The sequence below is a fragment of the Rhodococcus sp. MT28 genome (assembly GCF_058792695.1).
Genome location: NZ_JBXAFD010000005.1, coordinates 167,814 through 223,738 on the forward strand (window position 1 = coordinate 167,814; position 55,925 = coordinate 223,738).

58 protein-coding genes (2 of these 58 cut by a window edge) are annotated in these 55,925 nt (G+C 62.9%); 25 read left to right on the forward strand and 33 right to left on the reverse strand.

The features are described from left to right. Both trpS and yhjD read left to right on the forward strand, forming a co-directional pair. Positions 1–37: the 3' end of a tryptophan--tRNA ligase gene (gene trpS / locus AC1Q6C_RS20555; protein WP_003941025.1), read on the forward strand. The gene continues 998 nt to the left of window position 1, outside the view; 37 of the gene's 1,035 nt are visible here — the last part of the coding sequence; its start codon lies off the left edge, out of view; its stop codon occupies positions 35–37. Positions 38–88: 51 nt separating this feature from the next. Beyond that, positions 89–1,123, forward strand: coding sequence for an inner membrane protein YhjD (gene yhjD, locus AC1Q6C_RS20560; protein ID WP_230359691.1), 1,035 nt, complete (start codon positions 89–91; stop codon positions 1,121–1,123). Here the strand turns inward: yhjD and AC1Q6C_RS20565 are convergent. Then, positions 1,120–2,433 (reverse strand): D-alanyl-D-alanine carboxypeptidase family protein, encoded by a 1,314-nt coding sequence (locus AC1Q6C_RS20565; RefSeq protein ID WP_230359692.1) that lies wholly within the window; start codon positions 2,431–2,433, stop codon positions 1,120–1,122. The genes yhjD and AC1Q6C_RS20565 overlap by 4 nt on opposite strands. A gap of 103 nt (positions 2,434–2,536) precedes the next feature. Here AC1Q6C_RS20565 and AC1Q6C_RS20570 point away from each other — a divergent pair, with 103 nt between their 5' ends. Together AC1Q6C_RS20570 and AC1Q6C_RS20575 are read left to right on the forward strand one after the other, a co-directional pair. Further along, entirely contained in the window at positions 2,537–2,935 is a 399-nt protein-coding gene (locus AC1Q6C_RS20570; RefSeq protein ID WP_021343646.1) for an Rv0361 family membrane protein, read from the forward strand. Between the two features lie 121 nt (positions 2,936–3,056). Next, complete coding sequence (locus tag AC1Q6C_RS20575; RefSeq protein ID WP_230359693.1) at positions 3,057–3,629, forward strand: dihydrofolate reductase family protein; 573 nt, start codon at positions 3,057–3,059, stop codon at positions 3,627–3,629. A 62-nt stretch (positions 3,630–3,691) separates the two neighbouring features. Here AC1Q6C_RS20575 and AC1Q6C_RS20580 read toward each other — a convergent pair whose 3' ends face one another. From AC1Q6C_RS20580 to iolC, 8 genes are read right to left on the reverse strand one after another with little or no spacing between them, the layout of a single operon-like run. Continuing rightward, positions 3,692–5,197, reverse strand: a complete 1,506-nt coding sequence (locus AC1Q6C_RS20580; protein ID WP_003941032.1) for a CoA-acylating methylmalonate-semialdehyde dehydrogenase — start codon at positions 5,195–5,197, stop codon at positions 3,692–3,694. A 24-nt stretch (positions 5,198–5,221) separates the two neighbouring features. Beyond that, positions 5,222–6,106: a sugar phosphate isomerase/epimerase family protein gene (locus tag AC1Q6C_RS20585; protein ID WP_230359695.1), complete on the reverse strand. Its 885-nt coding sequence runs from the start codon at positions 6,104–6,106 to the stop codon at positions 5,222–5,224. A 2-nt stretch (positions 6,107–6,108) separates the two neighbouring features. Then, positions 6,109–7,149 carry a Gfo/Idh/MocA family protein gene (locus AC1Q6C_RS20590; protein ID WP_230359696.1) on the reverse strand — a complete coding sequence of 347 codons (1,041 nt, stop codon included), beginning with the start codon at positions 7,147–7,149 and terminating at the stop codon, positions 6,109–6,111. A gap of 26 nt (positions 7,150–7,175) precedes the next feature. Next, positions 7,176–8,081, reverse strand: a complete 906-nt coding sequence (locus AC1Q6C_RS20595; protein WP_007727370.1) for a sugar phosphate isomerase/epimerase family protein — start codon at positions 8,079–8,081, stop codon at positions 7,176–7,178. Between the two features lie 52 nt (positions 8,082–8,133). Beyond that, positions 8,134–10,089, reverse strand: coding sequence for a 3D-(3,5/4)-trihydroxycyclohexane-1,2-dione acylhydrolase (decyclizing) (gene iolD / locus AC1Q6C_RS20600; RefSeq protein WP_230359697.1), 1,956 nt, complete (start codon positions 10,087–10,089; stop codon positions 8,134–8,136). Between the two features lie 14 nt (positions 10,090–10,103). Beyond that, positions 10,104–10,976, reverse strand: a complete 873-nt coding sequence (gene iolB / locus AC1Q6C_RS20605) for a 5-deoxy-glucuronate isomerase (protein ID WP_030535075.1) — start codon at positions 10,974–10,976, stop codon at positions 10,104–10,106. Between the two features lie 21 nt (positions 10,977–10,997). Next, entirely contained in the window at positions 10,998–11,897 is a 900-nt protein-coding gene (locus AC1Q6C_RS20610; RefSeq protein ID WP_021332504.1) for a Cgl0159 family (beta/alpha)8-fold protein, read from the reverse strand. After that, positions 11,890–12,894: a 5-dehydro-2-deoxygluconokinase gene (iolC, locus tag AC1Q6C_RS20615; RefSeq protein ID WP_230359698.1), complete on the reverse strand. Its 1,005-nt coding sequence runs from the start codon at positions 12,892–12,894 to the stop codon at positions 11,890–11,892. The genes AC1Q6C_RS20610 and iolC overlap by 8 nt, the downstream gene beginning before the upstream one ends. 199 nt (positions 12,895–13,093) lie before the next feature. Between iolC and AC1Q6C_RS20620 the strand changes: the two genes are divergently transcribed. From AC1Q6C_RS20620 to AC1Q6C_RS20640, 5 genes are all read left to right on the forward strand, one after another. Continuing rightward, the gene (locus tag AC1Q6C_RS20620; protein ID WP_003941006.1) at positions 13,094–13,831 is read left to right on the forward strand and encodes a GntR family transcriptional regulator; all 738 of its coding nucleotides are present in this window, start codon (positions 13,094–13,096) and stop codon (positions 13,829–13,831) included. Between the two features lie 106 nt (positions 13,832–13,937). Beyond that, entirely contained in the window at positions 13,938–15,086 is a 1,149-nt protein-coding gene (locus tag AC1Q6C_RS20625) for a Gfo/Idh/MocA family protein (RefSeq protein ID WP_021332507.1), read from the forward strand. Between the two features lie 30 nt (positions 15,087–15,116). Continuing rightward, a complete protein-coding gene (locus AC1Q6C_RS20630) occupies positions 15,117–16,499 on the forward strand; it encodes an MFS transporter (protein WP_081305327.1) in 1,383 nt (460 codons plus the stop codon). Between the two features lie 121 nt (positions 16,500–16,620). Then, on the forward strand, positions 16,621–18,057 hold the full coding sequence (gene iri, locus AC1Q6C_RS20635) for a rifampin monooxygenase Iri (RefSeq protein ID WP_230359699.1): 1,437 nt from the start codon (positions 16,621–16,623) through the stop codon (positions 18,055–18,057). A 58-nt stretch (positions 18,058–18,115) separates the two neighbouring features. Beyond that, positions 18,116–18,541 (forward strand): hypothetical protein, encoded by a 426-nt coding sequence (locus AC1Q6C_RS20640; RefSeq protein ID WP_100245418.1) that lies wholly within the window; start codon positions 18,116–18,118, stop codon positions 18,539–18,541. 39 nt (positions 18,542–18,580) lie between these two features. On the opposite strand, the gene AC1Q6C_RS20645 is transcribed toward AC1Q6C_RS20640, so the two are convergent. The 4 genes from AC1Q6C_RS20645 to AC1Q6C_RS20660 form a co-directional block, all read right to left on the reverse strand. Then, positions 18,581–18,898: a hypothetical protein gene (locus AC1Q6C_RS20645; protein ID WP_037125592.1), complete on the reverse strand. Its 318-nt coding sequence runs from the start codon at positions 18,896–18,898 to the stop codon at positions 18,581–18,583. Between the two features lie 61 nt (positions 18,899–18,959). Then, on the reverse strand, positions 18,960–20,144 hold the full coding sequence (locus AC1Q6C_RS20650; RefSeq protein ID WP_230359701.1) for a phytanoyl-CoA dioxygenase family protein: 1,185 nt from the start codon (positions 20,142–20,144) through the stop codon (positions 18,960–18,962). A gap of 173 nt (positions 20,145–20,317) precedes the next feature. Then, positions 20,318–21,094 (reverse strand): TIM barrel protein, encoded by a 777-nt coding sequence (locus AC1Q6C_RS20655; protein WP_080726629.1) that lies wholly within the window; start codon positions 21,092–21,094, stop codon positions 20,318–20,320. Next, positions 21,091–22,116 (reverse strand): Gfo/Idh/MocA family oxidoreductase, encoded by a 1,026-nt coding sequence (locus AC1Q6C_RS20660; protein WP_042923507.1) that lies wholly within the window; start codon positions 22,114–22,116, stop codon positions 21,091–21,093. Before AC1Q6C_RS20660 ends, AC1Q6C_RS20655 begins: the two co-directional genes overlap by 4 nt. Before the next feature lie 115 nt (positions 22,117–22,231). Here AC1Q6C_RS20660 and AC1Q6C_RS20665 point away from each other — a divergent pair, with 115 nt between their 5' ends. The 4 genes from AC1Q6C_RS20665 to AC1Q6C_RS20680 all read left to right on the forward strand — a co-directional run bounded on the left by AC1Q6C_RS20665 (position 22,232) and on the right by AC1Q6C_RS20680 (position 26,333). Further along, the gene (locus AC1Q6C_RS20665; RefSeq protein WP_054827635.1) at positions 22,232–23,233 is read left to right on the forward strand and encodes a LacI family DNA-binding transcriptional regulator; all 1,002 of its coding nucleotides are present in this window, start codon (positions 22,232–22,234) and stop codon (positions 23,231–23,233) included. Positions 23,234–23,393: 160 nt separating this feature from the next. Continuing rightward, positions 23,394–24,395 carry a substrate-binding domain-containing protein gene (locus AC1Q6C_RS20670; RefSeq protein WP_007727338.1) on the forward strand — a complete coding sequence of 334 codons (1,002 nt, stop codon included), beginning with the start codon at positions 23,394–23,396 and terminating at the stop codon, positions 24,393–24,395. Between the two features lie 63 nt (positions 24,396–24,458). After that, positions 24,459–25,517 carry an ABC transporter permease gene (locus AC1Q6C_RS20675; RefSeq protein ID WP_003940759.1) on the forward strand — a complete coding sequence of 353 codons (1,059 nt, stop codon included), beginning with the start codon at positions 24,459–24,461 and terminating at the stop codon, positions 25,515–25,517. A 3-nt stretch (positions 25,518–25,520) separates the two neighbouring features. Then, positions 25,521–26,333: an ATP-binding cassette domain-containing protein gene (locus AC1Q6C_RS20680; protein WP_007727336.1), complete on the forward strand. Its 813-nt coding sequence runs from the start codon at positions 25,521–25,523 to the stop codon at positions 26,331–26,333. Between the two features lie 58 nt (positions 26,334–26,391). Here AC1Q6C_RS20680 and AC1Q6C_RS20685 read toward each other — a convergent pair whose 3' ends face one another. Genes AC1Q6C_RS20685 through AC1Q6C_RS20700 form a run of 4 tightly spaced genes read right to left on the reverse strand, consistent with a single transcriptional unit; the run spans position 26,392 to position 30,087 of the window. Continuing rightward, on the reverse strand, positions 26,392–27,396 hold the full coding sequence (locus AC1Q6C_RS20685) for a Gfo/Idh/MocA family protein (protein WP_214514468.1): 1,005 nt from the start codon (positions 27,394–27,396) through the stop codon (positions 26,392–26,394). After that, entirely contained in the window at positions 27,393–28,259 is an 867-nt protein-coding gene (locus tag AC1Q6C_RS20690; protein WP_007727332.1) for a TIM barrel protein, read from the reverse strand. The genes AC1Q6C_RS20685 and AC1Q6C_RS20690 overlap by 4 nt, the downstream gene beginning before the upstream one ends. Further along, on the reverse strand, positions 28,256–29,296 hold the full coding sequence (locus AC1Q6C_RS20695) for a Gfo/Idh/MocA family protein (protein WP_492666756.1): 1,041 nt from the start codon (positions 29,294–29,296) through the stop codon (positions 28,256–28,258). The genes AC1Q6C_RS20690 and AC1Q6C_RS20695 overlap by 4 nt, the downstream gene beginning before the upstream one ends. Beyond that, complete coding sequence (locus AC1Q6C_RS20700; protein WP_492666757.1) at positions 29,296–30,087, reverse strand: SDR family oxidoreductase; 792 nt, start codon at positions 30,085–30,087, stop codon at positions 29,296–29,298. Before AC1Q6C_RS20700 ends, AC1Q6C_RS20695 begins: the two co-directional genes overlap by 1 nt. A gap of 75 nt (positions 30,088–30,162) precedes the next feature. Between AC1Q6C_RS20700 and AC1Q6C_RS20705 the strand changes: the two genes are divergently transcribed. Next, positions 30,163–31,185, forward strand: a complete 1,023-nt coding sequence (locus AC1Q6C_RS20705) for a LacI family DNA-binding transcriptional regulator (RefSeq protein ID WP_064688920.1) — start codon at positions 30,163–30,165, stop codon at positions 31,183–31,185. A 58-nt stretch (positions 31,186–31,243) separates the two neighbouring features. Here AC1Q6C_RS20705 and AC1Q6C_RS20710 read toward each other — a convergent pair whose 3' ends face one another. Genes AC1Q6C_RS20710 through sdhC form a run of 4 tightly spaced genes read right to left on the reverse strand, consistent with a single transcriptional unit; the run spans position 31,244 to position 34,639 of the window. Further along, positions 31,244–32,011 (reverse strand): succinate dehydrogenase iron-sulfur subunit, encoded by a 768-nt coding sequence (locus AC1Q6C_RS20710; RefSeq protein ID WP_003940925.1) that lies wholly within the window; start codon positions 32,009–32,011, stop codon positions 31,244–31,246. Further along, positions 32,011–33,762 (reverse strand): succinate dehydrogenase flavoprotein subunit, encoded by a 1,752-nt coding sequence (gene sdhA, locus AC1Q6C_RS20715; protein WP_003941011.1) that lies wholly within the window; start codon positions 33,760–33,762, stop codon positions 32,011–32,013. The genes AC1Q6C_RS20710 and sdhA overlap by 1 nt, the downstream gene beginning before the upstream one ends. 15 nt (positions 33,763–33,777) lie before the next feature. Beyond that, complete coding sequence (locus tag AC1Q6C_RS20720) at positions 33,778–34,233, reverse strand: succinate dehydrogenase hydrophobic membrane anchor subunit (RefSeq protein WP_003940699.1); 456 nt, start codon at positions 34,231–34,233, stop codon at positions 33,778–33,780. A 1-nt stretch (position 34,234) separates the two neighbouring features. Beyond that, entirely contained in the window at positions 34,235–34,639 is a 405-nt protein-coding gene (gene sdhC, locus AC1Q6C_RS20725) for a succinate dehydrogenase, cytochrome b556 subunit (protein ID WP_020969155.1), read from the reverse strand. A gap of 253 nt (positions 34,640–34,892) precedes the next feature. Here sdhC and AC1Q6C_RS20730 point away from each other — a divergent pair, with 253 nt between their 5' ends. The 3 genes from AC1Q6C_RS20730 to AC1Q6C_RS20740 are packed head-to-tail and all read left to right on the forward strand — an operon-like array spanning position 34,893 to position 37,680. Continuing rightward, positions 34,893–35,297 (forward strand): cytidine deaminase, encoded by a 405-nt coding sequence (locus AC1Q6C_RS20730; RefSeq protein WP_007727326.1) that lies wholly within the window; start codon positions 34,893–34,895, stop codon positions 35,295–35,297. Further along, positions 35,290–36,585, forward strand: a complete 1,296-nt coding sequence (locus AC1Q6C_RS20735; protein ID WP_003940738.1) for a thymidine phosphorylase — start codon at positions 35,290–35,292, stop codon at positions 36,583–36,585. The genes AC1Q6C_RS20730 and AC1Q6C_RS20735 overlap by 8 nt, the downstream gene beginning before the upstream one ends. Positions 36,586–36,594: 9 nt before the next feature. Next, a complete protein-coding gene (locus tag AC1Q6C_RS20740) occupies positions 36,595–37,680 on the forward strand; it encodes an adenosine deaminase (RefSeq protein ID WP_007727325.1) in 1,086 nt (361 codons plus the stop codon). Positions 37,681–37,695: 15 nt separating this feature from the next. Here the strand turns inward: AC1Q6C_RS20740 and AC1Q6C_RS20745 are convergent, their stop codons facing one another. Genes AC1Q6C_RS20745 through AC1Q6C_RS20765 form a run of 5 tightly spaced genes read right to left on the reverse strand, consistent with a single transcriptional unit; the run spans position 37,696 to position 40,950 of the window. After that, positions 37,696–38,934, reverse strand: a complete 1,239-nt coding sequence (locus AC1Q6C_RS20745) for a SatS C-terminal domain-containing protein (RefSeq protein WP_003940713.1) — start codon at positions 38,932–38,934, stop codon at positions 37,696–37,698. A 47-nt stretch (positions 38,935–38,981) separates the two neighbouring features. Then, a complete protein-coding gene (locus AC1Q6C_RS20750; RefSeq protein ID WP_447001313.1) occupies positions 38,982–39,281 on the reverse strand; it encodes a YbaB/EbfC family nucleoid-associated protein in 300 nt (99 codons plus the stop codon). Next, complete coding sequence (locus tag AC1Q6C_RS20755) at positions 39,278–39,619, reverse strand: hypothetical protein (RefSeq protein WP_492666758.1); 342 nt, start codon at positions 39,617–39,619, stop codon at positions 39,278–39,280. The genes AC1Q6C_RS20750 and AC1Q6C_RS20755 overlap by 4 nt, the downstream gene beginning before the upstream one ends. 9 nt (positions 39,620–39,628) lie before the next feature. Continuing rightward, entirely contained in the window at positions 39,629–40,639 is a 1,011-nt protein-coding gene (locus tag AC1Q6C_RS20760; protein WP_050654875.1) for a C40 family peptidase, read from the reverse strand. Further along, a complete protein-coding gene (locus tag AC1Q6C_RS20765; protein WP_192712556.1) occupies positions 40,636–40,950 on the reverse strand; it encodes a type VII secretion target in 315 nt (104 codons plus the stop codon). The genes AC1Q6C_RS20760 and AC1Q6C_RS20765 overlap by 4 nt, the downstream gene beginning before the upstream one ends. Positions 40,951–41,032: 82 nt before the next feature. On the opposite strand from AC1Q6C_RS20765, the gene upp reads away from it, so the two are divergent. Beyond that, positions 41,033–41,656 carry a uracil phosphoribosyltransferase gene (upp, locus tag AC1Q6C_RS20770; protein WP_007727319.1) on the forward strand — a complete coding sequence of 208 codons (624 nt, stop codon included), beginning with the start codon at positions 41,033–41,035 and terminating at the stop codon, positions 41,654–41,656. Here upp and AC1Q6C_RS20775 read toward each other — a convergent pair. Continuing rightward, positions 41,653–43,245: a phospho-sugar mutase gene (locus AC1Q6C_RS20775; protein WP_063316658.1), complete on the reverse strand. Its 1,593-nt coding sequence runs from the start codon at positions 43,243–43,245 to the stop codon at positions 41,653–41,655. The two genes, upp and AC1Q6C_RS20775, sit on opposite strands and share 4 nt — an antisense overlap. Beyond that, positions 43,242–44,039, reverse strand: coding sequence for a purine-nucleoside phosphorylase (locus AC1Q6C_RS20780; RefSeq protein WP_007727315.1), 798 nt, complete (start codon positions 44,037–44,039; stop codon positions 43,242–43,244). The genes AC1Q6C_RS20775 and AC1Q6C_RS20780 overlap by 4 nt, the downstream gene beginning before the upstream one ends. Positions 44,040–44,106: 67 nt before the next feature. On the opposite strand from AC1Q6C_RS20780, the gene AC1Q6C_RS20785 reads away from it, so the two are divergent. From AC1Q6C_RS20785 to AC1Q6C_RS20800, 4 genes are read left to right on the forward strand one after another with little or no spacing between them, the layout of a single operon-like run. Then, positions 44,107–44,805: an enoyl-CoA hydratase-related protein gene (locus tag AC1Q6C_RS20785; RefSeq protein WP_003940710.1), complete on the forward strand. Its 699-nt coding sequence runs from the start codon at positions 44,107–44,109 to the stop codon at positions 44,803–44,805. 12 nt (positions 44,806–44,817) lie between these two features. Continuing rightward, positions 44,818–45,978: a M20 family metallopeptidase gene (locus AC1Q6C_RS20790; RefSeq protein WP_003940688.1), complete on the forward strand. Its 1,161-nt coding sequence runs from the start codon at positions 44,818–44,820 to the stop codon at positions 45,976–45,978. Continuing rightward, the gene (locus AC1Q6C_RS20795) at positions 45,975–47,123 is read left to right on the forward strand and encodes a M20 family metallopeptidase (protein ID WP_003940741.1); all 1,149 of its coding nucleotides are present in this window, start codon (positions 45,975–45,977) and stop codon (positions 47,121–47,123) included. Before AC1Q6C_RS20790 ends, AC1Q6C_RS20795 begins: the two co-directional genes overlap by 4 nt. 55 nt (positions 47,124–47,178) lie before the next feature. Next, positions 47,179–48,255, forward strand: a complete 1,077-nt coding sequence (locus AC1Q6C_RS20800; protein WP_030535059.1) for a hypothetical protein — start codon at positions 47,179–47,181, stop codon at positions 48,253–48,255. Between the two features lie 13 nt (positions 48,256–48,268). On the opposite strand, the gene AC1Q6C_RS20805 is transcribed toward AC1Q6C_RS20800, so the two are convergent. Continuing rightward, positions 48,269–48,739, reverse strand: coding sequence for a gamma-glutamylcyclotransferase family protein (locus AC1Q6C_RS20805; RefSeq protein ID WP_003940753.1), 471 nt, complete (start codon positions 48,737–48,739; stop codon positions 48,269–48,271). 154 nt (positions 48,740–48,893) lie between these two features. Here AC1Q6C_RS20805 and AC1Q6C_RS20810 point away from each other — a divergent pair, with 154 nt between their 5' ends. Then, positions 48,894–50,297, forward strand: coding sequence for an NAD(P)H-quinone dehydrogenase (locus tag AC1Q6C_RS20810; RefSeq protein WP_003940987.1), 1,404 nt, complete (start codon positions 48,894–48,896; stop codon positions 50,295–50,297). Positions 50,298–50,478: 181 nt separating this feature from the next. Next, positions 50,479–51,660, forward strand: a complete 1,182-nt coding sequence (locus AC1Q6C_RS20815; protein WP_492666759.1) for an aminotransferase-like domain-containing protein — start codon at positions 50,479–50,481, stop codon at positions 51,658–51,660. On the opposite strand, the gene AC1Q6C_RS20820 is transcribed toward AC1Q6C_RS20815, so the two are convergent. Then, entirely contained in the window at positions 51,641–52,426 is a 786-nt protein-coding gene (locus AC1Q6C_RS20820; protein WP_003940707.1) for a CoA-transferase subunit beta, read from the reverse strand. The two genes, AC1Q6C_RS20815 and AC1Q6C_RS20820, sit on opposite strands and share 20 nt — an antisense overlap. After that, a complete protein-coding gene (locus tag AC1Q6C_RS20825; RefSeq protein ID WP_003940930.1) occupies positions 52,423–53,337 on the reverse strand; it encodes a CoA transferase subunit A in 915 nt (304 codons plus the stop codon). Before AC1Q6C_RS20825 ends, AC1Q6C_RS20820 begins: the two co-directional genes overlap by 4 nt. A gap of 83 nt (positions 53,338–53,420) precedes the next feature. Between AC1Q6C_RS20825 and AC1Q6C_RS20830 the strand changes: the two genes are divergently transcribed. After that, a complete protein-coding gene (locus AC1Q6C_RS20830; protein ID WP_030535055.1) occupies positions 53,421–54,317 on the forward strand; it encodes a LysR substrate-binding domain-containing protein in 897 nt (298 codons plus the stop codon). On the opposite strand, the gene AC1Q6C_RS20835 is transcribed toward AC1Q6C_RS20830, so the two are convergent. Both AC1Q6C_RS20835 and glpK read right to left on the reverse strand, forming a co-directional pair. Beyond that, on the reverse strand, positions 54,314–55,729 hold the full coding sequence (locus AC1Q6C_RS20835; protein ID WP_007727299.1) for an MFS transporter: 1,416 nt from the start codon (positions 55,727–55,729) through the stop codon (positions 54,314–54,316). The two genes, AC1Q6C_RS20830 and AC1Q6C_RS20835, sit on opposite strands and share 4 nt — an antisense overlap. A gap of 171 nt (positions 55,730–55,900) precedes the next feature. Further along, positions 55,901–55,925 carry the 3' portion of a glycerol kinase GlpK gene (gene glpK, locus AC1Q6C_RS20840; protein WP_007727296.1) on the reverse strand. It continues 1,466 nt past the right edge of the window, so only the last 25 of its 1,491 coding nucleotides appear in the window; its start codon lies off the right edge, out of view; it ends in the stop codon at positions 55,901–55,903.

Sequence of the window (55,925 nt, forward strand, 5' to 3'; positions counted from 1 at the left end):
CTATGACAAGGTCGGATTCCTGGCACCGAAGGGCTGACTTACGCGAATTCGGACTCACGACGCCTGACCGAACATGAGGGGGACGGCAATGGCTGACACGGACGACGACGCACCGAGCTTTCTCGAGAAGCAACGGGCAGCGCGACCCTGGCTCGATCATCTGGTTCGCGCGGCCGGACGGTTTCAAGAGCAAAAAGGCGACTATTACGCTGCTGGTATCACGTACTTCAGCGTTCTCGCGTTGATTCCGATCATGATGGTCGCGTTTGCAGTGGCCGGTTTCGTATTGGCCGGGCATCCCGAGTACCTGGAGTCGATTCAGGAGCAGATCACCAAGAGCATTCCGGGCAGCTTGGGTGACACCATCAACACGCTGATCGATTCGGCCATCGACTCGCGCGCGAGCGTCGGAATCTTCGGCCTCCTGGGTGCTGCGTACGCGGGTCTCGGTTGGATGGCAAATGTTCGCGACGCGCTGACGGCGATGTGGGAGAGCAAGCGCGAGCCCAAGGGGTTCGTACGTACCAAACTTGGTGACGCAGGGGCCCTCGTCGGTCTGGCTCTCGCCATGGTCGTCTCACTGGGAATGTCGGCGCTGAGCAGTGGGCCGGTTGCGACTCAGATCGTGAAATGGCTCAACCTCGAGAACATCACCGGTGTCGGCGTGGGGCTCAGAGTTGTTTCACTGTTGCTCTCAGTCCTGGCGACGTGGGCGGTGTTCCTGTGGGTGATCGCCCGGCTGCCGCGCGAGCCTGTCACGCTGCGTAGCGCTGCGCAGGCAGCGGTTATCGCCGCGATTGTGTTCGAGATCTTCAAGCAGGTGGGTGCGATCTACCTCGCTGCCGTCACCAACGGACCAGCGGGCGTGGCATTCGGTCCGATCATCGGTTTGCTCGTGTTCGTGTTCACGGCGTCACGGATGCTGCTGTTCTGCACGGCGTGGGCGGCGACGACCAAGGAAAGTATGGCCCTGGCGTTCGTTCCGCCGCCGGATCCCGCAGTGATCTCGCCGCGAATCGTTGTCAGTGACGGTGCTTCACCGTCTCGCGTGGCTGCGCTGATCGCCACGGGTGCGGTTGCCGGCCTGGGTCTTTCGGGCTTCATGCGTCGTCGGCCGCGCTAGCGCTTCCGACGGTTGAGGGCAACGGCTCCCGCCACCAGCGCGATCACCACTACTCCGCCGACCGCACCGATGAGTATGCGGTCAGTGGTGTCGGATTCGGCGTCGGTAGCGGTGGGTGCAGCCGAGATCGAGCCTGGTGCAGCGGCAGACGGTGTGCGAGTGACCTCGGGCGAGGCATCGTCGGTGGATCGGTCCGTCAACGAGCCGACGGTTGTGCTCGCGGGGAGTGCATATCCGTAGTCGAGTAGACGGGCAGCTTGTTCCCACGGACGGATCGGCTTGGCTTCGCCGCCCATCAATGTCACCAGTAGTTTCCGGCCGTTACGCTCCGCGCCACCCACATACGTGTGGCGGGCGTCGTCGGTGAAGCCGGTCTTGCCGCCCAATGCGCCGTCGTAGTTGTAGAGCAGCTGATTGTCGTTGGCGAGAGTGAATCCGGGGCGGTCCTGATCGTCGGGAATCGTCGGATCCTTGGGGAAGCCGGGAAATTCGACGGTCTCGGTATGGATCAGACCGGCAAACGTCGGATTCTGCAGGGCGGTATGGAAAATCACGGCCAGGTCGTACGGCGAGCTGCTCATCCCCGGGCCGTCGAGTCCGGATGGAGTTGCCGTGCGAGTGTCGAGGGCGCCGAGTTCGGCCGCGAGCGCGTTCATTTTCGACACGGCTGCAGCGTCACCGCCGAGTTGGCGGGCAAGAGCATGCGCGGCATCGTTTCCCGACGCCATGACCAGACCCTGCATCAGTTGCCGGTTGGTGTACTTGCCGCCCTTGCCGATGCCGACAGCGCTACCTTCAGCGTCCGCGTCTTCGGCCGTTGCGGTGATTTCGGTGTCGAGATCGAGTTCGTCGAGCGCGACAAGAGCCAAGAGCATCTTGATGGTGCTGGCCGGGCGGTAGCGACCGTGCGGATCTTTGGCGGCGAGGACCTCGCCGGTTTCGGCGTCCGCGAGTACCCATCCTGATGCCGCGATGTCGGCCGGGAGCGGGGGAGCGCCGTCAGGGAGCACAACACCGCACTCGCCGAGCTTGTCTCCACCGACGGGGCTTTCCGGAATCGGGACAGCAGTCGGGGCCGTGGATCCGGGCGCGGGTGCTTCGGAGAGATCGATCGCCGGTGCCGGGCTACTCGTGAACGGGCAGCTGTCGGTGTTGGGTGTTGTGAACGGCGCTTCGGTGGTGGTGGTGGGCGGCGGCGGGGCCGGTTGGGCGCCGGCCACTCCCGAGGTCCCTACGACACCGGTAAACGCAATGCTCCCTGAGAGCACTGTTCCGGCTACTGCCACTGCACACTTTCGACGCCACATCATCGATATACGAGGGTATGCGAACCTGAGGGAACGTCCGAATCGCCACGCAAGCAGAGGGATCGAAAACAGGCGATTCGGTTTGTACATCGGTCATAGTGGACGGATGAACTTCGCAGGCACGCGTGGACGCCAGACGCTCGCGGCAATGACGCTCGTTGGAGCATTGACCGCTGTCGTCGGATGTTCCGGCGATTCGGAACCGTCGGCCGAGAGCCAAATCTCTGCGGTCGTCGGTCAGAGTTTCGAATTCATGGCCGAAAGGGACTGGGAGGCAGTGGACAGCACTCAATGCAGTTCGATGCGCAGCGAGAGTCCGCGAGTCGAAGAGTCGCCGTTCGACGACGCACTTGCCAGTCTGAGGCTGGACGGAGTGGAGAACATCGTCGTGAACGGGGATTCGGCGACAGCCAACACTCGCCATTACAGCACCGAGGATCCGTCCGAGATGATGCGCGAAGACATCACGTTGATCAAGGAGAACGGTGCCTGGGTTGTGTGCTGACGTCTTTATGTGGTGACAATCGGAGATCGCCGCCGATGAGTTCCACCACCACGCAGAGTCTGTAACAGTGGGGTAGTCGGCTACTCGAATGGCGCACACGCACTGACGACAGGGGATCGGTATGGGCAAGATCGTGGTGACAGAATTCGTGTCTTTGGACATGGTGATGGAAGCGCCCGGTGGCGAACCGGGTTATGCGCACACTGGATGGGTCTTTCCGTACCAGGAGGGCGATCAGATGAAGTTCAAACTCGACGAAACCCTCGCCGCGGACGTCCTTCTGCTCGGGCGGCGGACCTACGAGAGCTTCGCCGGTGCCTGGCCTGAGCGCGAGGACGACCAAGGCTTTGCGGACAAGATGAACGCGATGCCCAAGTACGTCGTCACGAGTTCGACCGAACCGCTCGAATGGAACAACTCGACGGCGCTCGACGGTCCCATCGAGGAAGCCGTTCCGAAGCTGAAGGAGCAGATCGACGGCGAAATCCTGGTCGCGGGAAGTCGGACGCTCGTCCACGCGTTGTTGCTGGCCGGTCTGGTCGACGAGCTTCGTCTGATGGTCTTCCCGGTCATTCTCGGGTCCGGCGGGAGAGTGTTCCCCGAATCGGCCGACAAGATCGTCCTCGAGTTGAAGGACGATCGTCGGTACGAATCCGGAGTTCAAGTACTGACGTACCACCCAACGGTCACGTAGACCTCTCGAAAACATCTGTGGCCGAGACTCTTCGAGAGCCTCGGCCACAGATGTCTTGCCGGCTAACTGTTCTCGGGGAATCCGAGGTTGATTCCGCCGTGGCTGGGGTCGAGCCAGCGACTGGTGACGGCTTTACCTCGCGTGAAGAAATGAACACCTTCTGTCCCGTGAGCGTGGGTGTCACCGAAGAGGCTGTTCTTCCAGCCGCCGAAGCTGTAGTAGGCCATGGGAACCGGGATGGGGACGTTGATGCCGATCATTCCGACCTCCACCTCGTTCTGGAAGCGTCGGGCAGCGCCGCCGTCGTTGGTGAAGATGGCGGTGCCGTTTCCGTACGGGTTGTTGTTGATCAGTTCGAGGGCTTGGTCGTAGGTATCGACACGCACGACGGAGAGAACAGGTCCGAAGATTTCGTCGGTGTAGATCGACATGTCGGTGGTGACGTGGTCGATGAGGGTGGGCCCGAGCCAGAAGCCGTCCGGTCCACCATCGGCCTGAACTGTGCGTCCGTCGACCACGATCGTGGCACCGTCCTTCTCGCCGGCATCGACATAGGACGCGACTTTGTCGCGATGGGCCTTGGTGACGAGCGGACCCATGTCGGAGTTCTTGGTGCCGTCACCGGTGACGAGGGGAGTGGTGCGTTCGACGATCTTGGCAACCAGTTCGTCGGCGATGTCGCCGACTGCGACCAGGGCGGAGATCGCCATGCATCGTTCGCCCGCGGAGCCGAATCCCGCGTTGACCATTGCGTCGGCGGCGAGGTCGAGGTCGGCGTCCGGCAGAACGATGGCGTGGTTCTTGGCGCCGCCGAGTGCTTGCACGCGTTTGCCGTTGGCGGTGCCGGTGGCATAGACGTACTGGGCGATGGGGGTGGATCCGACAAACGAAATCGCTTTGACTGCTTTGTTTTCCAGAAGTTCGTCGACGGCGAGCTTGTCACCTTGGAGGACGTTGAAGACGCCGGGGGGCAGACCGGCTTCGGCCCAGAGTTCGGCGAGCCAGATCGCCGCGGTGGGGTCCTTCTCCGAGGGCTTGAGAATCACGGTGTTCCCGGCGGCGATGGCGACCGGGAAGAACCACATGGGGACCATCGCGGGAAAGTTGAAGGGCGAGATGATGCCGACGGGGCCGAGGGGTTGGCGGATGGAGTAGACGTCGACCTTGGTCGATGCATTCTCGGTGTATCCGCCCTTGAGGAGATGCGGTATTCCGCAAGCGAATTCGACAACTTCCTGCCCGCGGCTGATTTCGCCGAGGGCGTCGGAGAGAACCTTGCCGTGCTCGGCTGTGATGATCTCGGCGAGTTCACCTTTGCGAGCATTGAGGAGTTCGCGGAAGCTGAACAGTACCTGTGTGCGCCGGGCCAGTGAGGTGTCACGCCAGGCGGGGAAGGCCGCCGCAGCCGCGTCGATGACAGCGCGGGCGTCCTCGAGGTTCGCCAGGGCCAGTCGGCCGGTGATCTGTCCGGTGGCGGGGTTGGTGACGGTGGCGGTGTCCTCGGACGTTCCGGCGAACGGCTTGCCGTCCAGCCAGTGCGCGATGACGCGAGTATCAGTGCTGGTCATGGTATTTCCTAGTGGTCTGGTGACTCAGGAGTTCGGGGAGGTGTACTTGGCGACGTAGTCGTTCATCGTCTCGCGCTGGTACCGGGAAACCTCGTGCGCGTTTTCGTTCTCGGCGAAGACGCTCGACACCATCACGGTGTTCTCACGTTCGTAGAAGCCGAGTTTGCAGAGACCGCCGAAGAATTCGTCCCAGTTGACGTCTCCGTCACCGATTTTGAGATGCTGATGCACTCGAACGGCATTGCCTGGCGGGTTGGTGATGTAGCGCAGTCCGTGGGAACGGTGATGATCCATGGTGTCCGCCACGTGAACGAGTCGGACCATGTCGCCGGCGGCCTCCATGATGGCGGGAAGGTCCCCACCCATGTGGAATTGGTGGCACGCCACGATCACCATGCCGAGGTTCTTGGAGTTCACACCACGGATCGTGCGGATCGCGGCTAGTCCGTCTTCGACAAAATCGTCCGGGTGGGGGTCGATCAGGACGTCGATTCCCTCGCGTTCGATGATCGGAACCAGTTCCTCCATCGAACGATAGAACGCACGCTCGGACTCTTCGGCCTTTTCGGGGCGGCCGGAGAATTCGGTGTTCATGACGTTGACACCGAGATCGACCGTGATCTGGATGGCCCGCTTCCAGTAGCGCACGGCTGCTTCGCGAGCGTCCTCGTCCGGGCCGGACCACCGAAGCACCGGGAGCACCGACGCGATGCCGACTCCCGCACTCGCGCAGGCCTTCCGGAACTCGGTGACGAGCGCGTCGTCGGCTTTCGGGTGATTGAAGAACGGGATCATGTCGACGTGCGGTGTGAGCTGCAGGTACTCGTACCCGAGATCGGCAACAACCTGAGGTAGCTCGAGTAGTGAGTACTCGTGATGGAAAGGTGTGGGGTCGAGTGCGACCTTCATCGCTAAGCTCCGGCCACAGAGTCGCGCGCAACCATGTCCACGACGACGCGCTGACCCGTCTCCAGAGACTTCACACCGGCGGCGCAGACAGCGGCCGCGGCGTACCCGTCCCAGGCACCTGGTCCGTCGATGTAGTTGCCGGTGCCGGCGCCCGTCTTCACTGCCTTGATCCACCGGGCGAACTCGGTGTCGTATGCCTGCCCGAAGCGTTCGCGGAATCCTGGGGTGATCTGCCCACCCCAGTTGCCGGGCTTGGTCTTTCGGATCAGTCCCACGTCGAGTCCGATCATCGCGCTTCCGAGTTCGCCGACAACTTCGGTGCGCACCTCGTAGGCAACTCCGGTGGTGACAAACACCTCGGCGTCGACGTGTCTGCCGGACTCGGTCTCGAATATCGCGATCTGTGGGTCTTGAATGCCCTCGGGAGCAAGCGAATTCGCGGCCGGTCGGATGATCTGCACCGAGGTGATCTCTTCGTCGAGCAGGAATCGTGTCACGTCGACCTCGTGGACGAGTGAGTCCTTGACGATCATCGCGCTGTCGAAGCCGTTCGGAACCGCAGGATTGCGGTGCGCGCAGTGCACAACGAGAGGGCGACCGAGATCGCCGCTGTCGATCAAATCCTTGAGCTGGTTGTATTCGTGGTCGAACCGGCGCATGAAACCAACCTGGATCAGTCTTTTTCCCAGCGCTGCTTCGGCTTTGACGATCGTGAGCGAACTGTCCGCGTCGGTGGTCAGCGGCTTTTCGCAGAGAACAGGCTTGCCCGCTTCGAGGCAGGCAAGAACCTGCTTCTCATGGGTCGGGCCCGGGGTTGCGAGAACAACGGCGTCGACGTCCTCGGCTGCGATGGCATCGAACGGATCGACGACGACGCGCGCCCCTGGCGTCAGTGCTGCGATTTCCTCGGCGCGGGCGAGAGAGTAGTCGTTGACGACGGTGACGCGGGCACCGCCGATCTTGTTGGTGATGCGGTCGACGTGATCGGCCCCCATGATGCCGACGCCGAGCACTGCGATCCGGAGATCCTGGTTGTCAGACATGCGGTGGTACTCCTCGATTGTGTTGATCAGTTGAAACGGACGGCGGGGACGCCACAGGTGGACAGGTATTTCTGAGTGCGCGCTGCGATGGGCAGCGGTGTGTCGGGATGGCAGGGATACATGTCCTGCTCGACGATCGCGAACACGTCGATGCCGAGCTTCTCGATGGCCTCCAGAAGCGGCGGCATGTCCGGTATTCCGCGCGGTGGTTCGATCATCGCGCCGAGTTTGACGGCTTCGCCGAACGGCAGGTCCTCCGCCTCCACCTTGGCGACGATCGCCGGATCCACCTGCTTGAGGTGCAGGTACCCGATGCGCTCCGGATGCTTGTTGATGATGGCGAGGTTGTCACCGCCGCAGTAGCTGATGTGGCCGGTATCGAGGCACAGGTTCACGAAACGCTCGTCTGTACCTTCGAGGAACTTGTAGACGTTGTCCTCGATGTCGACATGGCTGTCGGCGTGAGGATGGTACTGCGCCATGACGCCGTACTCCTCGAGCATTGCCTTCCCGAGAGCGTTCATGCCGTCGGTTTTCTTACGCCACTGCTCGGGCGTCAGATTGCGGTCTTCGAGTACCGCTCCGGTGGAAGGGTCGCGCCACATCTCAGGGATGACCACCACGTGCTTGCCGCCGACGGCTGCGGTCAACTTGGCGACGTCCTTGATCTGATTCCAGACGGCATCCCAGGAATCGTCCTGGTGCAGGTGTTCGAAAACGGTACCGGCCGAAAGCTTCAGGCCGCGGGCGCCGAGTTCGTCCGTCAACTTGGCTGGATCGGTCGGAAGGTATCCGAACGGGCCGAGTTCGATCCATTCGTATCCCGACGCGGATACCTCGTCGAGGAATCGTGTGTAAGGGGTCTGCTGTGGATCGTCCGGAAACCACACGCCCCAGGAGTCGGGGGCTGATCCGACGCGAATCGCGCTCATGTCTAGATTCCTTTCGCGGGCAAGCTTTATGGGGTGTGGTTGTGCGGAATTTTCATTCGGATGGACGGAGGTACGGTCGCTGGATCTTCTTCCAGGACTCGTAAGTTGTCCGTGCCTTCTTGGTGGACTCCAGTTCGGAGGTGGCCGATACCGGTACATCCCACCAGGATTCGCTGTCCGGGGCGCCGATCAGCGGATCGGTTTCGACGTGGATGACGGTGCTGGTGTCGCTTGCTTTGGCAACCTTGATCGCGTCGGCGAACTCGGCAGCGGTGTTGGCGCGGATGACGTCGACACCGAGGCTGGCAGCGTTCGCGGCCAGATCGACCGGGAGAACCCCTCCGTCGAGACGTCCGTCATTCGAGCGGTAGCGGTACTGCGTGCCGAAGCGCTGGGAACCCAGCGACTCGGACAGTGAACCGATGGAGGCAAATCCGTGATTCTGCACCAGGACGACGATGACCTTGAGGCGTTCCTGTACGGCGGTGACCAATTCGGTGGCCATCATCAGATAGGACCCGTCGCCGACCATCACGAACACGTCGCGATCGGGGCACGCCATGCGGACGCCTAGACCGCCGGCAACTTCGTATCCCATGCACGAGTACCCGTATTCGACGTGATACCCCTTTGAATCACGGGTTCGCCACAGCTTGTGGAGGTCACCCGGCATGGACCCGGCAGCGCACACCACGACGTCACGTGGATCGGACAGCGTGTTGACCAGGCCGATCACCTGATTCTGATTCAGTGACCCGTCGGCAGCGGGTTCGGCTGGGTTGTAGACGGATTCGACGATCGCATCCCAATCGCGAGCGAGGTCACCGATCCTGGACGCATATTCGTCGTCCACCCGGTAGTCGTTCAGTGCAAGTGCCAGCGCGTCGAGTGCCTCACGTGCGTCGGCGACAACGCTGACTCCGCCCTGCTTCACGGAGTCCAGTGATGCGACGTTGATGTTGACGAAGCGAACGTCGGGATTGGTGAACGCGGTGCGGGACGCGCTCGTGAAATCGCTGTACCGCGTACCGATTCCGATGACGACGTCAGCCTCGGTGGCCAGTGCGTTTGCAGCCGTAGTGCCGGTGGACCCCAGCGCCCCGACGGATTGTGGATGGTCGTAGACCAATGAACCCTTGCCGGCCTGGCTCTGCCCCACGGGGATTCCGGTCTGCGCGCAGAACGCTGCCAGAGAGTCGGTGGCCTGGCTGTAGATCACGCCGCCGCCGGCGACGATCAGTGGCTTGCGAGCCGAGCGGATGATCGCGGCGGCGCGTTCGATCACCGATCGTTCGGGGAGCGGGCGGGCCACGTGCCACACCCGTTCGGCGAAGAAGGACTCGGGCCAGTCGAAAGCCTCGGCCTGCACGTCCTGCGGGATGGCGATGGTGACCGCGCCGGTCTCGACGGGATCAGTGAGAACGCGCATCCCGGCGAGCAGAGCGCTCGGCAACTGCTCCGGGCGCCATACCCGATCGAAGTATCGTGAGACGGGTTTGAAAGCGTCGTTGACTGTGACGTCGCCGCTCGACGGGAGTTCGAGTTCCTGTAAGACGGGGGCACTGGCGCGGGTCGCGAAAGTGTCTGCGGGAAGGAGTAATACAGGTAGACGGTTGATGGTGGCCAGTGCCGCGCCGGTGATCATGTTGGTGGCACCGGGGCCGACGCTAGACGAGACCGCCCACGTCTGCAGGCGGTCCTTCATGCGGGCGTGCGCGACAGCCGAGTGCACCATCGCCTGTTCATTGCGGCCGAGCACGTAGGGGAGTGTCGGCTCACGGCCGGCGTCGAGATCCTGGATCTCGGCCTGCAAGAGTGCCTGCCCCAGTCCGGCGACGTTGCCGTGCCCGAAGATTCCGAAGCAGCCGGCGAACAGCTTGGTGCGCTGGCCGTCGCGTTCGGTGTACTGGTTGGCGAGGAAGCGGACGACAGCTTGAGAAACGGTGAGGTATACGGTCGGCTCGTCGCGAGGTGGACGATTGCCGGTTGCGTTGTTGGTGGGTGCCACAGCTTTCACTTCCGTCAGTTGTGGGACTGCAACGGCAGTCGAGGGTCGATGTCCTGGTGATCCCAGCTTCCACGTAGCCAGGTGTGTTGCGGATCGTCACAGATGTTCCACGCCCGGATCTCGCCCGAACCTGCCATGACATTGAGGTAGTACATGTGGTGGCCCGGCGCTGCGATGGACGGGCCGTGATAGCCGTGCGGCACGAGAACGACGTCGCCCGAGCGGACTTCCTCGAGCACTTCGATAGGTCTCTCGGCGGTTCCGTACACGCGGTGGTAGCCGAAACCTTCGGTCCCGGTGGGGCTTCTGTCGATCTCGAAGTAGTAGATCTCTTCCAGGGCCGATTCGACGTCGCTGTTCTCGTCGTGCTTGTGGCTGGGATACGACGACCAGTTCCCGCCGGGGGTGATGACCTCACACGCGATGATGGAGTCGGCCTCGAAGGTGTCTGCGGTGGCGAAGTTGTGAACCTGTCGGCTGCAGTTCCCGGCACCGCGGAGCTCGACCGCAACTCCTGATGCGGGACCGTATCGATGGGGGAGCTTTGCGCCGGCGCGTGCTCCGCACAGAGCGAAGCGGCCCCCGTCAGCGCTGCTGACCGAGTAGTCGGCGTCGCGTCCTACGTACGCGAAATCGCTCGGGCCGTCGAAAACCGATGCGCGGCCAGTGAGGGGAATCTCCGTCCCCTCGGCAACAACCACGGCCGAACCCGCCAGTGGAACGACGATGATCTCGTTATCGCCGGACTGCAGGTGGACGTCAGCGCCAGGGGCGAGTTCGAGTGTCCACAAGCTGGATTCGGTCCACCCGGCGGACTCCGGCGTGACCACTGTCGTGAAATCACCGTCGGCGGACGATCCGGCGGGGACGTAGTACTTGCTGAACATCTTGCTCCTGCCAGGTCGCTTCTAGTGGACGAGCTTGACTGCGGTGTCGACGGCCGCGGTGACGTCGCCGTCGGGTGGGTAGAGCAGCGCGCGTCCGACGATCAGTCCGCGCACGGACGGCAGCTGAAGTGCAGCGTCCCACTTTGCGTACGTTTCTTCCGGCGCGATCTGCGGATCTCCCCCCAGGAGGAGCGTCGGGAGGGTGGTCGCATCCATGACGCGTTCCATCTCGTCGACGACCGGCAGTTTCATCCACGTGTACGCCGAGGTGGAGCCGAGACCTTGGGAGATGTGGATGGACTTGATGACGGCGTCGGGGCTGAGATCGTTGACGACCTTGCCGTTCACGCGGCTGGAGAGAAACGGCTCGAGCATCGCGATCAGTCCGGCCGCGGCCAGTTCGTCCACGGCTTCGGCACATGCCGTCATGGTGGGCAGTGTGCCCGCGTCGTCGAGTGCGATGCGTAGCAGCATCTTTCCGCCGTTCATTCCGAACTTCGCGGTGCCCGCCGCGGTGTATCCCGTCATGCGGTCGTCGAGTTCGAAGCTCGCGCCTGCCAGGCCGCCGCGGTTCATCGACGAGAAGACGACCTTGTCGTCGAGGGCGCCGAGGAGGAGCAGATCGTCGAGAATGTCCGCGGTGCCGAGAACGCCGTCGACTCCGGGATTGTCGAGCGCAGTGCGTAATCTGTCGAGCAGATCTGTACGACTGTTCATCGCTGTCGGCTTGCCACCGACAGACAGTGCCCCACGGGCCGGGTGATCGGCCGCGACGATCATCAGTCGACCATTGCCTCGAACAGTGGCGCGAGGAGTTCGCGCTGCCCAGGCCTTTTCGATGATCTGCGGATCGCTCGCACGCAGTTCCGTCACTTCGGCGTAGGTGGTGGCGAGGGGGCGGGCGGCGAGCTTGTCAGACATTGACTGCCTCCGTGGCTGTGGCTTCGGCGAGATCGTGGACTTCTTCGGCGGTCGGCATCGCAGTGGAGCATTCGAGCCGAGATGCGACTATCGCGCCGGCCGCGTTGGCGTACCGCAGTACCTTCTCCAGCGGCCACCCGGCCAACAGTCCGTGGCACAGTGATCCGCCGAAGCTGTCGCCTGCTCCCAGCCCGTTGACCACGTCGACGGCGTTGGGCGGCACGGTGATCGACTGCTTTCGCGTTTTGCCGAGTACGCCCTTCGGGCCCTGCTTCACGATGGCCAGTTCGACGCCGAGGTCGAGAAGCGCGTCGGCGGCCTTGTTCGGATTGGTCTCACCGACCGCGATCTCGCACTCTTCGCGGTTTCCGACGGCTACTGTCACGTGCGCCAGAGCGCGCTGCACCTGATTGGTTGCTTCTTGGGGCGTCGACCAGAACATCGGGCGGTAGTCCAGATCGAGGACCGTCAGCGGGCGTCGTTCGCGGGCTTCCCAGGCAGCGAAGTGTGCACTGCGACTCGGTTCTTCGGACAGCCCTGTCACAGTCGACCAGTAGAGGGACGATGCTCGAACGGCGTCGAGGTCGATGTCTTGCGGGGTGATCCGAAGATCAGGCGCATGCGGCTTGCGGTAGAAGTACAGCGGAAAGTCGTCAGGAGGGAAGATCTCGCAGAACGTCACCGGTGTCGGGTACTCGGAATTGGTGACGACAAACCTGTTGTCGACGCCCAGACGTGCCAACTCGCGTGTGACGAACTTCCCGAAAGGATCGCTGCCTACGCCGGAGATCAGTGCTGCTCGCCGGCCGAGGCGCGCGGCCGCCACCGAGACATTGGCTGCGCTGCCGCCGAGGAACTTGCCGAACGTCTCGACGTCCTCGAGTCCGACACCGGTCTGAAGTGGGTAGATGTCCACCCCCGATCGGCCGATGGCAAGCACGTCGAAGGGTGCGTCAGGGATGTGTGACCCGCTCTGGTGAGTGTTGATGCTTGTCAAAACTGACTCCCGAGAGTTCGTGGTGGGTTGCCCACGCAGGGCACCGATGTATGACTGAAACTGTGCGCCGCGACACAGCGATTGTCAATAGTTTGTCTGGACATTATGACTTGCGGTCAAGTGAATGTTAGTGTTCGCATACACTGCCGAGAGAAGTAGCGTCGATACGGCGCCTTCCCAAGACAGATCGGAGTTGGCCGTGGTCGCAGCACTCGCCGTCGAGTTGGACCGCTCGAGCCCGGTGCCGCTGTATTTTCAGCTGGCACAGGCAATCGAGGGCGCTATTCTCGGTGGCGAACTTGCCCCAGGTGATCGCTTCGAGAATGAACTGGCGTTGGCCAAACGGCTCAATCTCTCACGTCCGACCACTCGACGCGCGATCCAGGAGCTGGTGGACAAGGGACTACTTGTTCGTAAGCGGGGAGTCGGAACTCAGGTGGTGCAAAGTCCGGTGCACCGCCCGGTCGAGCTCACCAGCCTGTTCGACGACCTTGCGAGGGCCGGCCAGGCGCCGACGACCAAGCTGCTCGAGTTCACGGTGGGAGTTCCCGCCGAGGACGTTGCCGCGGAACTCAACCTCGAACCTGACGCCGAAGTGGCCACCATCAGGCGTCTGCGAAGCACCAACGGCGAACCGCTTGCCGTGATGACCAACTACATTCCGGTGGACATCGCACCCGATCCCGAGGAGTTGGAGACACAGGGGCTGTACCAAACCTTGCGAACTCGCGGCGTTCACATCCGTGTGGCGCGGCAGCGAATCGGCGCTCGGGCGGCGACTCGCGAAGAAGCAGGATTGCTCGACGAGAAAGTGGGTGCTGCCCTCTTGACCATGAGCCGCACTGCATTTGACGATTCAGGTAGCGCCGTCGAGTACGGCAGCCACTGCTACCGAGCGTCGCGTTACTACTTCGACACCACCGTGGTCGACCGCTAGATCTCGATCCCGGTGACACGAGTACCCGCCTGACCGAGTCAGTGGGGGTGATTTGTGATCCCAGCATTTCTGCGATCCTTCGATCATTTGACCCGAACGGAGCCTCATGACAGGCATTTCAGTAGCAGTTGCCGGATTCGGATGGATGGGCCGCGTCCACACGCAGGCGTATCTGCGTCTGCGGCAGCACTATCCGCAGCTTCCCGTGATCCGCCTGGCCGCCGTCGCCGACGAGGTGCCTGGCAGAGGGGAGGAAGCAGCGGACCAGTTCGGTTTCGAAGCTTTCACCCAGGATTGGCGCGATATCGCAGCCGATCCGGCCATCGACGCGGTGAGCATCACGGCCCCGAACTTCTTGCACCGTGAAATCGGCGTCGCAATGGCAGAGGCCGGCAAACACATCTGGATCGAGAAGCCCGTCGGCTTGTCCACGGAAGACGCCAAAGCTGTTGCCGTAGCAGTCTCGAAGGCCGGTGTGCAGTCGACCGTCGGCTTCAACTACCGAAACGCGCCGGCTGTGGCCCTGGCAAAGAGCCTGATCGACTCAGGGGAGTTGGGCACGATCACGCACTCGCGTTTTCGTTTCCTCAGCGACTATGCGGCCCACCCTGAAGGTGCTTTGAGTTGGCGATACGAGCGTGAGCGCGGCGGCGCCGGCGTCCTGGGCGACTTGGCTTCGCACGGCATCGATCTGATTCGTCATCTTCTCGGTGACGTCGACGCTCTCGTTGCGGATACTGCGATCTTCATCCCGGAGCGTGCGCGTCCGTCCGCCGCTACCAGTGGACATGCGCGGGCCAGCGGTGGGGAGATGGGGGCTGTCGAGAACGAAGACTTCGTCAGCGCACTTCTGCGCCTCGGGTCGGGTGGCCGGTGCACCCTCGAAGCATGCCGCGTCGCCGTGGGAGAGCAGAACAATTACGGATTCGAGATTCACGGCACGAAAGGTGCCGTGTTCTGGGACTACCGCCGGATGGGTGAACTGGGCACCAGCCTCGGCTCGAAGTACCAGGACCAATCCGTCACGACGGTTCTGGTCGGCCCCGAGTCCGGTGAGTTCGGCCGCTTCCAGCCTGGCGCGGCCAACGCGATGGGCTACGACGACCTGAAAGTGATCGAGGCTCGCAATTTCATCGCCTCGATCGTGGACGGAGCGCCGCAGGGCGCGACCATCGCTGATGCAGTCGCGTCCGCACAGGCTCTGGACGCGATGGTCGCCTCGGTGACCTCCGGCAGCTGGATTTCTCTCGGCTGATCGACAGCTCCTCCGAAAGGCTCTGGTGCAGTGACATTTCCCCGCGGACTGGCGCTGCTCGTGGCAGCAGCGCTGTTCATGGAGATGCTGGACGCGACGATTCTCGCAACGGCACTGCCGTCGATCGCCCAATCTTTCGGAGTTGATGCCGTCGACGTCAATGTCGCCGTTTCTTCGTACCTCCTGGTGTTGGCCGTCCTGATCCCGGCGAGCGGATGGATGGCCGACAGATTCGGAACGCGACGTGTCTTCATCTCTGCCATAGCCGTTTTCACGGTGGCGTCGGTGGGATGTGCACTGAGCACCTCCCTCCCGATGCTGGTGGGAATGCGTGCTTTACAAGGGGTAGGCGGCGCCATGATGGTGCCGGTGGGGCGGCTCGCAGTATTGCGGGTGACGTCGAAGGCGGAACTCGTACGGGCTATCGCCTACTTGACGTGGCCGGCGCTCACAGCGCCGGTTCTTGCGCCCGCTGTGGGTGGAGCCATCGTGTCGATCGCTTCGTGGCGCTGGATCTTTCTGATCAACGTTCCGATCGGGATCGTCGGGTTTCTGCTGGCATTGCGCATGGTGCCCGACATTCGGGAGGCGCAGAAACGGAGCCTCGACTGGCTGGGATTGGTGGTGATCGGAGCAGGCGTCGCAGTGCTTGTCGTGGCGCTCGATAACGTGCACAGTGCCGGAACCGACTGGCTACGAGTGGGCCTCGGGATCGTTGCGGCTCTGATCTTGTTGAGCTTGGCCGTCATTCACCTCGTCCGGTCGGATCATCCGCTCATCGCGCTCGGCGTCCTCCGACTTCGATCGTTTCGGCTCGTCGCGTCGAGCGGCTCGCTGTACCGGCTCGTGATCATGGGCGTGCCGTTTGTGCTGCCGTTGTTGTTCCAAGTGGGATTCGAAATGTCGGCGTTCAAGGCCGGTCTGCTGGTGATGGCCCTGTTCGCGGGGAATATCGCGATCAAACCGCTCACCACTCCGCTCATGCGCAGATTCGGGATCAGACTAGTTCTGGTGGGAAACGGAGTTCTGTCGGTGGTGTGCTTCGGTGCGCTGGTACTGATCTCGTCGACGACACCGGACGTCGTAATCGCTGTCGCACTGTTTGTCAGTGGCGCGTTGCGATCCATCGGGTTCACCGCGTACAACAGCTTGGCGTTCGCCGACGTCGACTCGGGTGAGCTGACCGATGCCAATACTCTGCATGCAACGCTGCAAGAGTTGGCGTCCGGTCTGGGTATTGCACTGTCCGCTTTGGTGATCACGCTCTGTACACCGTTGGCGGAGTCGGAGGATCTGAGCGGCGGAGTGCCGTTTTCTCTGACGCTGGGTGTTCTCGGGGCCATGCTGGTGCCGACGGTGATCGAGAGTTGGCGGCTCCCACGCGATACGGGTGCTGTGGTGTTGGTGCGCTGATGAAGCGTCTTCCGCCACCTTCATCATAACGCGGGACCCGGGGCTTGCGGCAAGGCCCCGGTGATGGTGCACACTCGTCTGCTGCGAGCAATCAAAAGCCTTGCCCGGAGGAGGGGATCGCATGAGTGACGTCATCATTGTCGGTGCTGGACCAACTGGATTGATGCTGGCAGGTGAGCTCCGGCTGCAGGGCGTCGATGTCGTCGTCGTGGACAAGGACGAGGAGCCGACTCAGTTCGTCCGTGCCCTCGGCATCCATGTGCGCAGTATCGAAATCATGGAGCAGCGCGGGTTGCTGGACAAGTTCCTCGCGCACGGCCGCAAGTATCCGCTCGGTGGATTCTTCGCGGGGATCAGCAAACCGGCACCGGCGCACCTCGATACTGCGCACGGGTACGTACTGGGCATTCCTCAGCCCGAGATCGACAGGATTCTTGCCGAACATGCCACCAAAGTCGGTGCGGACATTCAGCGAGGGAAGCGCGTCGTCGCGATCCGTCAAGATACCGATAGCGTCACAGCGGAATTGTCCGACGGCACAACACTTCACGCGCGTTATCTCGTGGGCTGCGACGGCGGCCGCAGCACTGTTCGGAAGCTGGTCGACGTCGGGTTTCCCGGCGAGCCGTCGAGCGCCGACACGTTGATCGGCGAAATGGACGTGACCATGCCGGCTGATGAACTGGCCGCCGTTGTCGCCGAAATCCGGGAAACGCACAAACGATTCGGAGTCGGTCCCGCCGGCAATGGTGCTTTTCGCGTCGTGGTACCCGCGGCCGAAGTTGCCGACGGTCGCGCGGTTCCCACCACCCTCGACGACATCAAACAACAGCTACTGGCCATTGCGGGTACCGACTTCGGTGTGCACTCGCCGCGGTGGCTCTCGCGCTTCGGCGACGCCACCCGTCTAGCGGAGCACTACCGGCGCGACCGGGTGTTCCTCGCCGGCGATGCCGCACACATCCACCCACCGATGGGCGGTCAAGGTCTCAATCTCGGTGTGCAAGATGCCTTCAACCTCGGCTGGAAGCTCGCCGCCGAGATCAACGGCTGGGCACCGGACGGCCTGCTCGACACGTACGAATCGGAACGGCGTCCGGTGGCTGCCGACGTCCTCGACAACACGCGCGCGCAGGCGGAGCTGATCTCCACCGCAGCCGGTCCACAAGCTGTGCGACGCTTGATCTCCGAGTTGATGGAATTCGAAGACGTCAAGCGCTATCTGACCGAGAAGATCACTGCGATCTCGATTCGCTACGACTTCGGCGAAGGCGACGACCTACTCGGTCGGCGGCTGCGGAACATCGCGTTGACCCGCGGCAACCTGTACGACCTGATGCGATCCGGCCGCGGACTTCTTCTCGACCAGGGTAGCCAACTGGCGGTAGATGGTTGGAGCGATCGAGTCGACCACGTAGTCGACACCAGCACCGAATTGGACTCACCGGCTGTCCTGCTTCGACCGGACGGTCACGTGGCATGGGTGGGGGATTCGCAGGCGGAGTTGGATACTCAGCTGTCCACGTGGTTCGGCCGGCCGGCGACGGGCCCCGTGTGACTCTTCGGATTCGGCAACCGAGCACCGTGGCGACTCGGACGCACTACCGTTGACGACTATGAGGCGAAGGTCAGCACAGGTTGCGGCTGCGGCAGCGGGCTCTGTGGGAGCGCTGATGCTGACAAGCTGCACGACCAATGTCGATGTGCCGAAAACCTTTGCCGCCACGATAACGGTGACCGGTCAGGCAGAGCAGGCCGAGACGGTCTCTGGAGAGTGCGTGATCGACATGATTCGTGTTGCTCCGAACGACCAGATTCAGATTTTCGGGGGCAGCGGCGCTGCATCCACAAGGTCGGCACTCGAGGTCGAGGCAATCGATCAACTTCCCGACGGAATGAGCACCTGCTCCTACACCGCACATTTTGATGCCGTCCCCGCAAACCAGAGAAACTATGAGGTGAGCTTGGGCCACTTCTCTCCGGAGTCCTTCAGCTCAGATGAGTTGGAGAACGGTGTCACCTATCAACTTCGCCGGCCCTGACTGAACCAGTTCTCCCTCGCGTTGTATCCGGTCCGACTTTCACTGAGCTCGCTTGGTGGTCCCGTCGCCTCCGCGCTGTCGAGCCTTACCGGGGTTGATGTGGAGCCGAACACCCTCGTAGGCGACTGTGTACGGCACATCGTCGTCGTTGTCCGGGTCGCCGGAGTCCGCAGGATCCGGAAGTTCCGCGATCTGTTCGATGACAGTCTGTGCTCGCGCCGCACCGGGATCGAACATCTCCTGAAACGGCCCGACGAACGACCCCCCAAGCCCGCGGCGCCTTGCCCGAACAGCCGCCCACCCGAACACCGCCAACGGGCCGATCATGGCGAACAGCACTAACAAGTCCCACCCCATGCCACGAGCGTACCGACTGACCGGCATTGGGCGGTCCAAGTCTCGTCAGCGCTGTCGTCCCTCAGGCCATTCGTCTCTCGGACTGTGCCTTCAGCAACTCGGCCAGATGGTCAGGCGAGATCCGCTCGCGAACCGCCTCCATCACTAGTTCGGCCTGCGTCTGAGGCGCGAGGCCGTCGATCGGTTGGTCTCGGTCCAGATTGGTCGGGAAGGCGTAGCCCTCAGCGGAAGCGGCGACGGCACAGCGAACGGACTCGTCGGAACCTGCTTCGCTGAGGGCGAGCAGTGCCGGATAGATCGCGTTGACGAGCGCGTCCCGGTCAATGGTTCCGAGGGCGCGACCGAAGGCTGACGACACCTGAAGAAGATTTGCCATGCGCAGGACGTCGGCGGATTTGTTGTGGCCGGCGGCGTGGAACAGTGCAGGGTTGAAGAAGACGGCATCTCCCTTCTCCAAAGGTAATTGGACGTAATTGGCCTCGAAGAACTCCTTGAACTCGGGACGCTCGAACGCGAGGTATCCGGATTCGAATTGTTGGGAGTACGGCAGATATTTCGTCGGGCCCGTCTCGACCGGCATGTCCACATGGGCGACTGCACCTTGCAAGGTGAGGGCGGGGGTCAAGCGATGAACGTGCGCTCGGAACTTCGCAGCGACGTCGCTCGACATGAAACCGAGGTGGTAGTCGCGATGTGGATTCTGTTCGGCGCCACCGGGATTGACGACGTTGACGTCCGACGTCACCTGATACATGGGGCCGAGCCAGGCTTCCGAAGCCAAAGCGACAATGCTGTTTGCGTAGTAGTCGACGTAAGCCTTGGGATCTTCGAGCGCCAACTTCAGTTGTGCTCCCCAGATCCGGTCATTGGCTCCGGGTTTGGCGAAGTGATCTCCGGACACCGTGCCGGCTTCGTGTTGGCGCGCAATGAGTTCACGGAAGACCGCACTGGCGCGATCCAATACCTCCGCGTCGAACGCGCCTTGGAAGACCGTGATGCCTGGACCGGTGAGTAACGCGCGGGCGATCTCGTCCTGAATCTCCGCCCGGATTTCAGGATTCGACAATTTGTCGACCAGAGCATCCGAGCGGTAGAGAAGAACGCCGTCGGCCACCGAATGGGCGTACGGGTAATCGACGGGGTCTGTCTCGTGTGCGACCAGAGCGGCGAAGTCTTCGATGTTGCAATCTTCTCGGTGCAATCTACCCGCGAACGGCACGGTGTGGTCGGTCAGTGCTGGAGTCATTCGGGGGCCTTCCTGCGGAGTTCACGATGTGCTGTGACTCAAAGACTGCCAAGGAAAAGCCATCGAAACTACCCCTGAAATCCATCAAAAAGACCTCAGGAAGCGCTCCCCGTGGACTCGACCGGTGACGGAAGATCTGCGCGCTACGAAGGGATCACGTTCCTGGGTGAGAGTTAGAGAGTGAAGGCGTTCCGGAAAGCAGTGAGTGCGGTGTCACTGTCTCCGGATGCCCAGCCCTCCAATCCGATCGTGCCGGTGTAACCCTGCTCGGCGAGAACGCGTGCGATGGCTGGGTAGTTGATCTCGCCGGTTCCGGGTTCGCATCGGCCGGGTACGTCGGCCACCTGAATCTCGCCGATGTTGTCACCACAACGCCGCACGAGTTCGATGAGGTTTCCTTCGCCGATCTGTGCGTGGTAGAGGTCGAGCATCATCTTGAGGTTGGGGTGTGAGACGGATTCCACCAGTGCCAGAGTGTCTTTGGCTCTGGCCATCGGTACGCCAGGGTGATCGACGATCGTATTGAGATTCTCGAGGCAGAAGACGACTCCGGCGTCTTCACCCAGTCGCGCGATCTTCTCGAGAGCGCGTTGGGCCGTCAGCCACATCGCTCCCGTAGTTCGATACTGCGGGCGCGCGGCCTGTCCGTCGATCAGCTCGCCGGTATGGAAGTTCAGCCGAGGAACGCCGAGTTTCGCTGCCGGCGTGAGGCATAGCGCCGCTGTACGTACGAGTTCGGCGCTGCCCGCTTCGTCGAACAAATCGCCGTGAAGATAGCCGGTCATCGAGGAGAACCGAGCCCCGGTGGCGACCAGAGCATCGAGGTCCTTGTCTTGCCAACTCCAGATCTCGGCTGCGAACCCCGCCTCCGAGATCCGCCGAATGCGTTCGACGACAGGGAGTTCGGTGAACGTCATCTCGGCAGAGACCGCCAAATCGAAGGGGCTCACTGCGGCACCGACAGCAGCGATACGGGCAGTCCGGTTTCCACGGATTCTTTTGCAGCCAGTGCGATTTCCAGGGCGTTGCGAGCATCGAGACCGTCGACCGACGGCGCGCTGCCGGAGCGGATGCAGTCTGCGAAGTGCGCCAGCTGGGCAACATAGGCGTCGTGAAACAGTTCGATGTTCACCCGAGGTGTGTCGGCCAGAACGCCCGGTGAGCTGTAATGACGCATCGCGGTCCGCGTGACCTCGCCTGCACTCACCATTCCACCGGAACCGAAAACCTCGCCGCGAACGTCGTAACCGTAGGTGGCCTGGAAGTTGGCCTCGGCCGACGCGAAGGCGCCGTTGTCGAACCGCAACTGAACCATCGACGTATCGAGGTACCCCTGCTCCTTGTACTGCGGATGGACGAGAGCATCGGCCTGCGCGAACACCTCGACGACGCGTGCCCCCGGGTTGAGCCAGAGCAGGGCGTCGAAGTCGTGAATCAGTGTCTCGTTGAAGATGGTCCACGGCTTGACTCGGGAGGCGACGTCGGCGGTGATTCCCGGATCGCGAGTCAGAGAGCGAAGTAGCTGCGGTGTCCCGATCCCACCGGAGGTGATCACGTCGTGTGCCGCGGCGAAGTCGGCGGCGAAGCGCCGGTTGAAACCGACCTGCAGCGCAACATTGTTCGCGGCGCATGCGCCGATTGCGCGATCGGCGTCCTCGAGCGTCAATGCCATCGGCTTTTCGCAGAAGACATGCTTGCCTGCCTCCGCTGCTGCTACCACGAGATCGGTGTGAGTTGATGCGGGCGTACTGATGAGCACCGCTTCGACGGTCGGATCGGCAATCAGCTCAAGGGCGTCGGTGTACGCGCGGGCGTCGGGACTGACACGTTCGATCAACGACGCCGCAGCGCCGGGCGCAGGATCGGCGACGGCGACGAGACGGGTGCCGGGGATACGCAGCGCGACGGACTCGCCGTGGAAACGGCCGATCCATCCAGCGCCGATCAGACCGACTGCAACAGAGGCAGACATGGGGGCTCCGTTCGGAGTGAGGATGAGGAACTAGATCGTTCTAGTCGTGTCAGTAAAGCGCTGGTTGCCTCGTGCGTCAACGTTTCGGCGTGTATTCGCTGGAACGATCTAGTCTGTGGAGGTGAACAGTCGACGCCCCACCTTGCAAGACGTAGCAGACCTGGCCGGTGTGTCACGCGCACTGGTGTCCATCGTCATTCGCGATGTCCCGGGTGCCAGCGATGCGACGCGGGTACGGGTCAAGGCGGCCGCGGACGAACTCGGCTATCGACCCGACAACGCGGCGCGACTGCTGCGCCAGCATCGCAGCCGCCTGATCGGTGTCAGTTATGTTGCCGCGCAAACCTTTCACGCGGAGCTGCTCGACGAGATCTACGACGCAGCCGAACGCTTGCGCTACGACGTCGTTCTCAGCGCCGTCTCGGACCGCAGGCCTGGCTCGCGCGCCGTGCGCACCCTGCTCGACGACCGATGCGAGGCGATCTTGCTGTTGGGTTCGCAGGCGCCGGAATCGGAGATCGTCGACCTGGCGGCCAAGGTTCCCGTCGTCGTGCTCGCCCGGAAGATGCCCTCAGCACATGTGGACGTTGTCCGCACGGACGACGAGGCGGGCGCCGTGATGGCCGTGAATCATCTCGTCGGACTCGGGCACCGCTCGATCGTCCACGTCGACGGCGGACGCGGTCCGGGTGCCCAGGAGAGGCGTCAGGGCTACCGGAAGGCCATGCGGGCGGCCGGACTGGAATCGCGGATACTTCCCGGCGGCCTCACGGAGGAGTTCGGCGCGGACGCCGCGCGGTCGATGGTCGAACAAGGGATTCCCGGTGCGGTCTTCGCTTTCAATGATCGTTGCGCGCTAGGAGTCCTGGACGTCTTCTTGCGTGCGGGAGTCTCGGTGCCCGGCGACGTCTCCGTGATCGGATTCGACAACAGTGCATTGGCAGGTTTGGCGCACATCGATCTGACCAGCGTCGGGCAGGACACGGCGTTTCTGGGTGGCGCCGCGGTGGAGCGAATCTCCGAACGTCTCGATGGCGGAAGTGGACTCTTGGGCAAGGACATAGTCGCGCAACCACAACTAGTGGTTCGAGGTTCAACTGGACCTGCAGCGCGTTGACCTGGCCTTTCCACTCCCTTCAGTTTGTCTGGTCTTTGATAAGCAGTCCTAATGTCAGAACAAACTATTGACATTCGACTGTGACGGGTATTACATCTTTCACATACAACCGAGCACCATCCGTTCGCGGGCCGTTGGTTGATGTCGAGAGGGAGTTCACATGTCGTTTCTCACGGGACGCAAGAGCGTTGCCGTACTGGCCGGAGCCTCAGTCGTGGTCTTGGGTCTGGCCGCCTGTTCCAGCACCGGCGGTAAGCCGGATTCTTCCGGATCCGGAATGGGCGCGGGTACGGCGGACACGCCCCGCGCCACCATTGCGATGATCACCCATGAAGTTCCCGGTGACACGTTCTGGGATCTGGTGCGCAAGGGCGCCGAAACCGCAGCGGCCAAGGACAACATCGAACTTCGGTACTCCGCCGATCCGGAGGCACCGAACCAGGCCAACTTGGTTCAGAGTGCGATCGACAGCAAGGTCGACGGGATCGCCGTCACGCTCGCGAAGCCCGACGCCATGGTTGCAGCGGTCCAAAGTGCCACCGCCGCGGGCATTCCGGTGGTCGCCCTCAACTCGGGCCTCGAAACCTGGAAGGACATGGGCGTCAAGGAGTACTTCGGTCAGGACGAGTCGATTGCCGGTGAAGCTGCCGGCGAGCGACTCAACACCGAAGGTGCCACCAAGGTGCTGTGCGTGATTCAGGAGCAGGGCAACGTGAGCCTCGAATCACGGTGCGCCGGTGTGAAGAAGTCGTTCAAGGGAACGACGGAGATTCTCAACGTCAACGGCAAGGACATGCCGTCGGTGGAGTCGACCATCACCGCGAAACTTCAACAGGACCCGGCAATCGATCGAGTTCTCGCGCTCGGTGCGCCGTTCGCATTGACGTCCGTGACGTCGGTCGGCAATGCGGGCAGCAAGGCGAAGGTCGTCACCTTCGACACCAACGCGGCGCTCGTCGACGCCATCAAATCCGGTGACGTGCAGTGGGCAGTGGACCAGCAACCCTTCCTGCAGGGCTACCTCGCCATCGATTCGCTGTGGCTTTACCTCAACAACGGCAACGTGATCGGTGGTGGCTTGCCCACCCTGACCGGACCCGCGTTCATCGACAACACCAACATCGACTCGGTCGCCGAGTACGCCAAGAACGGAACTCGCTGATCCGGGCGCACGGAGGGCTGAGAGTCCGCCCTCCGTGCGCCTGTCCAGCACGGAAGGGAAATCATGTCCACTCAGGCAGATCTCGACCTTGCCGCCCATAAAGTCGTGACCGATGAACGGGTGAAGGAGCAAAAGCGCATTCAGCGTCTGCTGCTCCGCCCGGAGATGGGTTCACTTGTCGGCGCCATCGCCATCTTCATCTTCTTCTGTATCGTCGCGGCACCGTTCCGTACGCCGGAAGCGCTTGCGACAGTGCTCTACTCCAGCTCCACGATCGGCATCATGGCTTGCGCGGTCGCCCTGCTCATGATCGGCGGCGAGTTCGACCTCTCCGCCGGCGTCGCAGTCACCACGTCCTCGCTCGCCGCGTCGATGATCGCCTACAACCTGCACCTCAACCTGTGGGTGGGCGCGATTCTGGCGCTGGTCGTCTCGCTCGCCGTCGGATTCTTCAACGGCTACCTCGTCATGAAGACGAAGATTCCCAGCTTTCTCATCACCTTGAGTTCTTTCCTGATGTTGACCGGTATCAACCTGGCCGTCACCAAGCTCGTGAGTGGTCAGGTGGCCACACCCAGCGTCTCCGACATGGCTGGATTCGATTCCGCCAAAAAGGTATTCGCGTCGTCGTTCTCGGTCTTCGGGGTGTCCGTCAAGATCACGGTCGTGTGGTGGCTGCTGTTCACCGCGATTGCAACATTTGTTTTGTTCAAGACCAAGATCGGCAACTGGATCTTCGCGGTCGGCGGCAATCAGGACAGTGCCCGCGCGATCGGTGTGCCCGTGACCGCAGTCAAGATCGGCTTGTTCATGACCGTCGGCTTTGCTGCCTGGTTCGTGGGCATGCATCTGCTGTTCTCGTTCAACACCGTTCAGTCCGGTCAGGGTGTCGGTAACGAGTTCCTGTACATCATCGCCGCAGTCATCGGCGGTTGCCTGCTCACCGGTGGTTACGGAACCGCGATCGGCGCTGCGATCGGTGCATTCATCTTCGGTATGACCAACCAGGGCATCGTCTACGCAGGCTGGAACCCGGACTGGTTCAAGTTCTTCCTCGGCGCCATGCTGCTCTTCGCGGTCATCGCCAACAACGCATTCCGCAACTACGCTGCGAAAAGGTGACACATGAGTACCACAGCTGAAGTTCCCGCTCTCTCGAACTCGGGCGGCAACGTGCCACTGATCGAGCTCAAGGACGTCGGTAAGCAATACGGAAACATCATCGCGCTCAAGGGAATCAACCTGCGCGTCGGTGCGGGTGAAGTAACAGGCGTGCTCGGTGACAACGGCGCAGGCAAGTCCACGCTGATCAAGATCATCGCCGGTCTGCACCAACAGAGCGAAGGTGAACTACTCGTCGACGGTGAACCGACAACATTCCACTCGCCGAAAGAAGCTCTCGGCAAAGGCATCGCGACGGTCTATCAGGACCTCGCCGTCGTTGCGTTGATGCCGGTGTGGCGCAACTTCTTCCTCGGGCAGGAACTGCGCAAGGGCGGTCTGATCAAGTCGCTCGACGCCAACGCCATGCGCGCGACGACTCTTTCGGAACTGTCGAAGATGGGCATCGAACTACCTGACGTCGACGCACCGATCGGTAGTCTCTCGGGCGGTCAGCGTCAGTGTGTTGCCATCGCCCGCGCCATCTTCTTCGGCGCGCGCGTGCTGATTCTCGACGAGCCGACAGCAGCGCTCGGCGTCAAGCAGTCGGGAATGGTGTTGCGCTACATCACCGCTGCCAAGGAACAGGGATTCGGCGTCATCTTCATCACGCACAATCCGCACCACGCGTACATGGTCGGCGATCACTTCGTGCTCCTCAACCGAGGCAGGCAGAAGCTCGACGCCAAGTACGACGACATCTCACTCGAAGAACTGACCAAGGAGATGGCGGGCGGTGACGAGCTCGAGACGCTGACCCACGAGCTTCGCCGCTAGATCAAAACCTCGCGACTACAGCCTCGGTTCGAATCGAACCGAGGCTGTAGTCGTTTCGTCACAGGATGGTCGTCGGCCGAACCCCGAGGCCGGAATGCATGTACGCCTCGTCGATCATCGTCATGTTGGCTACCGCGTCGCCCGGCCCGATCGGCAGCGCCGAGACCCCGGACAGATGATCGGCGAACGCTTCGAGTTGATAGGTGTACGACGACTTCGTGCCCAGATGCTCGACGCTCGTGCGCCCACCGGCCGTGACGGAGACACGGTCGTCGATGTCCGGCTGCAGGAAGTTGTGTACCAGGACGTCTCCTTCAGTGCCGAATACTCGGAAGGTGAAGTGATACCGCTCGTCCAACATCGTGGTCACCACGGATGCCGTGGCGCCGCTGGGGTATTCGAGTTCGATGTCGAACCACGAATCAACCCTCGGAGCATATTCCTCGTGGCGGGTCCCGGTCACCACTGGCGCACCACCACAGACGTCACTCAGCGTCCGGGAAGCATGTAACCCGTAGCAGCCCAGGTCCATCAGTGACCCGCCTGCCAAGGCGAGCTCCCACCGCGGGTCGTTCTCGGATGGTGTGGGCATCCGCAGTACGGTTTCCACCCGAGTGACCGCGCCGACGGCGCCGCTTCGAACCAGATCCAGCAGGCGCCGGTTCACCGGATGAAAGAGGTAGTGGAACCCCTCGAGCAGCGTCACGCCGCTCACGCGTGCTGCCTCGGCTACAGCACGCGCTTCCACCGCGTTGCTCGAAAACGGTTTCTCCGTCAGCACGTGCTTGCCGGCCTGAACGGCGGCGAGATTCCACGGTCCGTGCAGGCTGTTGGGCAGCGCGTTGTAGACGACATCCACCTCCGGATCCGAGATCAGCTCGGCGTACGAACCGACCACCCGTTCGATCCCATGCTGGGCCGCATAGGCTCTGGCCCGCTCGGGGTCGCGTGCGGCAACGGCCACCAGGCGGTGCCCGGTGGCCGTTGCAGGTTTGATCATCGCGTTCTCGGCGATGCGTGAGGCTCCCAGAATGCCTATCCGCAGCGGGGTAGGAGGTGTCACAGAACCGACCGCAGATACTCGACGCTCGCTCGCACATCGCGCACCGGTCCCTCGTCCGACGGCGCTTCGGCCAGAATGGTGTCCTGCTCGAGCACGTACCACCCGTCGAAACCGTGGCGCTGCAATATGGCTGTGACACCGGCGATGTCGACGTCGCCGCCACCGAGTGGACGGTACATTCCCGCCTTCACGCCGTCGGTGTAGGTGAGCTCACCTCTGCGAACGCGTGATGCGAGGGCATCGTCGACGTCCTTGAGATGCACGTGGGTGATGCGCTCGGGAGCTTGACGCGCCAGGTCGACCGGATCGGTGCCGCCGATCAACAGGTGGCCGGTGTCCAGGCACAGGGGGATGGCCGAGCCGTCGAGCACTCGCAGGACCTCGTCGCGCTGCTCGATCATCGTTCCGACGTGAGGGTGGACAACTGCCCTGATTCCGCGCTCGGCCGCGGCGTCGGTGAGGCGATCGAGATTGTGCAGCAGGGTTTTCCAACTCTGCTCGTCCAGTTCCGGGCGTGAATCGTAGCCGTCGGAACCCGTCGCGGCGGCCAGGACCAAAACTTCGGCACCCGAGGCGACGAAACCATCGAGGATGGGGGAGATGCCGGGAACCGGATCATGATCGCGATCATGCAGCAGTACCGGTGCGAACCCGCCGACTGCGCTCAGATCGTGATCCGCGAGCACCTTGGCCATTTCGGCGGGTGCAGTCGGCAGAAAGCCCTCCGGTCCGATTTCCGTTGCCGCCAGACCGACTTCGCGCATTTCCCGGAGGACTTGCGCAGGGTCGAGCTGGTAGCCCCAGCCCGGGACTTCGCACACGCCCCAGGAGATCGGTGCGCCGGCGATGCGAGGAGTGCTCATGTGTGTGCCTCATTCTTGTCGTGAAGGAACAGATCTTTGACTTCGGTGATCGTGACGGGCCGACCCTCGCGCAGAGAGTGCGTTGCAGCTTCGGAGATCCAGGCCGACTCGACCGCATCTGCGGGCGTGCACGGTGATTCCCGACGCCCGGCGACAACGCCGAGGAATGCTTCGAGTTCCGCACGGTAGGCGGACGTGAAGCGGTCCATGAAGAACGTGTACGGCTCCTTCGAGGGGAACGATGTTTCGGGGTCGAGAGAGCGGAGTGGCAAGCGGTCGTCCAGCCCGGCAACGACGGAGTCCGCCGAGCCGAGTACCTCGAGTCGGCAGTCGTAGCCGCGGCCGTTGTAGCGGGTATTCGACACGACCGCGATGGTTCCGCCTTCGAAAGTGAGAACCGTTGCGGCGGTGTCGACGTCACCGGCATCGGCGATCCCGCGATCACCCTGATTCGAGCCGGTGGCAAAAACAGTGGTGACTTCGCGGCCGCTGATCCACCGGACGATGTCGAAGTCGTGGATCGAGCAGTCGCGGAAGATGCCGCCGGAGTGTTCGATGTACGAGATCGGCGGGGGAGCGGGGTCGAGGGTGGTCGATCGGAGAGTGTGGATCCAACCGAGTTCTCCAGATCGAACCGCGTCGTACGCCGCCACAAATGACGGGTCGAATCGGCGCTGAAATCCGATCTGGACTGGCACCGACGTCTGCTCGGCAGTCGCGAGTACACGAACGGAGGATTCGATGGAGTCTGCTACCGGCTTTTCGCGGAACGTCGGGATGTCTCGGCGGACAGCAGCTTCGATCAAATCGGCATGTGAACTCGACGACGCGGCGATCAGAACGCCGTCGATGCCCGACGCTAGAAGCGCGTCGGGATCGGCAGCGGACTCCACGTCGAGTTCGCTTGCCACGTCCGAGGTTCGACGTGCGTCGACATCGGTGACAACCAGTGCGTCGACGCCGTTTAGCGTCAGTAGATTTCGGGCGTGGTAGCTGCCGATACGTCCGAGGCCGACGACTCCGATGCGAGCGCCCATCAGTCCAGCCCTCCGAAGACGTTCTGGTCCCAGTCGATGATCGAACCCGTCACGACTCCGCTGCGATCGGAGAGCAGGAAGACGACGAAGTCGGCGATTTCGTCGACCTGTCCGAGCTTGCCCATGGGGAGGGTGCTGCCCGCGCGTTCCTGCCAGTCGTCACCAGCGTCGTGAAAAGCTCTCTGCGTGAGGTCTTCACCCTCGGTCTGTGTCCACCCGATGTCGAGACCGTTGATCCGGATACGATCCCAGCGATGCGCATGGGCCGCGTTGCGGGTCAGCCCCGCCAGCCCGGCCTTCGCTGCCACGTACGGCGCGAGATACGGCTGCCCGCCGAGTTCGGACGTGGAGATGATGTTGACGATGGACCCGGGGACCGCACGCTCGCGCATGTCTTTGACTGCTGCCTGCATCGTGAAGAACGGACCGCGAAGGTTCACCGCGATGTGCTGGTCGAAGAGTTCTTCGGTGGTGTCGAGCAGCGTTCCACGTGAAGTGAGCCCGGCGGAATTGACCAGAGCATCCACGCGGCCGAAGTGAGAGATCGTCTCGGCCACGCTGTCGAGCGCGGAATCCGTTTGTGCCACATCGGCTTCGATGAAGTGAGTTCCCGGAAGTTCTGTCTCGAGAGCCTTTCCGACGTCCGGGCGTCGGCCGGTGAAAGCCACCTGAGCGCCCTCACGGACTGCGGCGCGTACGACTCCGGCGCCGACGCCTTGCGAGCCGCCACTGACCAGTAAGACGGTGTCGGCCAGGAGTGCGGGCCTGGTTACGCCAGGCGGAGAAGTCATGGGTTTAGTCTGGCTGTGACGAAGACCTCGAGCAACAGCAAAAAACCATCAAATTTCCATCATCGTGAGGTAGTTGTGGCGCATCGATTCAAAGTGCGGGAGATCGCTCAGCAGTCTGGCTTGAGTGAGGCCACCGTCGACCGGGTGCTCAACGACCGTCCTGGAGTTCGCGACGGCACACGATCGGAGGTTCGCCAGGCGATCACGGACCTGGAACGTCAACGCTCGCAACTGAAACTGGTCGGTCGCACGTTCATCGTCGACGTCGTGTTGCAAACTCCTGCAAGGTTTTCCGACGCCGTCCGTGACGCGCTCGAAGCCGAACTGCCCACCCTTGCACCCGCTGTTGTTCGTTCCAGGTTTCACTTTCGTGAAACCGGTTCGGTAGAAGCGATGACGTCGACGCTCGACAAGATTCGCCGGCGCGGCTCCCACGGAGTCATCGTCAAGGCTCCCGACACTCCGGAAGTCGTGTCGGCGATCGACCGGTTGGTGGCGGCAAGGATTCCGGTCGTCACGTTGGTGACCGACGTTGCCGGCAGCAGGCGAGCCGCCTACATCGGCATCGACAACCGAGCCGCCGGGGCCACCGCCGCGTACTTGATAGATCAGTGGCTGGGGGATAGGGAAGGCAACGTGCTGGTCAGCATGAGCAGCGGATTCTTCCGCGGGGAGGAAGAACGGGAGATGGGATTTCGCTCCGCCATGCGAGTCTCGGCTCCGCATCGACGGTTGATCGACATTCCGAACAGTGACGGTCTGGATCAGACGAGTAGGAAACTGGTGCGAGCGGCACTCGAATCCGATCCGCAGATCCGTGCCGTGTATTCGATCGGTGGTGGCAACCTGGCCACGGTCGACGCGTTCGACGAACTGAACCGGGAGTGCAGTGTCTTCATCGCCCACGATCTCGACGGTGACAATCGAAAGTTGCTGGGGGAGAGGCGAATATCAGCGGTGCTCCACCACGATCTGCGTGCGGATGTTCGCACTGCCTGTCAGGTGGTCATGAAGGAACACGGCGCCATGGGCGCTCACTTCGGCTTTACGACGTCACCGGTTCAAGTCGTGACACCGCTCAACATGCCCCCGACATAGCTGTGCGCGGTCAAGGAGTCCGGAGACTCCCTAACCGCGCACAGGGCCGAAGGCCTGACTATCGAGCGAAGAGCAGTGCTCGCTTGACTTCCTGAATAGCCTTTGTCACCTGGATGCCGCGGGGGCACGCGTCGGTGCAGTTGAACGTGGTGCGGCAACGCCACACGCCGTCCTTGTCGTTCAGGATGTCGAGACGCTCGGAAGCGGCCTCGTCACGGCTGTCGAAGATGAACCGGTGTGCGTTCACGATGGCAGCGGGACCGAAGTAGCTGCCGTCGCTCCAGTACACGGGGCACGACGTGGTGCAGCATGCGCAGAGGATGCACTTGGTGGTGTCGTCGAAACGAGCACGGTCGTGCTGGCTCTGGATGCGCTCACGAGTGGGCTCGTTGCCACTGGTGATGAGGAACGGCTTCACGGCGCGGAATGCGTCGAAGAAGGGCTCCATGTCGACAACCAGGTCCTTCTCGACGGGCAGGCCCTTGATGGGCTCGACCGTGATGGTGACCGGCTTGCCGTCCTTGGGCAGCATGTCCTTCATCAGCAGCTTGCAGGCCAGACGGTTCACACCGTTGATCCGCATGGCGTCCGATCCACAGACACCGTGTGCGCAGCTGCGACGGAACGTGAGGGTGCCGTCGAGGTAACCCTTTACGTACAGCAGCAGGTTGAGCAGACGGTCGGTGGGCAGTGCCGGGACCTGGAAACTGTCCCAGTGCTGGCCCTCGCCCGATTCGGGATTCATCCGCGCGATCTTGAGAGTGACCATGACGGCCCCCTCGGGAACAGCGGGGAGTTTGGGTGCATCTACAGCAGGCGCAGACATCAGTACTTACGCTCCATCGGCTCGTAGCGGGTCTGGATCACCGGCTTGTAGTCCAGACGGATGTCGGAGAGCAGGCCGTCACCCTCCTTGTACGCCATCGTGTGCTTCATGTACTCGGCGTCGTTGCGATCCGGGAAGTCCTCGCGAGCGTGGCCGCCGCGCGATTCCTTGCGGTTGAGGGCGCCGACGACGGTGACCTCTGCCATTTCGAGGAGGAAGCCCAGCTCGATGGCCTCGAGCAGGTCGCTGTTGTAGCGCTTGCCCTTGTCCTGGACCGTGATGTGGTTGTAGCGCTCCTTGAGAGCACGCACATCCTTGAGAGCCTGGGTGAGGCGCTCTTCGGTGCGGAAGACGGAGGCGTTGTTGTCCATCGACTGCTGCAGCTCGGTGCGGATGTCCGCAACGCGCTCGTGGCCGTGATCGGACAGGATGACGCCGACCCAGTCTTCGACCATCGCGGCCGGGGTTTCCGGCATGTCGACGAACTCGGTGGAGTTCGCGTACTCGGCGGCAGCGATGCCGGCGCGACGGCCGAACACGTTGATGTCGAGGAGCGAGTTGGTACCGAGACGGTTTGCACCGTGTACGGAGACACAGGCGCATTCGCCGGCCGCGTACAGACCCTTCACGATCTCGTCGTTGTTGCGCAGCACCTCACCGTTGATCTTGGTGGGGATACCGCCCATGACGTAGTGGCACGTCGGGTAGACGGGCACGGGCTCCTTGACGGGGTCCACGCCGAGGTAGGTGCGCGAGAACTCCATGATGTCGGGGAGCTTCTCGTCGAGAACTTCCTCGGGGATGTGCGTCACGTCGATGTAGACGTAGTCCTTGTTCGGGCCGGCGCCGCGGCCTTCGAGAACCTCGAGGACCATCGAACGCGCCACGATGTCACGAGGAGCGAGGTCCTTGATGGTGGGTGCGTAACGCTCCATGAAGCGTTCACCGTCGGCATTACGGAGAATGCCACCTTCACCGCGGACGGCTTCCGAGATCAGGATGCCGAGACCGGCGAGTCCTGTCGGGTGGAACTGGTGGAACTCCATGTCCTCGAGGGGCAGGCCCTTGCGGAAGATGATGCCCATGCCGTCACCGGTGAGGGTGTGCGCGTTGGACGTCGTCTTGTACATGCGTCCCGAGCCGCCGGTCGCGAAGACGATCGACTTGGCGTGGAAGATGTGCAGCTCGCCGGTCGAGAGCTCGTAGCAGATGACACCGGTGGCAACCGGGCCGTCCTCGGTCTCGGTGATGGCGATGTCGAGCGCGTAGAACTCGTTGAAGAACTCGACGTCGTGCTTGACGCAGTTCTGGTAGAGCGTCTGCAGGATCATGTGACCGGTGCGGTCGGCGGCGTAACACGCACGGCGGACGGGTGCCTTGCCGTGGTCGCGTGTGTGGCCACCGAATCGACGCTGGTCGATCTTGCCTTCGGGCGTGCGGTTGAACGGCAGACCCATCTTCTCGAGGTCGAGCACCGCATCGATGGCCTCCTTGGCCATGATCTCGACGGCGTCCTGGTCGGCGAGGTAGTCGCCGCCCTTGACGGTGTCGAAGGTGTGCCACTCCCAGTTGTCTTCCTCCACGTTCGCCAGTGCGGCACACATGCCGCCCTGGGCCGCGCCGGTGTGGCTGCGGGTGGGGTAGAGCTTGGTCAGTACGGCCGTGCGGGCACGGGGGCCAGCTTCGATTGCCGCACGCATGCCTGCGCCACCGGCGCCGACGATGACCACGTCATAACGATGTTCCTGCATGAAGTCTGTGCTCCCCTAGCTCGCCGAGATATTGGGGTCGAAGGTGAAGATGACGTACGTGCCCAGGCCCATGATCAGGATCATCGAGAGAACGAGGATCGTGGTCAGCCAGAAGCGCGTGGAGTCCTTGCGGGAGTAGTCCGCGATGACCGTGCGCAGACCGTTACCGCCGTGCAGCTGTGCGAGCCACAACATCGTCAGATCCCAGAACTGCCAGAACGGGCTGGACCAGCGACCTGCGACGAACGCGAAGTTCAGACGGTGAACGCCACCGTCGAGCATCAGCATGATGAACATGTGGCCCAGGACCAGAACGATCAGGGCGACGCCGGAGAAGCGCATGAAGAGCCATGCGTACAACTCGAAGTTGTTCCGAGCCTTCGCGCGCGGGGACCGCGGGTTGTCCAGGCTTGCGGGACGGTCGTATGAGGTGCCCAGGCTCTTGGCTTCGGGTCCGTGAGTAGTCGCCATGTCAGTGCTCCGCAAACATGTTGATGAGGATGCGTCCGGCGCCTGGGATCATCACCAGGAACCAGATCGTCAGAATGGTCCAGAGCATGACGCGCTGGTACTTCGGGCCCTTCGACCAGAAGTCCACCAACATCACGCGCACGCCGTTGAGGGCGTGGTAGAGGACTACGCCGACGAGGCCGATCTCCATGAGGCCGACGAGGGGGTTCTTGTACGTGTCGATGACGGCGTCGTACGTATCGGGATTGACCCGAACGAGTGCCGTATCGAGAACGTGTACGAATAGGAAGAAGAAAGTAGCGACGCCTGTGATCCGGTGTAGAACCCAGGACCACATTCCGGGGTCGCCCCGGTAAAGCGACCTCGTGCGCTCCTTCTGAGGAGCGGCTTCAGTCGTAGTACTCATCGAGTGCTGTGCCTCCAACGTCATTGGTGGACGCGTCGAGCCTGCAGAGAGCTTCGATGTACCTCAGCCCGGGCTCGACGGGATCCTGAACCGACTTGACTCAGACTCTAAACCTATGTGAAACCGGGAACTAATCAGATGCGGGATTCGTACGCGTACCAAACTCTTTGTAAGGTTTGCCTTTCCAATCTCCCCGAGACGGTTTCGGCGTGGTTTCTGCATCCATTCAGTCGGCGTGATTGGATAACGAACCATGGGTGACATCGACTGGAAGTTGTTGCGGCACAACGCGCAAGTGGTCATGCGGCACGCCTATGCGCCGTACTCGGGGTACGCGGTGGGTGCAGCGGCCCTGGTAGACGATGGTCGGATCGTCTCAGGATGCAATGTGGAAAATGTCTCATACGGTTTGAGCCTGTGCGCCGAATGTGGACTCGTCGGTAACTTGGCCGCCACCGGGGGTGGCCGGCTCATTGCCTTCACGTGCTGTGACGCGAAGGGCTCGATTCTGATGCCGTGCGGCCGGTGCAGACAGCTTCTCCTCGAGCACGGCGGGGGTGAGATGCTTGTCGACACGAGCAGTGGGTTCAAGCCGCTGAGCGAGCTGTTGCCTGATGCTTTCGGGCCGGAACAAGCAGAGGGGCTCCGCCATGTTTGACGCAGTTTCCATCATCGGCGCCAAGCGTGACGGCCGCGAGCTGTCGGGAACCGAGATCGACTGGATAGTTCAGGCGTTCACACAGGGGATCGTCGGCGACGAGCAGATGTCGGCGCTCGCGATGGCGATCTACTTCCGCGGAATGTCGCGAGCAGAGACCGGCCGATGGACCGAGGCCATGATCGAATCCGGCGGGAGGATGGACTTTTCGGACTTGCCGCTGCCCACCGTCGACAAGCATTCGACCGGTGGAGTGGGGGACAAGATCACCCTTCCGCTTGCACCCCTCGTCGCTGCCTGTGGTCTTGCAGTCCCGCAGTTGTCGGGCCGCGGACTCGGCCACACCGGTGGAACTCTCGACAAGCTCGAGGCCATTCCAGGTTGGCGAGCCGAGCTCACGGCGACGGAGATGGTCGACATTCTCTCGGATCCGAAAATCGGCGCGGTGATCTGCGCTGCCGGAGCGAATCTGGCCCCCGCGGACAAGAAGCTCTACGCGCTGCGCGACGTGACCGGAACGGTGGAATCCATTCCGCTGATCGCAAGTTCGATCATGAGCAAGAAGATTGCCGAGGGAACCGGCGCCCTGGTGCTCGACGTCAAGGTCGGTTCCGGAGCGTTCATGAAGGACCTCGGCGACGCGCGAGAGTTGGCACGCACGATGGTCGAGCTTGGCAACGACGCCGGCGTGCGTACAAGCGCTCTCATCACCGGGATGGACACCCCGCTCGGATTGACGGCGGGCAACGCCCTCGAGGTACGTGAATCCGTCGAGGTGCTGGCAGGCGGCGGGCCGTCGGACGTCGTCGAGCTGACCCTGGTCCTGGCTCGGGAGATGCTGTCCGCGGCTGGGATCGACGGTATCGACCCCGCCGACAAACTGGCCGACGGGACGGCAATGGACCGGTGGCGCGCGATGATCGCCGCACAAGGTGGGGACCCACACGCGACGCTGCCGGTGGCCCGGCACAGCGACGTCGTCACCGCGGACCGAGACGGCGTACTGACCCGACTCGACGCCATGGCGGTGGGCATCGCGGCCTGGAAACTGGGAGCCGGACGCGAACGGCAGGGCGAAGCCGTTCAGGCCGGTGCCGGCATCGAGATGCATGCAAAGCCTGGCGACGTGGTCCGTGCCGGGCAGAAGCTGATGACATTGCACACCGACACTCCCGAGAGATTTGATGCAGCGCGACGAAGCCTCGGCGGTGGATGGTCGATCGGGACCGATTCCGACACCGTTTCGCGACCGTTGCTCATCGAGCGAATTGTGGGTGATTCGCGTTAGCGTTGGCGAATGAACGCACCGGAGTTGACCACGATCCGCAGCGCACCCAAAGTTCTTCTCCACGATCATCTCGACGGAGGACTCCGACCCGAGACCGTTCTCGAACTGGCCGAGCAATGTGGCTACGACGAGCTGCCGGCGAATACGGCATCCGAACTGGCGCAATGGTTCCGAACTGCCGCTGACAGTGGATCGCTCGAGCTCTACCTCGAAACGTTCGCGCACACAGTCGCCGTGATGCAGACCCCCGAAGGGCTCGCACGGGTGGCACGTGAGTGTGCCGAGGATCTGGCCGACGACAACGTCGTCTATGCCGAGATCCGTTTTGCGCCCGAGCAGCACCTGGAACAAGGCCTGAGTTTGGACGAGGTCGTCGAGCACGTTCTCGAAGGTTTCCGGGCCGGCGAATCCGCTGCCAGGGTCGCGGGACGGGAGATCCGCATCGGCTGTCTTCTCACGGCGATGAGGCATGCCGCGCGGTCGCGGGAGATCGCCGAACTCGCTGTGCGATTCCGGGACCGCGGGGTTGTCGGTTTCGACATCGCCGGCGCCGAGGCCGGAAACCCACCGAGCCGGCACCTCGACGCGTTCGAGTACATGCGTGACGCGAACGCCCACTTCACGATTCACGCGGGTGAGGCTTTCGGGTTGCCGTCGATCCACGAAGCCATCGCCTTCTGCGGAGCGGATCGGTTGGGCCACGGCGTGCGGATCGTTGACGACATCGACGTAGGCGTGCCAGGTGGGGCAGAGTTGGGTCGGCTCGCGAACTACGTCCGTGACATGCGCATTCCCCTGGAACTGTGCCCGAGTTCGAACGTGCAGACCGGAGCCGTAGCCGCCCTGGCGGACCATCCGTTCGGACTCTTGGCGGACTTGCGCTTCCGAGTGACCGTCAACACCGACAACAGGCTGATGAGCGACACCACCATGAGCCGGGAAATGGCCGCGTTGGTCGAGACCTTCGGTTACGGATGGACCGATCTCGAACGCTTCACCATCAACGCGATGAAGTCGGCCTTCATCCCGTTCGACGAGCGCCTCGCGTTGATCGACGACGTCATCAAGCCGGGCTACGCCGTGCTCATCGGCTAGATGACGTGCGCCCGACTACTCAGATCGAAGCCGGGCCTCGAACTCGCGCTCGAGTTCGCGCCAGGCCTCGGATTCCTTGGTGAACGGCGCACTCGGAGCCATCCGCGACGGATCGGGGTTGAGGAGGTACGAGACGTACCAACCCAGCTCGTTCGACGCGGACAGAGCCTCCTCGGTGGAGTCGTCGTCGGCGAAATCTGCTGCATCGGTGAACAATTCGACGGCGAGTTCCAGCTGCTCGGCATCTACGACGTCCGGGCCCTGGGCGAGGTCGTCGGCGATACCGGGCAGAACGTAGACGTTCTCGTCCGTGACCTCGATTTCGAGTGAACCGTCGACGGCCGCATTCTGAATTTCGCCGTACGTACTGACCTGCGAGAGATCGTGTTCGTGGTTGTCGGCGAGGTAGCGAGCGAGTGCGCGCTCGCTACGGAAGACGGTGATCAGTCCGTCCTTGCCGAGGAAGATCGCCTGATCTCCCATGTAGCAGCGCAGAGTGTAGAACGTCTCGGCCGAGGTGATGATGCGGATCGGGTCGACACCGACCTCGCCCCAGAAGGTCTCGACTTCGTCTTCGTCCTCTTCGAGGTCGTCTTCGTCGAATTCCTCGTCCTCGCCCTCCTCTGCGACATCGTCGGCGTCGACGGTGTTCTCGGCGGCAGCGAGCAGTTCAGCTTCGGCGACCGCCACAGCAGCTGCATCGACCTTCGGGGAGGTGACCACCTTGTCGATGGCGTCGAGAACGGCGTCCCAGTCCTTGACGATCGCAGCGCCGACCTGGTCCCACAGCTCCAGGCCTTCGCGGCCTTCGAAGGTGCCGGCGCCGGTGGCAAGCGCGCCGAGTACCGGATGGCCGCTGAAGAAGCGGATGACCGCGTCGAGTTCGCACACCTCACCGATGTTGCGAGCCATGTTCAGGGTGTCTTCGAGTTCCGAGACCACCAGTGCCTCAGGGTCACCTGCGGCCAGTTCCGGCACGCCGACGAAGTCGAACGTGAAGTTCTCTTCCGGTTCCAACTCGGCTGCCGACAGTCCGGAGACGACGGCCCACGCCGGATGCTCGACCAGGTCGTTGTCGGAGTCCGTTCGGATGAAGGCCGCGAGTTCCGCGACGGAGGAGAACCCGTAGAGGTCTTCCTCATGGCCGAGAAACGCTTCCCACTCGTCGTCGCCCTCGCGCCAGCGAGGTGCCCACAAAGTGACGAGGTCTCCGTCGGTGAGTCCGATTTCGATAGGGACGATGTCTCCAGCCATGGGCGGAAGCCTATCCACCGCAGCGCGAAAGGCATAGCGGGGGTTCGTCACGTTTGTTTCAGGGCTACTCGGAGCTCACTGACCAGTCGCTCGCGTTCGTCGTTGGACTGTTGAACTGCCTGGTGAATCGTGGCCACCGTCAATGCGGCCACCGTCTGAGAATTCATCGCGGTGACTGCGTCGGTGATCCGTAGGTCGACCAGAGCGCCCAGCCCGTCGACAGTCGCCGTGACTATCCCGCCCTCGCTCGAGACGACTGCCCGCAGAGCGCCGACCCCGTCGACGGCTTCCTGCAAGAGTCCGGTCCGGTGTTTCGCCAGCTCCATGATTCGATCAATCTCGCTCATATCGAACGCATCCAGCTCGACGGAAGGTTCTGGCCCTCGGCGGCGTCGACATCGGCCAGTTCGTCTCGGGTCGGTAGACCGAGCCGATCGAGGATCGCTGCCGGGACTCCGGTCTCCTCGAGCTCCACACGATGGCGGGCGCCGGCTTCGATTGCTGCATTTGAGCACAGCGTGAGTATCTGCTGCGCTAACCGCTGCCCGCCGTACCGCAGTTCGTCCTGGCTGATCCTCAGGTCCACGGGCACGGCGTGCTCCGTGGCGCGGACCGCGATGGTTCCGTTGCGGTTGACGGCTACGGCTGTGATGATCGGCGGTGATTCGCGCTTGTTCTCGGGCATGATTCCCTGTCATTCCGTCGGACGGTAGAAGCCGTGAAAGCCCATGCCGCTGTTCGTGGTTCGGATGGCGCTGATCTCGACAGGATCGCCGGCTTCGACCATCTGACCGTTGCCGATCACCATGGCGACGTGTCCGTCCCAGACCGCGAGGTCGCCCGGCATCAGATTGTTCTGATCGACCTGGTTCCCGATTCCCTGTTCCTGAGCCAACCTCGGAATATCGACTCCGGCCTGGCCGTACGCCCATTGCGTCAGACCACTGCAGTCCAGACCGACTCCGGGTGTCGTGCCTCCCCAGGCGTACGGGACACCCTGTTGAGTGAGCGCGTTGCGTACGGCAGCAGCGGCCTCGGCGTTCGGTGCGGTGGCAATCGAGCCGTCGGGAAGTTCGACCTCAACGCCACCGACGGAACCGGAACCACTTGCGGAACCGGAACCACTTGCGGAACCGGAACCACTTGCGGAACCGGAACCACCCGCCGACTCGGAGACCCCAGGTGCGGGATCGGGTATCGGGACGGACGGGACGAGTGCGGACATCTTGTCGGTCGACCCGGCCAGCTCACCGCGTACCCGCTCGATAACCGATACCGCGCGTCCGAGGTGCTCCAACGCGGCCGACAACAACATCAATTGGCCCGTCGGTGTCATCAGCGTCGGCCCGGCCTTGATCGCGAGTGTCAGAAAGGACTGGAGAATCTCACCGAGTTCGGTCATTCCCGCGTACACGGACGTTGTCGCTTCGTCCACGACGCCGGCGATGTCGGTCCCACGATCGGCGAGGTTTCGCGTCGACGTCTGCGTCTGCTCGGTTTTGGTCACCGCAGCAGTGAGGGCAGTCGACGAACTCTGAGAGGACGCCAGTTCGCTCAGTGCCGCGCTTCCCAGTTGGTAGGCGATCTCGAGGGCGTCCGTGGCGATTCGGATGCCGACGTCGGGTCCACTTGCGCTGGGGACACCAGTCCCGACAGTGTCGACCAGGTCGATGATCGGTCGTGCGAGTGCGTCGACGTCGATCATGAGCGTGCGGCTTCAGCGAGAGTCCTTCGTACCGATTCCTCGGAGTCGAGATAGACGGCGTGAGCGTCGCGGGTGGCTGACTGGACGCTGGAGATCACAGCGGACAGTCGATCGATGTCGTCGATGTGCGCTTGCTGTGCTCGGCTCGCGACATCGACGAAGTCGCCGCCGATCAGCCCCAGCACAGTGGACAGAGCCAAGTGATCGCCACCCGCCGCGTCCTGTCGAGCTTGCGCGACGTTGTCGGCAACAGTGCCCAACCGCGTGGCGAACTCCGCGATGCTTTCAGTGTCCAGATCCAGACTTGTCAACTTTGTCTTCCCCCCGTTGCGCTTACTCCTTCTTGGACGCCGCGCGGGGTGCTCCGGTTCCCGAGGAACTATTCTGATGGTCATGCAAACGCACGTAGTCGACCATCCGCTCGCGGCGGCCCTCTTGACGACAATGCGTGATGCACGCAGTGAGAACGCAACTTTTCGTTCCGCACTTCGCAGGCTCACGCACATGCTGGTCTACGAGGCCATGCGTGACGCGGAGGTCGAGGAATTTCCGGTCGACACCCCGGTAGCAGCGACGACGGGCATCCGGCTCGCGAAGCCGCCGTTGTTGGTACCGGTGCTGCGGGCCGGTCTGGGCATGGTCGAACAGGCGAGTGCGCTGATTCCGTCGGCCGGCGTCGGCTTTGTCGGAATGGCACGTGACGAAGAGACTCATCAGCCGGTTCCGTACCTCGAATCCCTCCCCGCGGATCTGTCCGGTATTCCGGTGTTCGTGCTCGATCCGATGCTCGCCACCGGTGGTTCGATGGTGCACACCATCGACTTGCTGGTTGCGCGTGGCGCGACGGATGTCACGGCAGTGTGCGTCGTGGCCGCTCCGGCCGGCGTCGACGCGCTGGCAGCGTCCGGCCACCCGGTTCGTCTGGTCATCGCGAGCATCGACGACGGACTCGACGAGAACGCTTTCATCGTCCCCGGTCTCGGTGACGCCGGCGATCGGCAGTTCGGACCCCGCTAGAGCGAAAGGGCGAAGGTTCGGAGTTCGGCCAGCCGGGCCTTCGCCTGCTCTACTGCGTTCGCGAGGTCGGCGCGGTTCGCCACCGGGACGACAACTTCGAGATAGCACTTGAGCTTGGGCTCGGTTCCGGACGGTCGAACAACCACGCGGATCGACGGCCCGTCGAATATCACTGCGTCGGTGCGCATACCACCGCGAACCAGGGACAAGTCCTCGGTCGTGACCGGCTCGCCCGCGAGTTGGCTTGGCGGATCGGCGCGTAGCCGTTTCATCATTTCCGCGATGTCACTCGAGTCCTCGACGCGGCGGGATACTTGGTCCCCGCAATGCAGTCCGAATTCGACGGCATAGTCGCCTAGAACGTCCAACAGGGTTCTGTTGCTGCCCGCGAGGGTGGCAGCCAAGTCAGCCACCAGAACGGCAGCTGAGATTCCGTCCTTGTCCCGCACCACATCCGGATCGACGCAGTGCCCGATCGCTTCCTCGTAGGCGTAGACGAGTCCGTCGCCGGCGCGCGTGAGCCACTTGAATCCGGTGAGTGTCTGCGCAAACCTGGCTCCGCGGGCTTTCGCCAACTTCGAGAGCAGGGTCGAGGAGACGATCGTCGTCGCCACCAACGAATCTTCGGGCGCCGTGCTCAGTACGTGGTCGGCCAGGAGCACCCCGGTTTCGTCGCCGCGCAACATGCGCCACTGATCACCGTCGCGAACTCCGACGGCGCAGCGGTCGGCATCCGGGTCGAGTGCGATCGCCAGATCCGCGTCGACACTTCGGGCAAGGGCGAGCAGGCGGTCTGCGGCGCCGGGCTCTTCGGGATTGGGGAACTCGACGGTCGGAAACGTGGGGTCGGGATCGAACTGCTCCGCCACGACGTGCAGGTCCTCGAATCCTGCTGCTCGCAGAGCCGCGGTCGCAGTCTCACCGCCGACGCCGTGCATTGCCGTGAGCGCAATCCGGATCGAGCGGGCGTCGCCGTGCGGGAGGGTCGCGATGCGGGCGATGTACTCCTCGACCAGAGAATCGTCGGCCGGAATCACCGATGCTCGCGCGACGTCGGCGGCACTACCGATGCGAGCGATCTCGCTCTCGATTTCACGATCGGCGGGGGAGACGAGTTGCGCTCCGCCCGAGAGATACACCTTGTAACCGTTGTCGGCGGCAGGATTGTGGGAGGCGGTGATCTGGATACCTGCCGCTGCCCCGAGCCTGCGCACCGCGAACGCCACCAGCGGTGTCGGCAGTGGGCGGGGGAGCAGGGTCACCTCGAACCCGGCCGCTGCCATGACCTCGGCGGCGGCCAGAGCAAATGCCTCTGAACCGAGCCGGGCGTCGCGGCCGACCACAACGCGGGACCCGCCCTGGCAGCGAGCTGTCAGCCAGGCCGCCAGACCGGCCGTGGTCCGGATGACGACCGCGAGGTTCATGCCGTTGGGTCCGCCGCGTACCGGCCCGCGAAGCCCAGCAGTGCCGAACGTCAGCGGTGAGGAAAAGCGTTCGGCCAGTTCATGTTCGGAAAGGGCGGCTAATTCTGCGCGGGTAACTGGGTCCGGATCGGCGTCGATCCACTCGTTGACGTTCAGTGGTGTCACAGCTGCTCGACCAGTTGGCGCAGCAGCACTCCCATCCGGGCCGCCGAAGCTTTGCCTGCCGCCAGCACCTCCTGATGGTCCAGTGGGGCGCCCGTGATTCCGGCGGCCAGATTGGTGACCATGGAGATGCCGAGAACGCGGGCGCCGAGCGCGCGGGCCGCGATGGTCTCGTGAACCGTCGACATGCCGACCAGATCGGCGCCGAGTGTACGAAGCATTCGAATCTCGGCCGGAGTCTCGTAATGCGGACCGGGAAGCCCGGCGTAAACACCCTCGGCAAGGTCCGGGTCGATCGAGCGAGCCAGCGCACGCAGTTCCGGCGAGTAGGCGTCGACCAGGTCGACGAACTCTGCGCCGACGAGGGGAGAGCGGGCCGTCAGGTTCAGGTGGTCACTGATCAGCACTGGTTGTCCCACTGCGTAGTCCTCGCGGATACCGCCGGCCGCATTGGTGAGGATGACGGTGTCGGCGCCGGCAGCAATGGCTGTCCGGACCGGGTGGACGACGGTACCGAGATCGTGGCCCTCGTATGCGTGCGCGCGCCCGAGCAGCAGCAGGACTTCGGTGTTTCCGACGCGCACCGAACGAATGGTGCCCGCATGGCCGAGGGCGGACGGTGGGGCGAAGCCAGGAAGATCCGCCATCGAGACTTCGGCTGTCACGTCCGCACCGGCGTCGCCGAACACGTCTGCGGCATCGGTCCACCCCGACCCGAGCACGATGGCGACTGACGGTGACGAAGAGCCAGTCATGGCGGACAGAGCAGCGGCGGCGGCCTCGGCGATCGTTCCCATGTGAGCAACCCTACTGAGGAGTCGGGTCGGTTCGCCGGGTGAGTTGGCGGGCGTTACTCTCCCATCCATGCCTTATCTCGAACGCGACGGCGACGTATTCATCCTGTACCTCGGCAACGAGGGCGAAACGGACAACGAGAACCGCTTCGGCCCCGAGTGGATCGACGCTGTTCACAGCAAGTTGGACGAGGTCGAAGCGCACGAGGGTCCCGCAGCCCTGGTGACGACGGCGACGGGCAAGTTCTACACGAACGGCCTGGACACGACGTGGATCTTCGGCAATCTCGACGGTCTGCCCGGCTACCTGGACAAGGTCCACACCATCTACAGCCGTTTGCTGACCTTCCCGATGGCCACGGTCGCGGCCGTGCAGGGGCACGCGTTCGGCGCCGGCGCCATGCTCGCGTCCTCGCACGATTTCCAGATCATGCGCGCGGACCGCGGCTTCTACTGCCTCCCCGAGGTCGGACTGAACATGCCGTTCACTGTCGGCATGTCAGCACTGTTGAACAGTCGTCTGCCCAAGCAGACGGCAGTCGACGCGATGACGACGGGGCGTCGCTTCGGCGGTGCCGACGCACTTGCTGCGGGCATCGTGCAGGAAACGGTCGACGGAGACGGAGTGCTCGCCGCTGCTGTGGCCAAGGCGTCGGCACTTACGTCGACTCACGGCAAGAACTTGGCGGGAATCAAGGCAGGCATCCACCGCGATGCTCTTGCAGACCTCGCTCAGGTGACTGACAAGAGCAACTTCTCCTTCGGGTGAGACAATGATCGCGTGAACCAGAATGTCGACAGCGCAGTCAGGTCCGTAGAGGCCGATCTGATTGCGCTGTCGCATTCGATTCACAGCGACCCGGAACTCGCCTTCGAGGAGTTCCGCAGCGCTGCCAAAGTGTCGGACCTGCTGGCGCAGCACGGTTTCGCGGTCACTCACGGGATCGTCGATCTGCCGACGGCCTTCGATGCCACCTACGGCAGCGGAGAGTTGGTCATCGCGATCTGCGCCGAGTACGACGCGTTGCCCGAGATCGGTCATGCCTGTGGGCACAACATCATTGCCGCCGCCGCGGTCGGGGCCGGCATCGCGTTGGCTACCGTGGCCGACGAACTGGGTATCACAGTCCGAGTGATCGGTACTCCCGCGGAGGAAACCGGTGGCGGCAAGGTCCTGATGCTCGAGCGTGGTGCCTTCGACGGCGTCGGCGCTGCCATGATGGTTCATCCAGGGCCGATCGACATCATCGGTGCGACCTCGCTGGCCTTGGCGGACATCGCCGTGAGTTATCACGGTCGCGAGGCGCATGCGTCTGCTGCGCCGGAGTTCGGTCGTAACGCCGCCGACGCAGCGACGCTCGCTCAGGTGGCGGTCGGACTGTTGCGTCAGCACCTGCAGCCAGGTCAACAGATTCACGGAATCGTCAGTGACGGCGGCACGGCTCCCAACATCGTTCCGGCTCGGTCCGAATTGCTCTACTACCTGCGTGCCGAAACGGCCGCGTCGTTGGCCAATCTGTCCGAGCGTGCCGACGCGTGCTTCGCCTCGGGTGCACTCGGCACCGGGTGCACCCACGAAATCCGCACGGTATCGCCTACTTACACCGAGCTGACCCCCGATCCGTGGCTGGCGGCGGCGTACCGTGAACAGATCGTCGATCTCGGGCGGGTGCCACTGGCAGCGGAATGGGAGCGCTCCCGTCCACTGGGTAGTACGGATATGGGTAATGTGACCAATGTGATTCCGGGAATTCACCCGGTCATAGGCTTGGATTCATCGGGGGCAGTGACACATCAGCCGGAGTTCGCGGCTGCGTGTATCACCACCTCCGCAGATCGAGCGGTAGTCGACGGTGCAATTGCGTTGGCCCGCACTGCTGTCCGGGTAGCGTCCGATCCAGAACAACGCGCCCGTCTGTTGGAAGGGGTAGATCGCCGGTGAACGCGGCAATCGACACGTGGATTCACGCGCACACCGACGACCTCGTCGCGTGGCGTCGACACATCCATGCCAACCCGGAGTTGGCTCGCCGCGAATACGCGACCACCGAATTCGTCGCCACCCGCCTCACTGCCGCTGGATTGTCGCCGAAGATCCTTCCCGGTGGCACCGGTCTCACGTGCGATATCGGACCGGAGGGTCCACGAATCGCACTGCGCGCCGACATGGACGCTTTGCCGATGCAGGAAGCGACCGGGGCGACGTACTCGTCCACGGTCCCCGGTGTGTCCCATGCATGCGGGCACGACGCCCACACCACCATCTTGCTCGGCGCCGGACTGGCTCTGGCCACGCTGCCCGAACTTCCCGTCGGGGTTCGGCTGATATTCCAGCCCGCCGAGGAAGTCATGCCTGGCGGAGCACTCGACGTCATCGCCGCGGGCGCGCTCGACGGTGTGTCCAGAATCTTTGCTCTGCACTGCGATCCGCGACTCGAGGCAGGCCAGGTCGGAATGCGCCTGGGCGCGATCACCTCTGCTGCCGACACGATCGAGGTCGTCCTCGACTCTCCGGGTGGGCACACGTCGCGGCCGCATTTGACCACGGATCTGATCTACGCGCTCGGCACCGTCGTGACCGGGCTGCCGGGAATGCTCAGCCGTCGTATCGATCCGCGTACCGGAACCGTCATGGTGTGGGGCGCGGTCAGCGCAGGTCAGGCGCCCAACGCGATTCCGCAGACCGGCATGATGACGGGCACGGTACGTACCGGCGATCACGACACCTGGGAGTTGCTCGAACCGCTCGTGGAAGAAATCGTCCACGGACTGCTCGCACCCACCGGAGTTCGCTACCAACTCAACTATCGTCGCGGAGTGCCTCCGGTCGTCAACGACGAGGTGTCCACTCGGATGTTCGAGGACGCCATCGCGACCGTCGGACAAGATGCTTTGGCGGACACCCCGCAATCCGGTGGTGGCGAAGACTTTTCGTGGTACCTCGAAACCGTGCCGGGTGCCATGGCGCGGCTCGGCGTGTGGTCGGGTGAAGGCGATCAGCTCGACATCCACCAACCCACTTTCGATCTCGACGAGCGAGCACTCGGCGTCGGTGTGAAGGTTCTGACGAGCCTGGTTCTGGGATAGTTCCGGTTCCCGTCGGGGGTACCGTTTTTCGTGTCGTTCGAGTGAAGGTACGGGCATGTCCATAGGTGTGGGAGTGCGAATCGGCACATTGGTGTCGACGGCTGTCGTTGCGTCGAACGATCCGGGTTCGGCCGATCCGGTGGTATTGGTTCGGGACACGATCCTCAATCAACGCAAGGACGGAACGACGGTGCTCGGTGGCACCGAGCAACTGGGTGCCGGCCGTGAGTTCGCCGAGAGCTGGTCGGGCTTTGTCGGTCGCGTCGGGGACCCGAGTGGCGTCGCGGGAACTGCCGATACTCGTTACCGCGCCGAGGATTTGGTGGCGACCTCGATTCGCTGTCTGTTGCAGGAATGCGAGCCGCTGCCCGATCGTGGTGGTCGAAGCGGGGGAGCGCCCGACATCGTCGCGACCTACCCGTCACGCTGGGACTCGTCGACAGCGGCCCTCATGCAGGATTCGCTGGTCTACGCGGGCCTCGAACGGGTCACACTCGTCTCGGATGCCGAGGCCGTGTCGGCGTGGTTCGAGTCGGAAATCGCGGCACTCGCCGGCACGCTCATCGGCATCTATCACGTGGACGACACCGGGGCAGCGGTCACCCTCGTGCGTTCTGGTGTCGCGGCCGGCCGTGCATTCGGCTTTGCCGGCGACGGGAGCTCGCCGAGTTCACGCCTCGCGACGGCTCTGGGTGCGTTCGGTTGGATGCCGGAGAACCTGGACGCCGTAGTCGTCACCGGTGACGGCGAACCGGCGACAGACAAAGCGGCCATGATGTCCATAGCGGCCGGGATTGCCGAAAAGCTCGGTGTCAGATGTGAACTCGGTCCCGGGCCTGAGCAGTCGGCTGCGCTGGGAGCCGCAATTCTGGCTGCCGGATTCACCTCGACGTCGCACACTATCGTGCCGATCGGATTGCCGCCTTCACACGACGTGACCGAGGTGTTCGACACCCTGGGACGCGAGAAGGTGGCGGCAGAAACCGCTGCCGGGGTGGCGACCGCCGAGCCGGAAACTGCAGTTGTCGCAGGCGAATCGGAGTCGCGCGGTTCCAAGCGTGTGCTCATCGGCGTGACGGTTGTGGTGGTGCTCGCAGCACTGGCAGTGCTCGCGTATTTCCTGCTGCTTTGAGCAGGACAGCTATCTAATCGGTAACACCGTTACCCGGACCGACATTGCGGCTGTTTCTCGTCCGCAACTCTCGTACGTACTCGGCCGGCGCTCCGGCAATCTCGGCAGCGTCGGCCATCACACCGATGTAGCGGGCCGACGGCAGCCCGCCTTCGTACGCATCCATGACGTAGAGCCACGCAAGTACCGCGTCGCCGGCGGTGTCGACCCGCACGCGGATCTTGCGGTGCAGACCCAGTTCGGCACCTTCCCAGCGGTCCAGACTCACTTCGTCCTCTTCCGGGACGTCGTAGAGCACCACGAAAACACTGGAATCGGGATCTTCGACCACGGTGGCGAGAGCACCCTCCCAGCCGAGGTCCTCGCCGCTGAAGGTCAGGCGCCAGCCTCGCAGCCACCCTGTCCCGGACATGGGGGAGTGTGGGCAGCGCAACAACATCTGCTCGGGATGCATGTTGGAACCGTAGGCGGCATAAATCGACACGGGCGCAAGCCTAAACCGTGGTCCGAGGGTGTGGCGAAGCGGACCACCGGACGCAAGTAATCTGGTACAAGCACTGCGCGACACGTGGTGCTCGAATAGCGTGACACTGGTCGACGGGAGACCCCTGCCGGCCACGCGAGGACTTGGAGGACACATGACCCGGATCGTGATCATCGGTGGCGGACCCGCCGGCTACGAGGCGGCACTGGTAGCCGCGCAGCACGGGGCCACGGTCACCCTGGTCGATTCGGACGGCGTCGGCGGTGCGTGTGTGCTGTTCGACTGTGTCCCGTCGAAGACGTTCATCGCGTCCACCGGAATCCGCACCGACATGCGTCGTGCATCCGACCTCGGCATCACTCTGGATCCGGAGCAGGCTTCGGTGTCACTGCCGAAGATCCACTCCCGAGTCAAGAGTCTCGCGTTGTCCCAGTCCTCGGACATTCGCGCACGGTTGCAGACGGTAGGCGTCGAGGTTCTCTCCGGCACCGCCGAACTGACCGATCCGCTCCTCGGCATGGCAGCACACCAGGTTCGCGCGACGCTTGGAAGCGGCGAGCAGAAGACCATCGACGCAGACGTCGTGTTGATCGCCACCGGCGCCAGCCCCCGCATCATCCCGGGAGCCGAGCCCGACGGTGAGCGAATCATGACGTGGCGCCAGCTCTACGACTTGGACGAGCTTCCCGAGCACCTGGTCGTGGTCGGTTCCGGTGTCACCGGTGCCGAGTTCGTCTCCGCGTACACCGAGATGGGCGTCAAGGTCACGCTCGTGTCCAGTCGCGACCGTGTTCTGCCCGGCGAGGATGCCGATGCGGCGCTCGTGCTCGAGGACGCCCTCGCCGAGCGCGGTGTCACCCTCGTCAAGCACGCCCGCGCGGACGCCGTCGAGCGCACCGAGAAGGGCATCGTCGTCAAGCTCTCCGACGGCCGCACGGTCGAAGGAAGCCACGCTCTGATGACCGTCGGTTCCGTCCCCAACACCAACGGTCTCGGCCTGGAGCGGGTCGGCATCGAGTTGGACAAGGGTGGATACCTGCGTGTCGACCGGGTCTCGCGCACCACGGTTTCCGGTATCTACGCTGCCGGTGACTGCACCGGACTGCTCCCGCTCGCGTCGGTGGCTGCGATGCAGGGACGTATCGCGATGTACCACGCACTGGGTGAAGGCGTCAGCCCGATCAAGTTGAAGACCGTCGCGTCGGCCGTCTTCACACGCCCCGAAATTGCAACGGTGGGTGTTTCGCAGGCAGCGATCGACAACGGAGAGGTGCCTGCGCGCACCGTCATGTTGCCGCTCAACACCAACCCGCGCGCCAAGATGTCCGGTTTGCGTCGCGGATTCGTGAAGATTTTCTGCCGCCCGGCTACCGGCGTGGTCATCGGCGGTGTTGTGGTCGCACCCACTGCTTCGGAATTGATCCTGCCGATCGCGATCGCCGTACAGAACAACCTGACGGTCAACGACCTGGCGCAGACGTTCTCGGTGTACCCGTCGCTGACCGGATCGATCACCGAGGCTGCTCGTCAGCTCATGCGTCACGACGACCTGGACTGACAACCGACCAGAGTCTTCTTACAATGTGGGAACTCTGTTTCATATACTGAAGTATTGGTGGGATAGTCGAGATACCGACCGAATCAAGGGTCGGTATCTCGGCGCTCTCCCGCCCCGTTGACCCAGGACGGCTCAGGGTGTTTTTCCTCTGACCTTCATTCTGCGTGCCTGGGAGCTTCATATGACACACGCCGCGCTGTCCGCTCGCATGGACGGACTCCGTAGTTCTGCAATTCGCGATCTGCTCACCCTGACTGCCCGGCCCGACGTCATCAGCTTGGCCGGCGGACTGCCCGATCCCGATTTCATTCCGCGGGAGCGAATCTCGAAGGCAGCCCACGACGCACTCGGTGACCCCTCGTCCGTCCAGTACGGCGAGACCTCCGGCCTGCGGCGCCTCCGTGAGGTGATCGCCGAGCGCGAATCATCCAAGATCGGGCGGACACTCGACGTGTCCGAAGTCGTGATCACCCACGGTTCTCAGCAAGGTTTGAGCTTGCTCGCGCAGGTCCTCCTCGACGCCGGTGACGTCGTGGTCGTGGAGGAACCGGCATATACCGGTGCGCTGCAGGTCTTTCGAACGGCGCAGGCCCGTCTCGTTCCCGTCCAGCTCGACGAGGACGGAATGGACACCGACGCGCTCGAAGCGAAACTCGACGCCGGTCTTCGGCCCAAAGTTGTTCACACCGTGAGCAATTTCCACAACCCGCGTGGCGCGGTGCTTTCGGCGCAGCGGCGAGCGCACTTGGCGGCACTGGCGGACCGATACGGGTTCTGGGTTCTCGAGGACGACCCGTACGGCGAACTGTACTTCGGCGAGAAACCGCCCGCACCGCTGGCGGCGTTGTCGGACAGGGTGATTCGGCTGTCCAGTGCTTCCAAAGTGTTGGCACCGGCGCTGCGCGTCGGCTGGCTGCACGGCGACCGAAAGGTCTGCGAGGCGGTCGAACTGATCAAGCAAGGCGCTGACCTGTGCGGGTCTTCGCTCACACAGCAGATCGCCGCAGACCTCTTCTCCGACGTCGAATGGTTCGACGCGCATCTCGACGTGCTTCGAGCGGGGTACGGCGCGAGGGCGAAGGCGTTGGTCACGGCCGCCGAGACGGAATTGAGTGGGCGTGCATGCTTTTCCGAGGTCCGCGGCGGGATGTTCTGTTGGATGGATTTCCTCGACGACGTCGACACCACCGAACTCCTGGGTGCCGCGCTCGCGCATGGCGTGGCATTTGTCCCAGGTTCGGCCTTCGCGGTCGAAGCGGACCTTGGTCGAAGCGCTCGACTGTGTTTCGCGACGTATCCCGAAGCGGTGCTGGTCGACGCCGTCGGCAGGCTCCGGGACAGTGTCACCGCAGGTACAGCCTGACTTTGTCGATAGTGTTGCGGAGCAGATCGATCTCCGTACCGGACGGTGGGGTGGTGACGGTGACGTGGTCGGCGACGGCCAGATCCCATCCCGTCGCCTCTCGCACCTGATCGACCGAGATGCCTTCGTGGACACTGGTCAGCTCCAACTCGCCGCCGGGGCCCTGGTGTGTCAGGACACCGAGGTTGGTGAACACCTTTGTCACTCCTGCACCTGCCGGCATGATGCCCTTTCCGCTGGCGTGGGCGCGGGCGGGGCTGGGTGAGGTGCAGAAGTCGAGCGCGGCCGGAAAGGAACTGAGGTCGTGGCGACGCATCACGACGAAGATCTCGGCCGCGTTCGCGATGATCTCGACGGCCCCGCCTGCTCCGGGCAGTCTGACCGTCGGGTTCTTCCAGTCACCGATGAAACTTGTGTTCAGGCTTCCCGTTCGATCGATTTGAGCGGCCCCGAGAAAACCGACGTCGACGTTGCCACCTTGCAGGACATAACCGAAGAGTGCGGCCATACTGAGCACGGATTCGGCGCCGGAGACCACGACGGAGTCGGCGATACCTTCGGCCATCGCCGACGGATGCGCGCCGCACACTCCGGATTCGTAGATCAGTTCTACGTCCGGATTCGACGTGTGGCGCGCGAGATCGACTGCGAGCGTGGGGAGCCCGACTCCGGCGAAGACCCGGCGCTTACCCGCCAACTCGCGTGCCGCGACGGCGACGATCGTTTCGGTGGAGGTGGTGTTACCGCTGACAATCGTGGTGGTCACAGTCTGCTCCCGTAGTCGACAGGTGTGGAGAGTTTTGATCCGACCTCGAGATCCGACCAGTAGTCAGCTCCGAGCTTGGCGAGATATTCGTCGTGATCGCCGAGTGTGTACACCCACTCGTCGAGCCAATTTCTCAGCAACGAAGGGTCTTTGGAAATCTCGGTCCAGCGTCGGTAGAAGCCGCAATCGCGGTCGTAGTATCCCTGTGCGTACGACGGGTGCGCGCCGCGCGGGCAGACGACAACCGCGTCGACGGCGTGCGAGGGAATCAGAGTTCGGCTCGGATCTGACCTGATGACCTCGTCGTCGACAAGCTCTTCCACAACGACGATCGCCTTCTTCGCGGCGTAAACAGCTTCTTGCTGCACCCCGGCGATGCCCCAGATCTGTGCGTTCCCGGACGTGTCCGCTCGCTGTGCGCCGATGATCGTCACATCCGGATTCAACGGCGGCACAACGTAGACGCTCCCGCCGCCGTACGGATCCTCGACGAGTCTCAGTTGTGGGTTGAGTGCGGGTAGATCACTACCGGCGTACGACCGCAGCGGGAAGAAGGGAAGCCTGGCCGCTCCCGCCTGATACCGGCACACCATGCCGTAATGACTGTATTCCTCGACTTCGAGGGGGAGCGGGTCCTGGTTCTCGATGCGTCTGCGTAACTCGTACAGAGAACCTGCGGAGCCGCTGGCGAAGAACGAGGCAACCAGCTTTCGGACGCAGCCGGCGGCGACGAGTTGATCGGAAACGATGTCCGGCGTCATCCGGCAGAGCGTGAGGTCCTTTCTGCCCTGCCGGATGATCTCGTGTGCCGCGGCAAAAGGAATGAGATGCGAAAATCCCTCCAGCGCAACGGTCATCCCGTCTTCGACGTATCGGCCGACGGCCTCTTTCATCGAGAGGGTCTTGTCCACGTGTGTACCTCTTCTTGTTCTTTCGCGCACTCGGTCGGTTTCGGAACTTGACATGTTCGGCCGGTGTGGCGCAACAATGTCGGGTGGAAATTCATCAGATCAACGCATTTCTCGCGGTGGCTGAGGAGCTACATTTCGGCCGTGCGGCGCAGCGGCTTCGGATTGCGCAACCGCCGCTGAGTCGAACGATCAGGCAATTCGAGAAACAGCTCGGTTCGCCGTTGTTCGATCGGAGCACTCGAACTGTGCGGCTCACTGCTGCCGGTGAAGCGCTGCTGCTTCCGGCGCGCGAGATTCTGGACGCGTGCCGGATGGCCGAGATCGCGGTGTCTGCGGCAGGCAAGGGAACGACAGGTCGCGTTCGCCTGGGTTTCGCGGGGACTTCTTCGCATCTGCTCGTCGGGAGGTGGGCGAAATTGGTGAGAAAGACCAATCCCGGTATCGAATTCGTGCTCGACAGTTCTGCTTTCGCGAACGAGGCGTTGTTGATGCTGCTCGATCGACGACTCGACATCGGGATGGTGCGGTGGACCGTACCGCCGCTCGGGATCACGTCGAGATTGATCGCCGAGGAGAACTTTCTGGTGGCCATGTCCAAAGACCACCCGTTGGCGTCGAGGGACTCGGTTCGGTTGATCGAATTGGAGTCCGAGAATTGGGTGACGCTTCCGGCGGAGCCAGGTTCGATTCTGCGGGAGTCTCTGCTCACTGCCTCGAAGAACGCAGGGTTCCTGGCTCGCATCGTGCAGACGGCACCGGATTCGATGTCGTTGATCGCGCTGGTGTCCGCGGAAATCGGATGCTCGTTGACCATCTCCTCGGTGGCCCAGAGCATCGTGAATCCTGATGTTGTCTTTGTTCCGGTCATGGACCCACCTCCTCCTCTTCAACTGCGTATCGCCTGGCGAGAGGGAGACGACAGACCTGCTCTTCTCGAAGTGTTGAAATTGTCCGAGCAGGCGCTGCCGTCCCTGGCCTAGACGGTTGCCCGACCGGTAGGAATCTCACCCGCTTCGGACTTCGGTGAGTTCGCAGTATCGACAAGAGTGTTTTCGAGTTCGAGTTCGTCGTAGTCCGCTTGTTCGGCCGTCGAGAGTTCGCCCGCGTTGTAGCCGGTACGTCGGAGCAGGAGCAGGGTGCAGATCAGCGAGACAAGGGCGTACAGCCCGGATACGATCGCGACCCCGACGATATTGCCTGACGTGTTGAGCATCCACTGCGCCAGTACGGGAGTTCCGCCGCCGACGACAAGGGAACACAATTGGTACGCCGTCGACAGACCGGTATAACGGATGTTGGCGGGGAAGGCCCGAGCGAGAACGCCGGCGATGGCGCCGTAGAACATCGAGTGCGGGATCGTGGCCAGACACATCGCGACGACTGCGATGGTGAAGTTCCCGGTTCGGATCGCGAAGAACATGGCGGGCATGAGGACGAACTCCGGTATCACCATCAGGCACATGGCTTTTCGCATGTCGATCTTGGAGACCAGGACGGCACCGAAAGGTTGGACGATGAACTGCACGACGAGCGCGATCGCGATGGCGGCCAGGAAGGTTCCTCGATCGTATCCGAGTTCTTTTGTAGCCCAGGACAATGCGAAGGTGTTCTTGAAATAGGTGACCTGGGCGAGGGGAAGTGCGCCGGCGCCGAGGAGAACCAGTACCCAATGCTTGCGCAAGACTTCGGCGAGCGGAAGCTTGACGACCTTCTTGCGTGCGAGAACGGCCTTCATCTCGTCCGACTCTTCGAGTTTGAGGCGAATGATCATCCCGAGAATGACCAGCACCGCCGAGATGATGAACGGGATGCGCCATCCGTACAGGAGGAACGACGGCGTCGGCATCGAGGACAGAAGGAAGAACGCGATGGTGGCCAACAGATTTCCGGCGGGTGAGCCCTGTTGGGCGAACGCGGAGTAGAGGATGCTCTTGCCCTTCGGTGCATTTTCGCTGGCAATGAGCACTGCGCCGCCCCACTCGCCACCGACCGCGACTCCTTGGATGACGCGAAGGGTGACCAGACCGATCGGCGCCCAGATCCCGACCTGTGCGTAGGTGGGGAGGAGTCCGATGCCTACCGTGGCGACACCCATCATCATCAAGGTGATGACGAGAGTGTTCTTGCGTCCGATCCGGTCGCCGAGGTGTCCGAAGATGATCCCGCCGATCGGCCTGGCGAGGAAGCCTGCCCAGAGCGTGATGAAGGCGAGGAGAGTTCCGACTCCGTTCGGGAGAGTGTCGGAGAAGAAGATGTCGCCGAATACCAGGGCAGCGGCAGTGCCGTAGATGTAGAAGTCGTACCACTCGATAGTGGTTCCGATGAACGAAGCGATACCGGCTCTTCGCGCCTTGGCGTTGATCTCCTCGGAACTGCGAGTGGGTGAACTCATGCGTGGCGACCTTTCTCTGCAACATTCGCGGCGCCGAAACGTGGCGTGCCTGAATGAGATTCGCAGAGTGGTGTAGGTCACGTCCAATACCAACTTGGTCGCCTATTGATACCTCAGGAGTATCAATAGGCGACCATGATCAGCTCTTCCGGTATGGAAGGATCGGGGTGATCACTCGGACCAGTTGTACGTCCGC

Bases quoted from the DNA above. Each gene is read 5' to 3' on its own strand.
- AC1Q6C_RS20740 (WP_007727325.1), top strand. From the start codon at position 36,595: ATGAACGCACCGGAGTTGACCACGATCCGCAGCGCACCCAAAGTTCTT.
- AC1Q6C_RS20730 (WP_007727326.1), top strand. From the start codon at position 34,893: ATGGGTGACATCGACTGGAAGTTGTTGCGGCACAACGCGCAAGTGGTC.
- AC1Q6C_RS20720 (WP_003940699.1), bottom strand. From the start codon at position 34,233: ATGGCGACTACTCACGGACCCGAAGCCAAGAGCCTGGGCACCTCATAC.
- AC1Q6C_RS20565 (WP_230359692.1), bottom strand. From the start codon at position 2,433: ATGATGTGGCGTCGAAAGTGTGCAGTGGCAGTAGCCGGAACAGTGCTC.
- AC1Q6C_RS20585 (WP_230359695.1), bottom strand. From the start codon at position 6,106: ATGAAGGTCGCACTCGACCCCACACCTTTCCATCACGAGTACTCACTA.
- iri (WP_230359699.1), top strand. From the start codon at position 16,621: ATGAGTGACGTCATCATTGTCGGTGCTGGACCAACTGGATTGATGCTG.
- AC1Q6C_RS20580 (WP_003941032.1), bottom strand. From the start codon at position 5,197: ATGACCAGCACTGATACTCGCGTCATCGCGCACTGGCTGGACGGCAAG.
- AC1Q6C_RS20595 (WP_007727370.1), bottom strand. From the start codon at position 8,081: ATGAGCGCGATTCGCGTCGGATCAGCCCCCGACTCCTGGGGCGTGTGG.
- yhjD (WP_230359691.1), top strand. From the start codon at position 89: ATGGCTGACACGGACGACGACGCACCGAGCTTTCTCGAGAAGCAACGG.
- AC1Q6C_RS20575 (WP_230359693.1), top strand. From the start codon at position 3,057: ATGGGCAAGATCGTGGTGACAGAATTCGTGTCTTTGGACATGGTGATG.
- AC1Q6C_RS20570 (WP_021343646.1), top strand. From the start codon at position 2,537: ATGAACTTCGCAGGCACGCGTGGACGCCAGACGCTCGCGGCAATGACG.
- AC1Q6C_RS20810 (WP_003940987.1), top strand. From the start codon at position 48,894: ATGACCCGGATCGTGATCATCGGTGGCGGACCCGCCGGCTACGAGGCG.
- sdhA (WP_003941011.1), bottom strand. From the start codon at position 33,762: ATGCAGGAACATCGTTATGACGTGGTCATCGTCGGCGCCGGTGGCGCA.
- AC1Q6C_RS20680 (WP_007727336.1), top strand. From the start codon at position 25,521: ATGAGTACCACAGCTGAAGTTCCCGCTCTCTCGAACTCGGGCGGCAAC.
- AC1Q6C_RS20700 (WP_492666757.1), bottom strand. From the start codon at position 30,087: ATGACTTCTCCGCCTGGCGTAACCAGGCCCGCACTCCTGGCCGACACC.
- AC1Q6C_RS20610 (WP_021332504.1), bottom strand. From the start codon at position 11,897: ATGTCTGACAAGCTCGCCGCCCGCCCCCTCGCCACCACCTACGCCGAA.
- AC1Q6C_RS20710 (WP_003940925.1), bottom strand. From the start codon at position 32,011: ATGTCTGCGCCTGCTGTAGATGCACCCAAACTCCCCGCTGTTCCCGAG.
- AC1Q6C_RS20750 (WP_447001313.1), bottom strand. From the start codon at position 39,281: ATGAGCGAGATTGATCGAATCATGGAGCTGGCGAAACACCGGACCGGA.
- AC1Q6C_RS20625 (WP_021332507.1), top strand. From the start codon at position 13,938: ATGACAGGCATTTCAGTAGCAGTTGCCGGATTCGGATGGATGGGCCGC.
- AC1Q6C_RS20780 (WP_007727315.1), bottom strand. From the start codon at position 44,039: ATGGGAACGATCGCCGAGGCCGCCGCCGCTGCTCTGTCCGCCATGACT.
- AC1Q6C_RS20815 (WP_492666759.1), top strand. From the start codon at position 50,479: ATGACACACGCCGCGCTGTCCGCTCGCATGGACGGACTCCGTAGTTCT.
- AC1Q6C_RS20760 (WP_050654875.1), bottom strand. From the start codon at position 40,639: ATGATCGACGTCGACGCACTCGCACGACCGATCATCGACCTGGTCGAC.
- sdhC (WP_020969155.1), bottom strand. From the start codon at position 34,639: ATGAGTACTACGACTGAAGCCGCTCCTCAGAAGGAGCGCACGAGGTCG.
- AC1Q6C_RS20675 (WP_003940759.1), top strand. From the start codon at position 24,459: ATGTCCACTCAGGCAGATCTCGACCTTGCCGCCCATAAAGTCGTGACC.
- AC1Q6C_RS20835 (WP_007727299.1), bottom strand. From the start codon at position 55,729: ATGAGTTCACCCACTCGCAGTTCCGAGGAGATCAACGCCAAGGCGCGA.
- upp (WP_007727319.1), top strand. From the start codon at position 41,033: ATGCAAACGCACGTAGTCGACCATCCGCTCGCGGCGGCCCTCTTGACG.
- AC1Q6C_RS20800 (WP_030535059.1), top strand. From the start codon at position 47,179: ATGTCCATAGGTGTGGGAGTGCGAATCGGCACATTGGTGTCGACGGCT.
- AC1Q6C_RS20660 (WP_042923507.1), bottom strand. From the start codon at position 22,116: ATGTCTGCCTCTGTTGCAGTCGGTCTGATCGGCGCTGGATGGATCGGC.
- AC1Q6C_RS20650 (WP_230359701.1), bottom strand. From the start codon at position 20,144: ATGACTCCAGCACTGACCGACCACACCGTGCCGTTCGCGGGTAGATTG.
- AC1Q6C_RS20640 (WP_100245418.1), top strand. From the start codon at position 18,116: ATGAGGCGAAGGTCAGCACAGGTTGCGGCTGCGGCAGCGGGCTCTGTG.
- AC1Q6C_RS20690 (WP_007727332.1), bottom strand. From the start codon at position 28,259: ATGAGCACTCCTCGCATCGCCGGCGCACCGATCTCCTGGGGCGTGTGC.
- AC1Q6C_RS20785 (WP_003940710.1), top strand. From the start codon at position 44,107: ATGCCTTATCTCGAACGCGACGGCGACGTATTCATCCTGTACCTCGGC.
- iolB (WP_030535075.1), bottom strand. From the start codon at position 10,976: ATGTTCAGCAAGTACTACGTCCCCGCCGGATCGTCCGCCGACGGTGAT.
- AC1Q6C_RS20645 (WP_037125592.1), bottom strand. From the start codon at position 18,898: ATGGGGTGGGACTTGTTAGTGCTGTTCGCCATGATCGGCCCGTTGGCG.
- AC1Q6C_RS20755 (WP_492666758.1), bottom strand. From the start codon at position 39,619: ATGCCCGAGAACAAGCGCGAATCACCGCCGATCATCACAGCCGTAGCC.
- AC1Q6C_RS20670 (WP_007727338.1), top strand. From the start codon at position 23,394: ATGTCGTTTCTCACGGGACGCAAGAGCGTTGCCGTACTGGCCGGAGCC.
- AC1Q6C_RS20695 (WP_492666756.1), bottom strand. From the start codon at position 29,296: ATGGGCGCTCGCATCGGAGTCGTCGGCCTCGGACGTATCGGCAGCTAC.
- AC1Q6C_RS20735 (WP_003940738.1), top strand. From the start codon at position 35,290: ATGTTTGACGCAGTTTCCATCATCGGCGCCAAGCGTGACGGCCGCGAG.
- AC1Q6C_RS20590 (WP_230359696.1), bottom strand. From the start codon at position 7,149: ATGTCTGACAACCAGGATCTCCGGATCGCAGTGCTCGGCGTCGGCATC.
- AC1Q6C_RS20745 (WP_003940713.1), bottom strand. From the start codon at position 38,934: ATGGCTGGAGACATCGTCCCTATCGAAATCGGACTCACCGACGGAGAC.